The sequence below is a fragment of the Pseudarthrobacter sp. NPDC058196 genome, from assembly GCF_042882685.1.
Classification (GTDB): Bacteria; Actinomycetota; Actinomycetes; order Actinomycetales; family Micrococcaceae; genus Arthrobacter.
Map to the genome: position 1 here is coordinate 37896 of NZ_JBHVVN010000017.1, position 54484 is coordinate 92379.

Annotated in this window: 55 protein-coding genes and 1 pseudogene; 37 read left to right on the forward strand and 19 right to left on the reverse strand. The window is 66.8% G+C overall.

The annotated features are described in order from the left end of the window. Window positions 1–143: 143 nt before the first annotated feature. Window positions 144–1346 (reverse strand): chaplin family protein, encoded by a 1203-nt coding sequence (locus ACFVVC_RS20275; RefSeq protein WP_387457512.1) that lies wholly within the window; start codon window positions 1344–1346, stop codon window positions 144–146. Window positions 1347–1434: 88 nt separating this feature from the next. Further along, on the reverse strand, window positions 1435–2460 hold the full coding sequence (locus ACFVVC_RS20280) for a hypothetical protein (protein WP_387457515.1): 1026 nt from the start codon (window positions 2458–2460) through the stop codon (window positions 1435–1437). Window positions 2461–2628: 168 nt separating this feature from the next. Between ACFVVC_RS20280 and ACFVVC_RS20285 the strand changes: the two genes are divergently transcribed. Beyond that, a complete protein-coding gene (locus tag ACFVVC_RS20285) occupies window positions 2629–3417 on the forward strand; it encodes an alpha/beta hydrolase (RefSeq protein ID WP_387457518.1) in 789 nt (262 codons plus the stop codon). Window positions 3418–3458: 41 nt separating this feature from the next. Next, window positions 3459–4394: a carbohydrate kinase gene (locus tag ACFVVC_RS20290; protein ID WP_387457521.1), complete on the forward strand. Its 936-nt coding sequence runs from the start codon at window positions 3459–3461 to the stop codon at window positions 4392–4394. Window positions 4395–4397: 3 nt separating this feature from the next. Here ACFVVC_RS20290 and ACFVVC_RS20295 read toward each other — a convergent pair whose 3' ends face one another. After that, window positions 4398–5267 carry a ThuA domain-containing protein gene (locus ACFVVC_RS20295; protein ID WP_387457524.1) on the reverse strand — a complete coding sequence of 290 codons (870 nt, stop codon included), beginning with the start codon at window positions 5265–5267 and terminating at the stop codon, window positions 4398–4400. 117 nt (window positions 5268–5384) lie between these two features. Between ACFVVC_RS20295 and ACFVVC_RS20300 the strand changes: the two are divergent. The 18 genes and pseudogenes from ACFVVC_RS20300 to ACFVVC_RS20385 form a co-directional block, all read left to right on the forward strand. Beyond that, a pseudogene (locus ACFVVC_RS20300) lies at window positions 5385–5717 on the forward strand (DUF6379 domain-containing protein); the annotation flags it as partial. A gap of 120 nt (window positions 5718–5837) precedes the next feature. Further along, on the forward strand, window positions 5838–6677 hold the full coding sequence (locus ACFVVC_RS20305; protein ID WP_387457667.1) for a sugar phosphate isomerase/epimerase family protein: 840 nt from the start codon (window positions 5838–5840) through the stop codon (window positions 6675–6677). Between the two features lie 30 nt (window positions 6678–6707). Then, window positions 6708–8180 carry a DUF6379 domain-containing protein gene (locus tag ACFVVC_RS20310; protein ID WP_387457527.1) on the forward strand — a complete coding sequence of 491 codons (1473 nt, stop codon included), beginning with the start codon at window positions 6708–6710 and terminating at the stop codon, window positions 8178–8180. 166 nt (window positions 8181–8346) lie between these two features. Beyond that, window positions 8347–8574 (forward strand): DUF2188 domain-containing protein, encoded by a 228-nt coding sequence (locus tag ACFVVC_RS20315; protein WP_387457530.1) that lies wholly within the window; start codon window positions 8347–8349, stop codon window positions 8572–8574. Between the two features lie 219 nt (window positions 8575–8793). Then, window positions 8794–9993, forward strand: a complete 1200-nt coding sequence (locus ACFVVC_RS20320; protein WP_387457533.1) for an ATP-binding protein — start codon at window positions 8794–8796, stop codon at window positions 9991–9993. A 248-nt stretch (window positions 9994–10241) separates the two neighbouring features. Then, entirely contained in the window at window positions 10242–11540 is a 1299-nt protein-coding gene (locus ACFVVC_RS20325) for an ABC transporter substrate-binding protein (RefSeq protein WP_387457536.1), read from the forward strand. A gap of 54 nt (window positions 11541–11594) precedes the next feature. After that, complete coding sequence (locus ACFVVC_RS20330; protein ID WP_387457539.1) at window positions 11595–12554, forward strand: carbohydrate ABC transporter permease; 960 nt, start codon at window positions 11595–11597, stop codon at window positions 12552–12554. Window positions 12555–12557: 3 nt separating this feature from the next. After that, complete coding sequence (locus ACFVVC_RS20335; protein ID WP_387457542.1) at window positions 12558–13394, forward strand: carbohydrate ABC transporter permease; 837 nt, start codon at window positions 12558–12560, stop codon at window positions 13392–13394. A gap of 5 nt (window positions 13395–13399) precedes the next feature. Further along, window positions 13400–13771 (forward strand): nuclear transport factor 2 family protein, encoded by a 372-nt coding sequence (locus tag ACFVVC_RS20340; protein WP_387457545.1) that lies wholly within the window; start codon window positions 13400–13402, stop codon window positions 13769–13771. A 33-nt stretch (window positions 13772–13804) separates the two neighbouring features. Further along, the gene (locus ACFVVC_RS20345) at window positions 13805–14581 is read left to right on the forward strand and encodes a TIM barrel protein (RefSeq protein ID WP_387457548.1); all 777 of its coding nucleotides are present in this window, start codon (window positions 13805–13807) and stop codon (window positions 14579–14581) included. After that, a complete protein-coding gene (locus ACFVVC_RS20350; protein ID WP_387457551.1) occupies window positions 14578–16137 on the forward strand; it encodes a GMC oxidoreductase in 1560 nt (519 codons plus the stop codon). Before ACFVVC_RS20345 ends, ACFVVC_RS20350 begins: the two co-directional genes overlap by 4 nt. 64 nt (window positions 16138–16201) lie before the next feature. After that, window positions 16202–16597 (forward strand): DUF6379 domain-containing protein, encoded by a 396-nt coding sequence (locus ACFVVC_RS20355; RefSeq protein ID WP_109044134.1) that lies wholly within the window; start codon window positions 16202–16204, stop codon window positions 16595–16597. Beyond that, window positions 16594–17697: a sugar phosphate isomerase/epimerase family protein gene (locus ACFVVC_RS20360; protein ID WP_387457554.1), complete on the forward strand. Its 1104-nt coding sequence runs from the start codon at window positions 16594–16596 to the stop codon at window positions 17695–17697. The genes ACFVVC_RS20355 and ACFVVC_RS20360 overlap by 4 nt, the downstream gene beginning before the upstream one ends. Window positions 17698–17717: 20 nt before the next feature. Then, window positions 17718–18743, forward strand: a complete 1026-nt coding sequence (locus tag ACFVVC_RS20365) for a sugar phosphate isomerase/epimerase family protein (protein ID WP_387457557.1) — start codon at window positions 17718–17720, stop codon at window positions 18741–18743. 10 nt (window positions 18744–18753) lie between these two features. Next, entirely contained in the window at window positions 18754–19524 is a 771-nt protein-coding gene (locus tag ACFVVC_RS20370) for a nuclear transport factor 2 family protein (RefSeq protein ID WP_387457560.1), read from the forward strand. 9 nt (window positions 19525–19533) lie between these two features. Further along, a complete protein-coding gene (locus ACFVVC_RS20375) occupies window positions 19534–19932 on the forward strand; it encodes a DUF6379 domain-containing protein (RefSeq protein WP_387457563.1) in 399 nt (132 codons plus the stop codon). Beyond that, the gene (locus tag ACFVVC_RS20380; RefSeq protein ID WP_387457566.1) at window positions 19929–21116 is read left to right on the forward strand and encodes a Gfo/Idh/MocA family oxidoreductase; all 1188 of its coding nucleotides are present in this window, start codon (window positions 19929–19931) and stop codon (window positions 21114–21116) included. Before ACFVVC_RS20375 ends, ACFVVC_RS20380 begins: the two co-directional genes overlap by 4 nt. Before the next feature lie 13 nt (window positions 21117–21129). Further along, window positions 21130–22134, forward strand: coding sequence for a sugar phosphate isomerase/epimerase family protein (locus ACFVVC_RS20385; RefSeq protein ID WP_387457569.1), 1005 nt, complete (start codon window positions 21130–21132; stop codon window positions 22132–22134). 54 nt (window positions 22135–22188) lie between these two features. Here the strand turns inward: ACFVVC_RS20385 and ACFVVC_RS20390 are convergent, their stop codons facing one another. Next, window positions 22189–23187: a restriction endonuclease subunit R gene (locus tag ACFVVC_RS20390; RefSeq protein WP_387457572.1), complete on the reverse strand. Its 999-nt coding sequence runs from the start codon at window positions 23185–23187 to the stop codon at window positions 22189–22191. 70 nt (window positions 23188–23257) lie between these two features. Here ACFVVC_RS20390 and ACFVVC_RS20395 point away from each other — a divergent pair, with 70 nt between their 5' ends. Beyond that, complete coding sequence (locus ACFVVC_RS20395; protein WP_387457575.1) at window positions 23258–23671, forward strand: DUF6379 domain-containing protein; 414 nt, start codon at window positions 23258–23260, stop codon at window positions 23669–23671. A 27-nt stretch (window positions 23672–23698) separates the two neighbouring features. Here ACFVVC_RS20395 and ACFVVC_RS20400 read toward each other — a convergent pair whose 3' ends face one another. After that, window positions 23699–24961, reverse strand: coding sequence for an ROK family protein (locus ACFVVC_RS20400; protein WP_387457577.1), 1263 nt, complete (start codon window positions 24959–24961; stop codon window positions 23699–23701). A gap of 106 nt (window positions 24962–25067) precedes the next feature. On the opposite strand from ACFVVC_RS20400, the gene ACFVVC_RS20405 reads away from it, so the two are divergent. The 6 genes from ACFVVC_RS20405 (at window position 25068) to ACFVVC_RS20430 (ending at window position 32023) form a co-directional block, all read left to right on the forward strand. Next, window positions 25068–26108, forward strand: a complete 1041-nt coding sequence (locus tag ACFVVC_RS20405; RefSeq protein WP_387457580.1) for a Gfo/Idh/MocA family protein — start codon at window positions 25068–25070, stop codon at window positions 26106–26108. Beyond that, on the forward strand, window positions 26105–26914 hold the full coding sequence (locus ACFVVC_RS20410) for a hypothetical protein (protein ID WP_387457583.1): 810 nt from the start codon (window positions 26105–26107) through the stop codon (window positions 26912–26914). Before ACFVVC_RS20405 ends, ACFVVC_RS20410 begins: the two co-directional genes overlap by 4 nt. 158 nt (window positions 26915–27072) lie before the next feature. After that, a complete protein-coding gene (locus tag ACFVVC_RS20415) occupies window positions 27073–28566 on the forward strand; it encodes an MFS transporter (RefSeq protein ID WP_387457586.1) in 1494 nt (497 codons plus the stop codon). A 16-nt stretch (window positions 28567–28582) separates the two neighbouring features. After that, window positions 28583–30151, forward strand: coding sequence for a GMC oxidoreductase (locus ACFVVC_RS20420; protein ID WP_387457589.1), 1569 nt, complete (start codon window positions 28583–28585; stop codon window positions 30149–30151). Window positions 30152–30206: 55 nt separating this feature from the next. Further along, a complete protein-coding gene (locus tag ACFVVC_RS20425; RefSeq protein WP_387457591.1) occupies window positions 30207–31169 on the forward strand; it encodes a LysR family transcriptional regulator in 963 nt (320 codons plus the stop codon). A gap of 71 nt (window positions 31170–31240) precedes the next feature. After that, window positions 31241–32023 carry an SDR family NAD(P)-dependent oxidoreductase gene (locus tag ACFVVC_RS20430; protein ID WP_387457594.1) on the forward strand — a complete coding sequence of 261 codons (783 nt, stop codon included), beginning with the start codon at window positions 31241–31243 and terminating at the stop codon, window positions 32021–32023. Between the two features lie 17 nt (window positions 32024–32040). Here ACFVVC_RS20430 and ACFVVC_RS20435 read toward each other — a convergent pair whose 3' ends face one another. The 8 genes from ACFVVC_RS20435 to ACFVVC_RS20470 form a co-directional block, all read right to left on the reverse strand. Then, window positions 32041–32811: an SDR family NAD(P)-dependent oxidoreductase gene (locus ACFVVC_RS20435; protein WP_387457597.1), complete on the reverse strand. Its 771-nt coding sequence runs from the start codon at window positions 32809–32811 to the stop codon at window positions 32041–32043. A gap of 1 nt (window position 32812) precedes the next feature. After that, window positions 32813–33811 carry a fumarylacetoacetate hydrolase family protein gene (locus ACFVVC_RS20440; RefSeq protein ID WP_387457600.1) on the reverse strand — a complete coding sequence of 333 codons (999 nt, stop codon included), beginning with the start codon at window positions 33809–33811 and terminating at the stop codon, window positions 32813–32815. A gap of 11 nt (window positions 33812–33822) precedes the next feature. Continuing rightward, window positions 33823–34896: an amidohydrolase family protein gene (locus ACFVVC_RS20445; protein ID WP_387457603.1), complete on the reverse strand. Its 1074-nt coding sequence runs from the start codon at window positions 34894–34896 to the stop codon at window positions 33823–33825. Next, entirely contained in the window at window positions 34893–36017 is a 1125-nt protein-coding gene (locus ACFVVC_RS20450) for an FAD-dependent monooxygenase (RefSeq protein ID WP_387457606.1), read from the reverse strand. Before ACFVVC_RS20450 ends, ACFVVC_RS20445 begins: the two co-directional genes overlap by 4 nt. Before the next feature lie 54 nt (window positions 36018–36071). After that, window positions 36072–37109: a cyclase family protein gene (locus tag ACFVVC_RS20455; RefSeq protein WP_387457609.1), complete on the reverse strand. Its 1038-nt coding sequence runs from the start codon at window positions 37107–37109 to the stop codon at window positions 36072–36074. Next, window positions 37106–38068: a fumarylacetoacetate hydrolase family protein gene (locus ACFVVC_RS20460; protein ID WP_387457612.1), complete on the reverse strand. Its 963-nt coding sequence runs from the start codon at window positions 38066–38068 to the stop codon at window positions 37106–37108. The genes ACFVVC_RS20455 and ACFVVC_RS20460 overlap by 4 nt, the downstream gene beginning before the upstream one ends. A 7-nt stretch (window positions 38069–38075) precedes the next feature. Then, on the reverse strand, window positions 38076–39095 hold the full coding sequence (locus ACFVVC_RS20465) for a VOC family protein (protein ID WP_387457615.1): 1020 nt from the start codon (window positions 39093–39095) through the stop codon (window positions 38076–38078). A gap of 276 nt (window positions 39096–39371) precedes the next feature. Beyond that, on the reverse strand, window positions 39372–40550 hold the full coding sequence (locus ACFVVC_RS20470; RefSeq protein ID WP_387457619.1) for an ABC transporter substrate-binding protein: 1179 nt from the start codon (window positions 40548–40550) through the stop codon (window positions 39372–39374). Between the two features lie 258 nt (window positions 40551–40808). Between ACFVVC_RS20470 and ACFVVC_RS20475 the strand changes: the two genes are divergently transcribed. From ACFVVC_RS20475 to ACFVVC_RS20490, 4 genes are all read left to right on the forward strand, one after another. Next, entirely contained in the window at window positions 40809–41165 is a 357-nt protein-coding gene (locus ACFVVC_RS20475) for an ArsR/SmtB family transcription factor (RefSeq protein WP_387457622.1), read from the forward strand. Beyond that, window positions 41158–41601, forward strand: coding sequence for an SRPBCC domain-containing protein (locus tag ACFVVC_RS20480; protein WP_387457625.1), 444 nt, complete (start codon window positions 41158–41160; stop codon window positions 41599–41601). The genes ACFVVC_RS20475 and ACFVVC_RS20480 overlap by 8 nt, the downstream gene beginning before the upstream one ends. Next, complete coding sequence (locus ACFVVC_RS20485) at window positions 41598–42227, forward strand: maleylpyruvate isomerase family mycothiol-dependent enzyme (protein WP_387457628.1); 630 nt, start codon at window positions 41598–41600, stop codon at window positions 42225–42227. Before ACFVVC_RS20480 ends, ACFVVC_RS20485 begins: the two co-directional genes overlap by 4 nt. Window positions 42228–42548: 321 nt before the next feature. Next, window positions 42549–42695 carry a lmo0937 family membrane protein gene (locus ACFVVC_RS20490; protein ID WP_109044233.1) on the forward strand — a complete coding sequence of 49 codons (147 nt, stop codon included), beginning with the start codon at window positions 42549–42551 and terminating at the stop codon, window positions 42693–42695. 55 nt (window positions 42696–42750) lie between these two features. Here ACFVVC_RS20490 and ACFVVC_RS20495 read toward each other — a convergent pair whose 3' ends face one another. Both ACFVVC_RS20495 and ACFVVC_RS20500 read right to left on the reverse strand, forming a co-directional pair. Beyond that, on the reverse strand, window positions 42751–44031 hold the full coding sequence (locus ACFVVC_RS20495; RefSeq protein ID WP_387457670.1) for a Y-family DNA polymerase: 1281 nt from the start codon (window positions 44029–44031) through the stop codon (window positions 42751–42753). 26 nt (window positions 44032–44057) lie between these two features. Further along, window positions 44058–44489, reverse strand: coding sequence for a LexA family protein (locus tag ACFVVC_RS20500; protein ID WP_387457632.1), 432 nt, complete (start codon window positions 44487–44489; stop codon window positions 44058–44060). 89 nt (window positions 44490–44578) lie between these two features. Between ACFVVC_RS20500 and ACFVVC_RS20505 the strand changes: the two genes are divergently transcribed. From ACFVVC_RS20505 to ACFVVC_RS20515, 3 genes are all read left to right on the forward strand, one after another. Then, window positions 44579–45397, forward strand: a complete 819-nt coding sequence (locus ACFVVC_RS20505; protein ID WP_387457635.1) for an HAD family hydrolase — start codon at window positions 44579–44581, stop codon at window positions 45395–45397. Between the two features lie 106 nt (window positions 45398–45503). Next, window positions 45504–45767 (forward strand): hypothetical protein, encoded by a 264-nt coding sequence (locus ACFVVC_RS20510; protein WP_387457638.1) that lies wholly within the window; start codon window positions 45504–45506, stop codon window positions 45765–45767. Window positions 45768–45795: 28 nt separating this feature from the next. After that, window positions 45796–46605 (forward strand): glycerophosphodiester phosphodiesterase, encoded by an 810-nt coding sequence (locus tag ACFVVC_RS20515; RefSeq protein ID WP_387457640.1) that lies wholly within the window; start codon window positions 45796–45798, stop codon window positions 46603–46605. Window positions 46606–46618: 13 nt separating this feature from the next. Here ACFVVC_RS20515 and ACFVVC_RS20520 read toward each other — a convergent pair whose 3' ends face one another. From ACFVVC_RS20520 to ACFVVC_RS20530, 3 genes are all read right to left on the reverse strand, one after another. Next, the gene (locus tag ACFVVC_RS20520) at window positions 46619–47650 is read right to left on the reverse strand and encodes an EAL domain-containing protein (RefSeq protein WP_387457643.1); all 1032 of its coding nucleotides are present in this window, start codon (window positions 47648–47650) and stop codon (window positions 46619–46621) included. A 175-nt stretch (window positions 47651–47825) separates the two neighbouring features. Beyond that, on the reverse strand, window positions 47826–49376 hold the full coding sequence (locus ACFVVC_RS20525) for a putative bifunctional diguanylate cyclase/phosphodiesterase (protein WP_387457646.1): 1551 nt from the start codon (window positions 49374–49376) through the stop codon (window positions 47826–47828). Window positions 49377–49395: 19 nt separating this feature from the next. After that, the gene (locus ACFVVC_RS20530; protein ID WP_387457649.1) at window positions 49396–51039 is read right to left on the reverse strand and encodes an ATP-binding protein; all 1644 of its coding nucleotides are present in this window, start codon (window positions 51037–51039) and stop codon (window positions 49396–49398) included. A 208-nt stretch (window positions 51040–51247) separates the two neighbouring features. Between ACFVVC_RS20530 and ACFVVC_RS20535 the strand changes: the two genes are divergently transcribed. Together ACFVVC_RS20535 and ACFVVC_RS20540 are read left to right on the forward strand one after the other, a co-directional pair. After that, window positions 51248–52024, forward strand: a complete 777-nt coding sequence (locus tag ACFVVC_RS20535) for a class I SAM-dependent methyltransferase (protein WP_387457673.1) — start codon at window positions 51248–51250, stop codon at window positions 52022–52024. 199 nt (window positions 52025–52223) lie between these two features. After that, window positions 52224–53348: a glycerate kinase gene (locus ACFVVC_RS20540; protein ID WP_387457652.1), complete on the forward strand. Its 1125-nt coding sequence runs from the start codon at window positions 52224–52226 to the stop codon at window positions 53346–53348. Between the two features lie 31 nt (window positions 53349–53379). Here ACFVVC_RS20540 and ACFVVC_RS20545 read toward each other — a convergent pair whose 3' ends face one another. Next, window positions 53380–53904 carry a DUF6328 family protein gene (locus ACFVVC_RS20545; RefSeq protein ID WP_387457655.1) on the reverse strand — a complete coding sequence of 175 codons (525 nt, stop codon included), beginning with the start codon at window positions 53902–53904 and terminating at the stop codon, window positions 53380–53382. A gap of 136 nt (window positions 53905–54040) precedes the next feature. On the opposite strand from ACFVVC_RS20545, the gene ACFVVC_RS20550 reads away from it, so the two are divergent. Continuing rightward, window positions 54041–54394: a hypothetical protein gene (locus ACFVVC_RS20550; RefSeq protein ID WP_387457658.1), complete on the forward strand. Its 354-nt coding sequence runs from the start codon at window positions 54041–54043 to the stop codon at window positions 54392–54394. Window positions 54395–54484: the final 90 nt, after the last annotated feature.

Here is a 54484-nt window from a genome sequence, read left to right on the forward strand (position 1 = left end):
GCGTGGGGCGCGGGAGCGGGCGCCGGCGGGCCGGCTGGGGCCGGCTCGCCCGCGCGGGGGCGGTGGGGGGCCCGCTTTCGGGTCCCGGGCGGGGCAAAGGGGGGGGGGGCGGCCCAGGGCAGCCCGCCGCACGCGGGATTGGGTCAGCCCTGCTTCCGGCGCAAGACCAGCGTTAGGAGACCGCCGAAGGCCAGGAACAGCAGGCCCACCAGCAACATGCCGGTATTCACCCCAGTGTTGGCGAGGACCGTCGGGGCTGCAGCATAGTTGGCCTGCATTGGAGCCGCCGCGGCGCGGACGTCAGTGGCGCCGGCCGCCGGCTGGGCCGCCGGAACCTCTGTCACCGGGGTGGTGACCGTCGGGGTGGTGACCGTCGGAGGGGCAACTACCGGGGGGTTCACGACCGGAGGAGTAACCACCGGGGGGTTCACAACTGGCGGCGTGACAACCGGGGGATTCGCTACTGTGGCCGTCGAATCACCAATCACGCCCACAGACGTTGCCCCCAGGGTGATGGGAACGGTGATGGGTGCCACTACCTGGGTTCCGGATGCGATGCCGTCAGTACCGGTGGTGGTCGCAGCGGGCGCGGGGCCTGCTGGTGCCGTGCCCGAAGTTGCGGGGTTCTGGGCGCTGGCAGCTGAATCCCCGACGAGACCCACAGACGTGGCCCCGAGGTTGATTGGCGCGGTGATCGGGGCGGCCACCTGGGTTCCGGATGCGATGCCGTCAGTACCGGTGGTGGATGCGGCGGGTGCCGGAGCAGGTGCTGCCGGTGCCGTGCCCGAGGCTGCGGGGTTCTGGGTGCTCGCTGCCGAGTCGCCTAGGGCGCCCACGGAGGTTGCCCCCAGAGTGATGGGAACGGTGATCGGGGCGACCACTTGGGTTCCGGATGCGATGCCGTCAGTACCGGTGGTGGTCGCAGCGGGCGCGGACGATGCCGGTGTCGTGCCCGAAGGGGCGGGGTTCTGGGTGCTGGCGGCTGAATCCCCGGCGAGGCCAACGGAGGTTGCCCCAAGGTTGATCGGCGCAGTTACAGGCGCCACCACCTGGGTTCCGGATGCGATGCCGTCGCCGCCGCCTGTGGATGCGGCGGGTGCCGGAGCGGGTGCTGCCGGTGTTCCGGCATTCTGCGTGCTCGCTGCCGAGTCGCCAACAAGGCCCAGCGAAGTGGCTCCGAGGTTGACCGGGATGTTGATCGGGGCCACCACCTGAGTCCCTGAAAGAAGCCCGTCATTTCCCGAGGTTGTGGTGTCTGCTGCGTTGGCGGCGACACCGCCGAAGGCCAGCAGTCCGCCGGCGAATGCGGTACCGAGCAGGCACCTGCGAATGTTGCGATGCATCATTGTGAGTTCTCCTGAAAAGTTGAAGTGGGCATACTGTTCAGCCCGGAATGGCTCAGATCCCGCACGTGAATGCGCGGAGGGGCCTCAACTAGTCAGGAGATGATCCGGGGTCGAAGGACACCGGTGCGGGGGCCGCCAGCAGGCGGCCTTCGATGGCGGCGGTACCCGCCGCAGGGATGTAGAGATGGTGGGCGTTGAGCCACGCGGGAAAGGCCGGGCCGTTGCCGCCGGAGGGGCTGCTTCCGCCGGTAGTGGCACCCGGTATGCCCGGGAGGGCGTCCGAAGGTTCATGGATTGGAGCGTGGTCCGGGCCGGCTTCGGCAAGTGCCGGGGCATTTGCCGCCGACTTCATTCGGGTGTCACAGGCCGGGCCGGTTCCGGGCAGGGCGCCCCATTGACTCATGGTGGCCCGACCCAGCGCGGTGGCAGCGGCATCGCTGTTTGCGACCGTGACAGACGCATCCGCCGCTTGGCCAGCCTGCGGAACGCCGGTCACGGGAGGGCTGTTGGTCGACGCCGGTTCAGGGGTGACAATGTCGATGGCGTCGGTGACCACGGGGAGAACCGTGTCAGGGTCAGCCGGGTGTAGACCGGGAAGCGGAACTGCGTCCATGACCGGTTCCACGATGGGCTCAAGCGGCTCAAGGACGGCGCCGGCAACCGGGGCCACGGTTCCCACTGCACGGTCCACCACGCTATCGACGGTGCCGGCGACCGGGTCCACCACCGTACCCACCGTTCCGGCCGGCACTACCCTGTTGACCACAGGGACGGCCTGCACAACCTGGTCAGCAAGGCCAGATACGTCTTCCGCCGCCGGGCGCAGGGATGGCGTGGGGATCAGTGCCGAAAAACTCGGGACAGTCGCACTACCCGGACCCTTGACGGTGGCTTCCACCGGTTCAAGGGCACCTTTGGCTTGATGCGCAACGTTGGTGGTGACTGAGCGAAGGGGTGATCCAACGGATCCCAGCAGGGAATGCCGGGAGTCTGAATCATCGGCGCCGGTATCAGCGGAGGCGCCGCCGGCGGACAGCGCTATCCACGCGGCAGCAGCGGCGATGGCAAGCAGGAGGGGACGGAGAAAAGCCCATGATTCACGATGTGACTTCACTCAGAACGCCTCCCCCCAGAGATTGCTTTTACAAGCAACACCCACCATAAGCACAGGTCAGAAGCCAAGTCCAGCAATTAGACGAATTAAACAAGAGGGAACTTTCGCTTTCGCCGGAACGTTCCGGCGGGCCGCCAGCCCCACAGCAGCCCCTGTAGTCTCTGGCACATGGTGCAGCGGCTGAAGTACTCGTACGGTGCGGACCCCAGCCAATGGGGCGAGCTCTTCCTGCCCGATCCTCCCGCTGGCGGGCAGCGCCGGGGGGTGGTGGTGGTGATCCATGGCGGCTACTGGCGCTCAATGTACGGGGCTGAGCTGGGGGAGCCGCTTGCCAGGGATCTCGCCGAACATGGGATGGCCGCCTGGAACCTGGAGTACCGCCGCGTGGGTAATGGCGGGGGCTGGCCCACCACCTTCCAGGACGTCCTGGCCGGGATCGACAAACTCGCCGAACTGGCTGGCGAGTACTCCCTTGACCTCGGCAAAGTGGTGGCCCTGGGCCATTCTGCCGGCGGCCATCTTGCCGTCTGGGCCGCGGGCCGTGGGCGCCTGGCCGGGCTGGGGCCGGGCGCGGAGCCCGCGGACACCGGCGGCGTCCGCCTCGCCGGGGTGGTCAGCCAATCGGGCGTCCTGAACGTGGCTGAGGCCGAGCGTCTCAATCTCAGCAACGGTGCGGTGGCCAACCTGCTTGGCGGACCGTCGTCGAAATTTCCCGAACGGTACGGCACCGCGGACCCCATGGCCGCGCTGCCGCTGGATGTCCCGGTCTACGCGGTGCATGCGGAGGCGGACGACGACGTGCCGCTGGCCATGTCTGCGCTGTACGTCGACGCGAGCGGGGCCGGGGGCGTGCCTGCGCAACTGGTCATGGTCCCCGGTGACCACTTCGACCTGATCAACCCCGAGTCACCGGCGCATGCGGTGTGCCGCGAACTGACGGCCCAGCTGCTGCGCTGACATGAACTGCTGACCCGGCCGCTTTCTGGCAGAGTATGACCATGCTCACAGTTATTGGCGAAGGCCTTGTCGACGTCGTCCAGCGTGCCTCGGGAATCGAGGCGCACGTGGGCGGCAGCCCCCTCAACGTTGCGGTCGGCCTGGCCCGGCTGGACCATCCGGTGCAGTTCATCGGCCGCTATGGCCGGGACGCCTACGGCGACTCTGTTGCCGCGCACCTTCGCGCCAGTTCCGTGCTGCTGCCGCTGCCTCCGGATGAGTTGCCTACCAGCGTTGCCACCGCGTTGATTGACGACGACGGCGCCGCCACCTACACGTTCGACCTCGCCTGGGAGCTGCCCGGCATCGCAGGCCGGCTCGGCTTCATGCTGCAGGGCACCACGCTGCTGCACACCGGCTCCATCGCCACCATGCTGGCGCCCGGCGCCGCCGAGGTGCTGGCCGCCGTCGAGCATGCCCACCCGTCCGCCACCATCAGCTTCGACCCGAACTGCCGCCCCAGCATCATTGCCGATGTGGACTACGCCCGCCGGCAGACGGAGAAGTTCGTGGCACTCTCTGACGTGGTGAAAGCCTCCGACGAGGACCTTGCCTGGCTCTACCCCGGCCGGGATGTGCTGGACTCGGCGCGCGCATGGCTGGCGCTTGGCGGGGAGGAGGGCCCGGCCCTGGTGGTGGTGACCCGCGGCGCGGACGGGCCCTGGGGTATCTGCCGGGCCGGCGAAGCGTCAGTGCCCGCGCCCAAGGTGGAGGTGGCGGACACCGTGGGCGCCGGTGACTCGTTCATGGCCGCGCTCCTCTCCGGCTTGGTTGACCGGGAGCTGGACGGCGCGCAGAACCGCGAGGAACTGCGCGACCTGCCCGCCGAAGGGCTGGCCGAACTCCTGACGCACGCTGCCCGTGCGGCGGCCGTCACGGTGTCGCGCCCCGGCGCCAACCCGCCGACCCGGACCGAGCTGAACGCAGTGGGCGGGTAGCCGCTACCCCTCGTGGTTGTAGTACGGCCACGGCAGGAAGCGGCGCTCACCGCGCCGGTCCGGCCCTTCCAGGGTGACTTTCCCCGCCGCGGCCCACTCAACGCCGCGGGGGAACATCCGGATGAACTCAATCCGCCGGAAAGTGTCGATATCGTGCCCGATGGTGATGGTGAAGCTGCGGCCCTCGCCGTAGTTGTTGATCCAGGCCAGCGGCTGCTGCGTATTAATGCCCGAAAGGCCGCTTGGTCCTTCCGGCGGGATGGCCACGGGATAGTGGGACATCGGCCACATGGGTGCCTGCTCGTAGGATTCCAGGTCGTCGAAGACTGAGAGAAGCACTTCTGCTCCTTCATAGAGTTGGACGCCGGTCAGGATGTCGTCGCCGGTCACCGTCCAGGTCCCGCTGATGCCTTCGGTGATGGGGTGGCGGGGCTCGGTGGTCTGCAGCAGGGCTTCCCCCCACGGGCGCGGGCGGAGTCCGGTGGGCACGCTGAGCTTCGCACCACGCATGATGTTGTACTCCTCTGGGTAGCCCCAGTCGTCCTCCTGCACGGCAGAGCCGTGGAACCAAACGATGCCCTTGCCGTCCTGGTGCACGAATTTCAGCAACGCGGCGTCGGTCTCCGGGCCGAATCCCACCGCCTTGTCGTGGTAGCCGTCGCGGCCCTCGAATACCACCACGACAACGTCGTACTTGTCGATGACATTCGGCCCCAGCCCCCGCGGGTCCTCCACCACCCTGACCCGGAACCGGCCGGTGTCCTCGAGGACGGTGGTGAGCCACTGGTTGTGCTGGCGGAAGCTGCGGACCTCGTTGTCGTGCTCCCGGGTCATGTGCCCGGACAGGATGAGGGCATTCAACATCTCGGTCATGGCATCAACGCCTCAATTCTTGAAGTAAGAGAAGTTAGGATGGAAGTCTACATACTTTAGTAGAAAAACGACATAATGCTGGTATGCTCGATGGGAACCTAGAGAGAGTGAGCAACGATGCTTCTCGAGAGAGACCTCATCCAGTCGGCCGGCTTCCGTAATGTCACCGAAGGCGGCCGCGTCACGGGCTTCCAGTTCCGCCTCCGGATGCCCTCCTACCGGGGCATGGCCGCGTCCCTTATCGACGGCATCGCCGTGCGTGTCGGCGGCCTGGTGGACGTGGAACCGAACGTCCCGTTGTGGAGTTTCGGTGGCCGCACGTTCACCCTGCAGCAGCTATAGGACAGCGACGGCGTCCGATGGCCGCTGGAGGAAGCGGCGGTGGTCACCGTGCCGTTCGACGGCGGCCTTCCGCAGGGAGTGCACGATCTTACGGTTGAACTGCGCCTCCGGATGTCCTACATTCCGGTGGAGCACCAGCCCACCATCCACCGGGTCAGCCGAAAGGTCACGCTGGCCCCCGAAGGCGGCGAGGGTAAGTTCCGCTACGGCGTCTCCCTTTACAGCTATATGGGCGACTACGGAACGGTCCTGGACCTGGAAACCGCGCTGGCCCACGTGGCCGACGTCGGCGCCACCGGGGTGGAGATCCTCGGCGAGGCGCATATCCCGGGATATCCGGAACCCTCGCCGGCCTGGATCGACACCTGGTTCAACCTGCTGGAAAAGTACTCCCTCGAACCCACCAACTACGGGTCGTGGATCGACACCCGGCTGCACCCGGGCCGGTCCATGACCGCCGCGGAAGGGGCGGAAGCGCTCCAGCGGGACCTGAAACTCGCCGGCAGGCTGGGCTTCAGCTTCGTCCGGCCCAAGATCGGCGTTGTCTCCAGCGACCTTGTACCGGACCCCATCTGGACCGAATCCGTGGAGCGCTCGCTGGACCTCGCGCATGAGCTAAGCGTGGTCATCTGCCCCGAGATCCACTCCCCAACACCCATCAGGCACCCCGTGGTGGATGACTACATTGGCTTGATCGAGCGCACCGGCACGAAGAATTTCGGCCTGCTCATCGATACCGGGATCTTCCAGGACCGCCCCATCCCGCTGCGTGAAGGGGAGACCCGGGAGACCCGCCCCGCGTTCCTGGACGGCATCGGCGTGGACCCGGCAGACCTGAAGGACGTAGCACCGTACGTGGTTTTCATCCAGGCAAAATTCCATGAGATCAACGAACAGTTGGAAGACCAGCAGATTCCGTGGCGCCCGGTGCTCCAGGCCCTCAAGGACTCCGGCTACACCGGCTTCCTCTCCAGCGAGTACGAAGGCGACCGGACCCCGTGGCGGGCCATCGAACAGGTGAGGCGCCAGCACGCCCTGATCCGGCGCATCACCTCCGACCTCGACTGACCCATTCCTGCTCCCAGTAAAGAGATGCCCATGCCAAACGGACTCCTTGACGAATCCAGCCTCCGGGCCCACCCGGAGGGCCTTGCCCTTTCCCTGACCCTCCCGTGGTACCGGAGCCTCTGGCTCTCCTCGGTCACCAGCCTCAGGCTCACCATCGACGGCGAGGAAATCCCCTGCAGGGACCTGTCCCTGGAACTGGGTGGCATCCGCTACGCACTCCCGGACCTGCCCGCCCAAAGCGAAACCCTCTGGTACCTCCAGGACCACCCCCTCCTGATCGCCAAAAGGGCCAATGCGGCTACCCTTGGCAGCCGGCACACGGTCCAGCTCGTCGGTGAGCTGCGCCTGCCGTACATGCAGATTGCTCCGGGCCGGGATGGTGGTCCGGGCATGTATGTCCCCAACTTTGTGAACCAAACGCTGGAAATGACTGTTACGGACAGGCCTGCGCCTGCGCCTGCCCTGGCAACGGCGGACACGCCGCCGGCGCCTACGGCTGGCGGGGATCCGTTCTCGCTTGGCCTGACACTTTATTCGGCAAGCGCCGAGTTCAGGGCCGGCTGGTACGACTTCGACGGCCTGCTCAACCGCGTCGCAGAGCTGGGAATCGGCCCCGGCATCGAAATTGTGGCATCCCAGGTGTTGCCCTCGTATCCGCGCGTCACGGATGATTTCGCCCGGTCGTGGCACGCTGCCTTCGACAAGCACGGCTTCACCGCCAGCTCCCTTGGGGCCAACCTGGACATGGGACGGCGGCGCGACCGTGACATGACCCCGGATGAGGAGTACGAGTTCACGGAGACTCTCTTCAACGGAGCCAAAAAACTTGGCTTCCCGCTGGTCCGGATCCAAAGCGCCAAACCGGACCTGCTGCGCCGGCTCCTGCCCTTGGCCGAGAAATTGGAACTCCAGCTCGCTTACGAGATCCATGCCCCACTGGGGCCGAACTCGCCGGAAATCATGAAGGTCCGTGACGTGTATTCGGAGTTCGATTCACCGATGCTGGGATTTGTCGCCGACTTTTCCTCGACCATGCACAGTATGTCGCCCACGCTCCTCCGGGCCGTCCGCCGTGCCGGCCTTGACGACGAAGCAGTGGAGCGGCTGCAGGCCATCTGGGCCACCGATGCGCCGATGCGGGCCCGCCAGGAGGACTTCATCGGCTACCTCAAAGGCCGCGCCTTCGATCCCGCCCGGCTTGGCTCCTTCGCCCATCTCGCCTTCAATATGCACGGCCATGTCAGTCCGCGGGAATGGGCGGACATCATGCCCCAAATTCTCCACGTCCACGCCAAGTTCTACGACATCGACGACGACGGGAACGAGCCCGCAATCGACTATCCGGAGCTGGTGCGCGTCTTCGTCGAGGGCGGCTACCGCGGCTACTGGTCGAGTGAATGGGAAGGCCATGCCTTCGCTGAACTGGGAGAGGTGGACCCCTTGCTGCTGGTGCGCAGGCAGCATGACCTGATTCGGAAGAGCATGCACTCGGTCCCGGCTTGAAAACTAAGCATGCTTTCTATTAGTTTGGTGTCAGCTTCTCCGCCGCCCCCCAATAGGCGGAGTGGTTGCCAGGAAGGCCCCGCTTTACCACGTGTGCTGCGGGGCTTTTCGCTATCCGCGCTTGCGCAGCAGGTGTCTTGGAACCGAACGGCAGAGGGAGTGTGCAATGGCTCAGGGTGATATCGAGACGTACTACGAAGACGGCCAGTGGAAGAATAAGCGCGAGGGCGCTGATCGTGCTTTTGGTGCCGATTACGGAACCAAGGAAGAGGCAGTAGCCGCCGGCCGCGACGCCGCGAAAGCGGACAAGGTGGAACACGTCATCAAGAACCAGGATGGCCAGATCGGGGAGAAGTACAGCTACGGCAACGATCCCCGGAACGTCCCGGGCTGATTGGTATGCCCCCATGGCGCCGCGGCGCCGGGGAAGGCAAAGAGGGCCGGCTCATCGATGTGAGCCGGCCCTCCTGTGTTCTCCCCGCGCGGAGGCGCCTGTATGGGATGCTGGACCGGTGGACGATCCCGGCATGGAAGGCTTGGCCACCGCGTGTGCGGATGGCCGGTGCTTCCAGTGCCCTGATGACAAGGTGCGCAGGCCACGACGGTGAACGAGATGGTCCGCGACGCAGTCCTCGCCGGAACCGGACTGCCAATTCCTGGTCCGGACGGATATGTCGACGTTCCGGCCGCGTCGGAACGGTTGCAGAATCTTGTTGAACTGGCGCGGACGGTTTGTGGCCAGCCGGTGACGGCCATCAACATCATTACCGAAGACCTCCAATACCAGGCAGCCACGGCGGGTATGGAACCGTACATGTGCACCAGGGAAGACTCGATGTGCGCGGTCGGGTTCCTCAGCGGTGAACCAACCGTCCTCGAGGACGCTTCCCTGGATCCCCGGTACCGAGACAATCCCTACGTGGACGGCCGGCGCAGCAGTGTCAGGTTCTACGCTTCCATTCCGCTGGTGACCGACGACGGGTTCGTCCTCGGCACCCTATGTGCCGGCGCCCGGGAAACCGGCCGGCTCAGCGGCGAACAACTCCGTGGCCTTGAAATCCTCGCAGCCCAAATCGTCGATGTCCTGCAGCTGGAACACCGCGCGCGGCGCCTTGCTGATGCGCTGGCCGAGGCCGAGCGGAGCAACACCCTCCTGGCGGAGTTTGCCGGCAGGATCAGCCACGACCTCCGCAACCCGCTGACCTCGATCCTCGGATTCGTGGAACTGGGCGAAATGGATGCAGAAGCAGGGGACGATGCCCGGCTTCCGGAGTACCTGGGCATTGTGGGCAGGACCGGGCGGCGCATGTTGGCGATGGTGGAGGACGTCCTGGCTTTCGCCACCATTGGCGGCGACCTGCAGCCGGCCGCGGTTTCCCTCGCGGACCTGGTGGGGGAAGTCATCGCGGACCTGGCCACCGCCGTGGAGGAGTCGGGGGCGTCCGTGGTCTCGGGGGAGCTGGTATTTACCGCTGACCCGATCCAAACCCGGGTGCTCCTGCAGAACCTCATCCACAACGCCCTCGCCTACCGCCGGCCCGGCGTCCCGCCGGTCATCCACATCACCGGTCACCGCGGCGAAGACGGTGCGGTCCTGCGCGTGATCGATAACGGCAAGGGCATCGCCTCCGGCGACCGCGAACGCGTGCTCGATCCGCTGGTGCGCCTTGACCGCCAGGGGGACCCGCCCGGATCCGGCCTGGGCCTGGCAACCTGCGCCCGGATTGCCGCCGCGGCCGGCGGACGACTTGACCTCGGGCCCGCCATCGAGTCAGGGACTGTCGTCACCGTTCACCTCGGACCCGGCAGCTAACCAGCCGCCCCGATGCCTGCGGCCTCCATGAACGGGCCGTACATCCGCTCATGGCGGCCCCGGTTGTGGACCGGGGCCGCCATGCACTGCTATCACGGCTCTTGATGCAATCCTTCTGCGAACCTTCGTGAAACTTATGTCTGTCATCTGCAATACTTATGTGCTTTTTCTACACATCTCCCGCATACTTGTGAGTGACCGGGGTCACGACCCCGGATTCCTCGACAACGAAGTCTGAAAGGCTGGACATGACACAGCACCGTCGCTCCGCGGGATTGAAGGTGGTCGGCGCCCTCGCCGTTCCCACCATTGCGGCCCTCGCCCTCTCTGGCTGCTCCACCTCCGCCAGCAGCACCTCTTCTTCCGGTGGCTCCCAGGAATTTTCCCTCTCCTTTGCCACCTCCAACAACATCGAGAGCCCCTTCCAGACGCTGGCGGAGGACTACATGAAGTCCCACTCGAACGTGAAGATCACGTTCAACCCGCAGCCCAATGATTCCTACGACCAGACCCTGCGGACCCAACTCCAGGCTGGCAACGCCTCGGATGTCGTGGTCACGACTCCCGGTTCCGGCCAGGGCCGCAGCATCCTGCCCCTCGCGCAGGCAGGCTTCCTGGAGCCGCTCGACGATGCCGCCAAGAAACTGGTTCCGTCGGGCAGCGACGCCCTCTTCGGTGCGGACAGCAAGGTTTACGGGCAGGCCATGGAGATCACTGTCGTAGGCCTGGTGGCCAACGAAACGGCCGCCAAAGCCTCCGGCATCACCGACTTCCCCGCAGACTTCGCCGCCTTGGAGAAGCAGTGCAAGAACCTTCAGTCTTCCGGCAAGTCCCTCTTCGCCCTTGCCGGGGCGGCTGCCCCCAACACCGGGCTGATGGCCATGTCCCTTGCTGCCAGCCGGGTCTACGCAGGCGATCCTGGCTGGAATGCCAAGCGGACCGCAAACCAAGTAACGTTTGCCGGCTCGGCCGGGTGGAAGTCTGCCCTCGACGCCGTGAAGAAGCTCAACGATGCGGGATGCTTCCAGCAAGGTGCGGCCGGCGCAGGATTTGATGCCATCACCCAAGGCCTTGCCAGCGGAACATCCGTTGCCGGCTTCATCCCTGCCCCAAGCTGGAAGCAGCTGAAGACCGCTGCCGCCGGTTCTGAATTCGATGTGCGTGCCCTCCCGGCCGAGCAGGCCTCGGACAAGGCCTACACGTTCGCCAGCGCCAACTACGCGTTCTCCATCAACGCCGCCTCCAAGAACAAGGACGCTGCCAAAGCATTCCTTGACTGGGCGGCTGAGCCGGAACAGACCAAGGCCTTTGCCGAGATTGACGGCGCCCTTCCCGTCAGCGGACTGGACAGCTATGACTTCAACGGCAGTGCCTACAAGAACGTGGCCGACCTGATCAAGGGCGGAAAGTACGGGCCCCTGCCCAACAGCCAGTGGCCCAACTCGTCGGTCTACGACGCCCTGGCCACCGGCGTCCAGGGGTTGATCACCGGGCAGAAGACCACTGACCAGGTCCTGCAGGCCATGGATGCCGCTTGGGGACAGTAAGTCTTCCACTCCACTACCGTTCCAGCGACTCAACGGGACAAGCAAGGAATTATCATGACTGCGACGATGCAACCCAAGAGCGAAGCAGCAGAAGCACCCCGGCGAGGCAAGCGTGCCCCGGGGACGGGCAGGCCTGCCCGTCCCCGGTCCCGCTCCCTGGAATTTGGGCACTGGTGGTGGGCGCTCCCCGGGATCGCCCTCGTCATCGCCATCCACTACGTGGCAACCGGGATCGGCGGGTTCTTCGCCTTTACCAACTGGACGGGAATCGGGTCCTTCAAGATCACCGGGTTGAACAACTTCGAGGCAATCTTCAAGGACCCCACCAAAGTTGGTGCCCTCTCCAACACGCTGTTTCTCGCGTTCGGATCGGTACTGCTGGGCAACATCGCCGGATTGATCATTGCGCTGGGACTCAACCGCGTCGTGAAGACGCGCTACATCCTCCGCACGCTTTTCTTCATGCCGGTGGTCCTCAGCCCCCTCGCCACCGCCTACATCTGGAAGTACATCTTCGATTTCAACGGTCCCATCAACGTCCTGCTGAAGGCGGCGGGCCTCGGTGAACTGGCAAAACCCTGGCTCGCCGACCCGCAGTGGGCCATCTGGACAGTCCTGGTGGTCCTCGTGTGGTCCTCCACCGGGTTCGCCATGGTGATCTTCATGGCCGGACTCACCGGTGTTGCGGTGGAGGTCGAAGAAGCCGCGGCAATCGACGGCGCCAACCAGTGGCAGCGCTTCCGGAACGTCACCCTGCCGGCGATCCGTCCCGCCGTCGCGATCGCCACCACGCTGGGCATTGTCCAGGGCCTCCGGGTCTTCGACCCCATCATGGCGCTCACGGGCGGCGGCCCTGCAGGGGCCACGGAAACGCTTGCCACCCAGGTGTACAAGCAGGCATTCGCGCTGGGCAACTTCGGCGGCGGTGCTGCCCTGGCCCTGGTGCTCGCCTTCATCATCCTGATCTTCGCCGTGATCCAGCAGCGGCTGACGCGATCGAATCCTGAGGACTGACCCATGTTCCGCTACACGAAATTCACCCTGATCCGCGAAATCGGACTGTGGGCCCTGGCCCTGGTCTTCCTCGCCCCGTTCTACTTCCTGGTGACCACGGCGCTGAAGCCGGACAGCGAAATGTACACCACCTCCGCCCTGGCACTTCCCGCCAATCCGGACTTTGGCAACTTCGTGAAAGTCCTCACGGCAACGGGCAATTCCAACGTTATGGCCGGCCTGGTCAACAGCGTCATCATCACCACCGGGAGCATCCTCGGGTTGATCGCACTGGGGTCCATCACCGGCTACGTTATTTCCCGCAGCACCCGCAGGTGGAGCAAGGCGGCGTACTACCTCTTCCTGGTGGCCATCATCCTTCCGGGCCAGCTCGGCGCGGTGCCGCTGTACATGGGCGCCCGTGGCCTGGGGCTCACCGGATCAGCCTGGGGCCTGATCGTCCTGTACACCGGGATGCTGCTGCCGCTCTCGATCTTCCTGTACTCCAACTTCTTCCGGAGCCTCGGAACAGACTACGAGGAAGCCGCCACGATCGACGGCGCCAGCAAGACCCAGGTCTTCTCCAAGGTGGTGTTTCCCATGATGGCCCCGGCCACCGGAACGGTCACCATCTTCGCCGGACTGATCGTGTGGAACGATTTCTTCACCTCACTGATCTTCCTCGGCGGATCCGCCAACCAGACGCTCCCGGTAGCCATGTACTACTTCATCGGCTCGCTGGTCTCGAAGTGGAATTCCATCTTCGCGATCGTCATCGTGTCCATGATTCCCATCCTGGCGTTGTTCCTGTTCGCGCAAAAGCGCTTCATCCAGGGCTTCTCCGGCGGACTCAAAGGCTGACCCGCATGGCCGGCAACCGCGAGGCGTTTGAACGCTTCGTGGAGATCTTCTACACCCAAAAAAGGGTGCGGGAAGCGTTCGAGTTCCTTGTTGCCGATGAGTACAAGCAACACAATCCCACCATCCCGGACGGCCCGGAGGCCGCCATCGGAATGCTCACGCCGAAGTTCGACGGCTCACCGGACTCGCGCTTCGAGGTCCAGCGGATCCTCGTTGACGGAGACCTGGCCATGGTGCACGTCCGGGCGTCAGGACCCGGGCGTCCCGACGCCGCCGTCGCCGATATCTACCGCTTCGAAGCCGGGCGCATCGTGGAGCACTGGGACGTGCTCCAGCCCGTCCCGGACCACCCGGTCCACGACCACCCCATGTTTTAGCCAACACATTTCCGAGAATTCCAGGAGACCAGCATGTTCCAGCTCGCACCCAATATCGACCTTTTGTTCTCCGAAGCAGGCGACAGCGCCGCAGACCGCGTACGCGCGGCCGCCGCGGCAGGCTTCGATGCCGTGGAAATGTGGGGTCCCACCGGAAAGGACATTCCCGCCCTCAAGGAGGCGCTGCAGGAAACCGGCGTCCAGCTCACCGCCCAGCTCGCCGAGCCCCGGATGCAGTTCATGATCCCGCCCAAGGACCACGCCCCCTTCTACACGGGGCTGGATGCCGGCGTCGAGGTGGCACGCCAGCTTGGCTGCCCTAGGATCGTGGTGGGCAGTGGCACCGGCTTCGGCGGCCGCAAACGGCAGGACCAGCTCGATGAGCTCATTGAGATCTTCACCAAGGGCATTGCCCACATCGAAGGCTCCGGGATCACCCTGGTTCTGGAGCCGGTCAACATCCGGGTGGACCACCCCGGGGCGTTGCTGGACCGGACCTCCGAAGCCGTATACGTCGCCAGGGGAGTGGACTCACCGAACTTCGGCGTCCTTTACGACCTCTACCACTCAACAGTGGAGGGAGAGGACGTGGTGGCCGAGCTCGCCAACGCGGGCCGGCTGGTCAAGTACGTCCAGATTGCCGACGCACCGGGCCGCGGCGAACCGGGGTCGGGTTCCATCGACTGGGCCGCCAGGCTCACCGACCTGCAGGACAGCGGCTACGCCGGCCCCATCGGGCTTGAGTACTACCCCACGATTGAGTCCGCCAAGTCTGTCCGGCGCATCCAGGAACTGGCGGCAGGACGGTGAGCACCAGCCGCTACCCCGCCTCTGTCGATGTAGCCATCGTCGGCAGCGGGCCCACCGCATCCGCGTACGCCCGCATCCTCAGTGAGCGGGCCCCTGGCGCCAGCATCGCCATGTTCGAGGTGGGACCAACAGTCAGTTCTCCGCCGGGCGCCCACGTCAAGAACATCGAGGACGAGGCCCGGCGTGCCGCCGCCCAACGGGCTTCGGAAGGCCCCGGCCCCGGGGCTGAGACGGTCAACTCGCCCGGCGCCGTGAAGAGCGGCGAACGGCGCGCCCGTCCCGGAACCTACCTGTTGCAGGACGGCTACGCCTTCCCGGGCGAGGACGGCATGCCCGTCGCTGCAATGTCCAGCAACGTGGGCGGCATGGCCGCCCACTGGACCGCCGCCTGCCCGCGCCCCGGCGGAAAGGAACGCATCGGGTTCCTGCCGGACTTGGACCAGCTGCTGGACGAAGCCGACCGCCTCCTCGGCGTCACCACTTCTGCCTTTGAAGCGGCACCGTTCTCCGGCCTCGTCCACGATCGGCTCGCGGCCGCCGTCGACGACGGCCGCAGCCCGGCCTTCCGCGTCCAGCCCATGCCCCTCGCCGTGCACCGGCGAGGTGACGGCCGCCTCGTATGGTCCGGATCCGACGTCGTGATGGGTCCTGCCACCCGGGATAACCAGCGGTTCGACCTGTTCGACGAGTCCCTGGTCCGGCGGGTCCTGGTTGAGGGCGGCCGTGCCGCCGGGGTGGAGGTGGGAGACCGCCGCGGTGGCGGCACGCACCGGATTGCCGCGCGCTATGTGGTGGTGGGCGGTGACGCGCTGCGCACCCCCCAACTGTTGTGGGCTTCCGGGATCCGGCCGGAGGCCTTGGGCCGTTACCTCAATGACCAGGCCCAGGTGGTGTTCGCCACCCGGCTGCGCGGCGTCGGTGCCGAGGAGGGGCGGTCCAGCGCGGACGGAGCCCTCAGTGAGCAGAGCGGGGTGACGTGGGTGCCGTACACGGATGAGATGCCGTTCCATGGCCAGATCATGCAGTTGGATGCTTCACCCATCCCCCTTGCCGACGACGACCCGGTCGTTCCCGGATCGATCGTGGGGCTGGGGCTGTTCTGCGCCAAGGACCTCCAACGGGACGACAGGGTCGCCTTCGACGACGCCGCCGTGGACAGCTATGGGATGCCTGCCCTGCGCATCCACTACAGCCTGACCGACAAGGACCGGGAGGTGCTCGAGCGGGCCAAGGAGGAGATTGTGCGGCTCGGCAGGGCCGTGGGAGAACCGATCGACGAGCGGCCGTTCGTCCTCCCGCCGGGTGCCTCGCTGCACTACCAGGGCACCACGCGGATGGGGCAGGAGGACGACGGCGGAAGCGTGTGTTCCCCGGACAGTGAGGTCTGGCAGGTCCCTGGCCTCTTCGTGGCCGGCAACGGCGTGATTCCCACCGCCACGGCGTGCAACCCCACCCTGACATCGGTGGCGCTCGCGGTCCGCGGCGCAGCGAAAATCGCGGCGGAACTCGCCGACGCTTTACTTATGTCTGATTCAGACAATAGAATGACTAAATAATGAATAAGCGCACGTTGCCGCTATTCCGATGCCGGCAAGGCATGCCGCAGACAAGGAGGTCTCGATGATCGCCGACCGCATAATCGAGCAAGGAACACTTACCAGCCAGGACGGCCGCGCCGCCGTCGAGGTCCGCATTCCCTGGTACCGCGCCCTCCCGGGATCATGCATCGCCGGGGCCGCCCTCACCATTGACGGTGTTGCCGCACCGGAGGAATCGCTGCGCTGGACCATGAACAACCGCACGTTCAGCTTCGGGGAGCTCGTGGACCAGACCGGCGAATGGTGGTTCCCCTTGGACTCCGCCGTCCTTTCCGGGGACCTTCCCGTCGATCCTTCCAAGGCAGGGCACGAGGTGCGGGTGGACCTGAAGCTCTACATTCCGTACATCATCACCGACCACGGCGTGCTGCACATCGAAGAGCACGACACCAAGACCATGAAGGTGGCACAACGATGACCAGCCTTGGCACGCCCATCCAGGGCGTCACCCTCTACAGCTTCACCCGCGCCTTCCACGGCCGCCAATACGATCTCGACGGCCTGATCCGCAAAGTGGCGGCCGAGGGCTTTGGGCCCGGGCTCGAAATCATCGGCTTCTCCAGCCTGCGCGGCTTCCCCGACCAGGTTGATGACAACTTCGTGGGCCAGTTCCGGGACCTGGTGGCCGAGGTGGACCTGGTGCCCACCTCCCTCGCCGTCAACGTAGACACCGGCATCCGCCGCGACCGGCTCATGAACCACGATGAACTGGTCGAATACATGCGCAAGCAGATCGAAGTGGCCGCCCGGCTCGGCTTCCCGATCGCCCGCGTGCAAATCTCGCTGACGCCCGACGCCATGGAAAGCCTCTTGCCCGTCGCAGAAAAGTACGGCGTCACGCTGGCGCTGGAAGTCCACGCCGACCAGCACGGGGCACACGAACGCGTCCTTGCGCTGCGCGACCGCTACGAAAAGCTCGATTCCCCGCTCCTGGGGTTCACCGCAGACTGGGGCGCCACCGTCACCGGCTTCGCTCCTTCGCTGTTGGAAGCCTACCGCCGCCGCGGAGCGTCCGAGGACCTGCTCCGCCAGGTAGTGGACTTGTGGAACGGTTTCTACGCGGAAGGACCGCCCAACACCCAGAAGGTCCACGGCGAGCGGTTCGGCGCCTTCATCGGCCTGGCCGCCCGCAACGGCCGCCCGGACCTGGGCATCGACTTCGCCATCAACGGAACCGGCCTTTTCGGCCCCGCACCACTGGACACCTGGCTGGAAATCATGCCGTGGGTCCGGCACGTCCACGGAAAGTTCTTCGGCATCGACGAGAACGGCGAAGAGCCGTCCGTGCCGGTGCGCGGCCTGGTCCGCCAACTGGTGGAGAACGGCTATTCCGGTGCGATCTCCAGCGAATACGAAGGCTGGCACTGGAACAACTGGCAGGACCCGTTCGACATCATCCGCGGCGAGCAGGCCGTCCAGCGCTCCGCCGCTGCCGACGCCGGCTCGGCCATGATCACCGACGCCGCCGAAGCGCGCCGCATCCTCAACAGCCACCTCGCCCAGCCCGTCCGCGGCTGACACCGAAGGGATCACAGAAAATGTCAGAAGGAATCGCAGGCTCCGGCATCGAGCTTGGCATCACCCTCTATTCACTCACCTCCGAATTCGCGGCCGGGCTGTACACCCCCGAGACCCTGATCAAGGCCGTCGCCGACGAAGGCCTGGGTCCCGGCGTCGAATTCAACATCGCGCAAATGCTGCGCACCTATCCCGACGTGGATGACGACTTCGTGAAACTGTGGCGGGACAGCATGGACCGCTACGGCCTTACCCCGAGCGCCGTCGGCACGAACCTGGACATGGGCCGGCGCAAGGATCGCGACATGACGCCGGACGAGGAATTCGACTTCTTCGCCAGGCAGCTCAAGACCGCCAACACGCTCGGCTTCAACAAGATCGTGATCCGGTCCGCCGGCAAGGAACTGCTGCGGCGGCTTCTTCCCCTGGCCGAAAAGTACGACCAGAAGCTGGGCTACGAGATCCACGCCCCCCAGGGCCCCAACGATCCGAAGATCCTGCAGATCCGGGAGATGTACGCCGAGCTGGACAGCGACCGGCTGGGCTTCACCGCGGACTTCAGCTCCACCATGCACAGCCTCTCTCCCACCCTGTTCCGCACGTTGACCCAGATGGGCCTGCCGCAGGAACACTTCGCCGTCATGCAGGACATCTGGCGCAAGCCCCTGCCCATGCAGGAACGCAACCAGGAATTTGAGGACTACCTGCGGGAGAACAACTTCGATCCGGCGCAGCTTGGTCCCTTCACCCGGCTGGCCTTCAACATGCACGGCCTGGTTCCACCGGAGGAATGGCTGGACATCATGCCGCAGATGTTCCACGTCCACGCCAAGTTCTATGACATTGACGAGAACGGCAACGAGCCCGCCATGGATATTCCGCGGATTGTGCGCCAGTTCGTCAAGGGCGGCTACCAGGGCTTCCTGTCCAGCGAGTGGGAGGGCCACGCCTTTGCCGACCTCGGCGAATCCGACCCCATCGAGCTCGTCAAGAAGCAGCACGCCCTCATGCGCAATGCCATCGAAGAATCAGTAGTTCCCGCCTAAGGAGAAGTCAATGCCTGCGATCGACACCGACCTCACTGCCGAGGTGGAACGGCTCCGCTCCGAGCTTGGCGAAGCGCTCCGGTTGGCGCGCCGAGCCAACGACCGGGGCGACATCGAGAACCTGTTCAACCGCTACATGTACCTGCACAATGCGTTCGAGGATGAGCAGATCATCCCCCTGTGGGTGAAGCCGGGAACGCCGGGCATCCGGGCCCGCTACACCAACGCCGGCCAGTACACGGACTACGACAGCGTGATCCGCTACCACCAGGGCCGGCCCCGCCCCGAAGGCAAGCTGATCCTGCACTACACCACCACTCCGGTCATCGAAGTGGCGGCCGACGGCAAGACCGCCAAGGGCGTCTGGATCATGGCCGGCAACGAGTCAGGCCTGACGGACCCCGAGGTGGCCAAGGGCAGCCCGGACTACATGTACTCGCCGGGCGAAGTCCAGGGCAAGAAAGTCTGGGCCCACTGGGTCTGGTGCAAATACGCGGTGGACTTCCTGCGCCAGGACGGCGAATGGAAGATCTGGAAGTTCCGCTGCTACGAGTTGCTGCGGGCACCCTTCGAGGAAAACTGGATCAGCTTCGCCGAGAAGAACCAGCACGCCTTCGCCCTGGACCTCATGTACTTCGGTGACGACGGGAAGCCCGTCTTCATGCCGCCCGCGGACCAGCCGGTCCCGAGCGAGTACCACCCCTACAATCCGTCGGCCCGGCAGACGCTGGAACCGCAGCCGCCGGCACCCCACCAGACTTTCGTCGAGACCTTTGAGTAAGGACTAATCATGGCAACCCATAACTCCCTTTTCCAGGACGCCGACGTCCGCCGGCACCCCGAGGGCATCGCCGTGGCGGTTCAACTGCCGTGGTACCGGAGCCTCTGGCTGTCCGCCGTGGACGACGTCGCGGCAACCGTCAACGGCGTGGAAATCTCCAAGGAATCCCTCCGGTTCGAGCTGCAGGGCCAGTCGTACTCCATCGCGGAGCTCCCGGAGCAGTGGGACACCCTGTGGTTCGTGGCTGACAAGCCGGACATCATCATCCCGCTGGACCGTGTTCCCGACGCCGGCGAGGAAATCGACGTCGAGGTCATCCTGACCCTCCGCCTGCTCTACATGCAGATCGCTCCCATGCGGTACGTGGGGAACCGGGTGGCTGTGGACCGAAGGGTCGTGCTGGCATGACCACCCTGCGCGTGGCCATGATCGGATACGGGTTCATGGGCGCTGCGCATTCCCAAGGCTGGCGCACGGCGCCGCGGGTGTTCGATCTTCCCGCCGAACCGGTCATGGCGGTCATTGCCGGCCGGAATGCCCACGCGGTGGGTGAGGCTGCGCGGAAGTGGGGGTGGGCTGAGGCGGCCACTGACTGGCGCGACGTGATCGCGCGGGAAGACATCGACGTCGTCGACATTGTCACCCCAGGTGACTCCCACGCCGAGATCGCCATCGCTGCGCTGGAGGCCGGGAAGCACGTCCTGTGCGAGAAGCCGCTCGCCAACACCGTGGCCGAAGGCGAAGCAATGGCCGAAGCCGCGGAAAGGGCGGCCGCCCGCGGCCTCCGTGCGATGGTGGGTTTCACCTACCGCCGCGTCCCGGCCGTCACGTTCCTGCGGAAGCTTATTGCCGAAGGTGCGGTGGGCACGGTCCGCCAGGTCCGGGCGTCCTATCGGCAGGACTGGCTGGTTGACCCGGACATGCCGCTCGCGTGGCGCCTGCAGAAGGAACACGCCGGATCCGGGGCGCTGGGCGACATCGGGGCCCACGCAATCGACCTCGCCCAGTTCGTCACCGGACTGAACCTTGACAGCGTCTCAGGCGTGATCGAGACGATCGTGAAGGAACGGCCGCTGCTCGAATCGGGCGCGGGGCTGTCCGGAACCGCAGGTGCGGGATACGGCAAGGTGACCGTGGACGACCTCGCCATTTTCGCCGGCCGCTTCGAATCCGGCGCGTTAGCCTCCTTCGAGGCATCCCGGTTCGCGACCGGCCGGAAAAACGCGCTGCAGATTGAGGTTTCGGGGGACAAGGGCGCCTTGGCCTTCGACCTGGAAGACCTCAACAGCGTCCAGTTCTATGACCGGACCGCATCCCCGGACCGCCAGGGCTTCCGGAAGATCCTGGTCACCGAGCCGGAGCACCCGTACCTGTCAGGATGGTGGCCGGCCGGCCACATGCTCGGCTACGAGCACGGGTTCTCGCACCAGGTGAAGGACCTGGTGGAAGGCATCGCCAACGGCACCGACCCGCAACCGACCTTCGCCGACGGGCTTCAGGTGCAGCAGGTACTGGAGGCGGTTGAACGCAGTTCTGACAATGATTCCGCCTGGACACGGGTCGCCGCCGGCGTCCCCGCCCCGGCAGCATAGGGAGGAGACATCAGTGGCACGACCGATCACTTTGTTCACCGGCCAGTGGGCCGACCTGCCCTTCGAAGAAGTGGCCCGCCTCGCCGGCGAGTGGGGCTACGACGGCCTGGAGATCGCCTGCTGGGGCGACCACCTGGATCCGTGGCGCTGGGACGACGACGCCTACGTCCAGGGCAAGCTGGACATCCTTGAACGCAACGGCCTGAAGGTATGGACCATTGCCAACCACCTCAAGGGCCAGGCAGTGTGCGATGACCCGATCGACGAACGGCACCGGGGCATCCTGCCGGACGTGGTGTGGGGCGACGGCGACCCGGAGGCCGTCCGCCGGCGCGCCGCCGAGGAATTGAAGAACACCGCGCGGCTGGCCGCGAAGCTGGGCGTGAAGACGGTAACGGGCTTTACGGGATCGTCCATCTGGAAGTACGTTGCCATGTTCCCGCCCGCCACGGAGAAGATGGTCGACGCCGGCTACCAGGACTTTGCCGACCGGTGGAACCCGATCCTCGACGTCTTTGACGAGGTGGGCGTCCGGTTTGCCCACGAGGTGCACCCGTCCGAGATCGCCTACGACTACTGGACAACCCGGCGCACCTTGGAGGCGATCGGGCACCGGGAGGCCTTCGGGTTGAACTGGGACCCGAGCCACATGGTCTGGCAGGACATTGATCCCGTGGGATTCCTGTGGGACTTCCAGGACCGCATCTACCATGTGCACTGCAAGGACACGAAGAAGCGGCTGGCCAACGGCCGCAACGGCCGCCTCTCGTCCCACCTGCCGTGGGCCGACCCGCGCCGGGGTTGGGATTTCATCTCCACCGGCCACGGGGACGTCCCCTGGGAGGACGCGTTCCGGATGCTTAATTCAATCGGCTACCGCGGACCGCTCTCCGTGGAATGGGAGGACGCAGGCATGGACCGGCTGGACGGCGCCCCCGAAGCGCTTGAGTTCGTCCGCAGGCTTTCCGGCTACGAGCCATCCGCGGCGGCCTTCGACGCCGCCTTCAGCACCAAATAGCGACGCCAACACAACGGCCGGCCCGGAATCTTCCGGGCCGGCCGTTGTGTTTGGTTACGGGGCCCAACCACCCGTGGAGAGCGCCGCTTCCGCCAGGGCCAGGTGTTGCCGCGTCATCTCCGTGGGATCGTCCTGCAGCCACTCGTGGCCGCCCCACTCGCTGGTCAGCGTGCCGGTGAAGGCGCTCCGGCTGAGCAGGCCGGCAAGGTCCCGCAGCGGCTGCGAGACCCGCCCGCCGTCGTCGTGCAGGTCCCAGAACTTCAGGTGGAAGGCCCCCACCAGGGGCATGATGCCCTGCAGGTCCGCTGCCTCGCTGCGGCCGAAACGGATCAACAGGTTCATGTAGAGGGTGTGGATCCGCGGCGGCACCTGTCCAGACCGGAGCAGGGCCGTGACGGCGCCGAGGGTGGCGGGATCCATCCAGTCGTCTTCCAGGCGTGCCAGGAGGTCCGTGGGGATGCCGCCTTGGCGAAGTTCCTCGAGGTAGGTGGGGGGAAGGGCGGGCATAAGCATGCTGATGTCCACGAGCACCCGCACGTGGTCATCCGCCAGCGCGGCGATCGCCTCCAGTGCAGGTTCGACGCCGGGGCTCCCGGGAGCCTGCCGCCCCTGGATTTCCTCGTACAACACCAGGTCCAGCCGGTGCAGCAGCGGTTGCAGCAGGGTGAGCAGTTCTGGCCCTGCCTGGCCGATCGGCAGGCGCACTCCGTGGGCTCCCACCCGGTGCGCAGCGTGCAGTTGGGGCATCAGGAAGTCCAGCCGCTCCTTCTGGGAACGTCTGGTGCCGGGGGAGGTGAAGTCGTCCAGGCTCGCCCCGACAATGCTGATGCGGGCCCCTTTCGCCGCCAGGGATTCCCGCAGGGCGTCCACCTCATCGTCCTGCGGAGCGGGAAAGGACCGCCATACGAGCCCCGGTTCGAGCTCCATCGTCCGCACCGAGTCCGCGATGCCGGAAACGATGTCCCTGGCCGTCCGCCGGGCGGCCACGATGTCGGGCGCCCAGTTGAATGAGCTGGCGCAGAGGGTCCAGCCGCCGGGAATTTCGTTAGCCATGGCTCCCTTTCCTTTTATGCACTTAACTGACAAACTTATGTCAGTTTTAGGATAAAGGAAGGGTGTTGGATTGGAAACCGCTTTGCGTGACGATGCGCTGACCGCCGTTCCCGCTGGTTTCGAGCTCCGGCTCGGTTTGCCGTGGATCCGTTCGATGCCGCTCTCCAGTGTGGCCGGCCTGGCTGTGGAGATGGATGGAGTGCCGGTGGCGGCGGGCCTGGTCTCGGTGGTGCTCGGTGCCAGGCGCGTGCCTTCCGAGGCCTTGCGGGCCGAGCCCGGCTGGTGGTTCATCCAGGACAGGCTTGTCCTGGCGGTCCCACAGGAAATCTCCGCCGGCGTCCACACCGTCGCCGTCGATTTCACCCTGATGGTGCCTTACCTCCAGGCCCCATCAGGGTCGGCGCTGGTACTCCCGTTCCACGTTGAGGCCCGGCTGGCTGTACGTCCTGCCGTGGTGCCGGGCATTTCCCGCGACGTGGCGTGAGCGGCGCCGCCGCACGGGAATGCCAGTTCAGGCCGGCACTGCCGTGCGTTCGGGGGATGGCCGGCCTTCGGCAAACCAGCGCGGGAAGGTGACATCGAACAACTGCTCGCGTGCAAGCTCGGCTCCGCCGCGCAACGGTTCGCGCTCGTCGTTCACGGACAACGTGATGGTGAGGTCGCGGGTGGCGAGGGGCAGTGACAGCTCATACACGCGTTGGCGTACCTCGGCCAGGAACACCTCGCCCGCAGAGGCAATGGCACCGCCGATGACAATGACTCCCGGGTTGAACATGTTGACCAGGGCTGAAATGGTCTCGCCGGCTACATGGGCGGACTTCTGGACAAGCGAGATGGCGAGCGAATCACCGGCCTGTGCCGCGAGCGTGATGTCCTCCAGCGTCAGTGCCCGCTCTTTTGCCCGGCCGGCAAGGGAAGTGGTGGCGCCTTCCTTGATGGCGTGCTCTGCGTCCCGCACCAGGGCCCATCCGCCGGCCACCGCTTCGAGGCATCCGACCTTGCCGCAGCGGCACTGCTCGTTGGAATCGGAGACCCGGACGTGGCCAATGTCCCCGGCAGCGCCGTTGGCACCACGGTGGATCCGGCCCTTGGACAGCAGGCCGGAGCCGACGCCCGAACCGATCTTGCAGTAGATCAGGTCCGTGAGCATGTCGCGACGGCGGGCCCGCTCACCAAGCGCCAGCAGGTTGGAGTCGTTATCCACCCATACCGGCGCGTTGAAGCGTTCCTCGAAGGGCGTCCGGACGTCGAAGCCGTTCCACCCGGGCATGATCGGCGGAGCCACGGGCTGTCCCGTGGCGAAGTCCACCGGTCCCGGCAGGCCAACCACGACGCCCCATACCGGCACGGGAGGATGATTCTTGAGCACATCCTCAACAAGGGACATGACGGCATCGATCGTCTTCTCCGGTCCCTGGGCGATGTCCCAGCTGCGGTGTGCGTGGTCAATGATGTCGCCGTCGAGCGCCGCGAAGCCCACCCTGATGTGTGCCGCGCCGAGGGCGCAGATGACAATCCGCCCCTGTTCTGAGCGAAAACGGAGGGTCCGCGGCGCGCGGCCTCCGGACGAGGCTCCGAAGTCGCCGTCACCCAGGAATCCGATCGCGATGGCCTGGTCCACCCGCTGGCTCACGACGCCCCGGCCCAGCCCGGTGACCTTGCCGATTTCCGGCCGGGTGGTCGCCTCTCCTGTCCGCACCAGGTTGACGATCCGCAGCAGGCTGGTCACTTCGTCCGTTTGAGCTCCGAAACGGAGGGTGGAGTCTGTCGTCATGGCACCAATTCTCACACATTGCTCGCGACTAAGGCGCGAAATCAGATCAACTATGGCTAAGAATTCGCCGACTTATGAATAATAGAGACATAAGAAGGAGGCGACGATGCCTTGGAAGATAGGGATACTCGGAGCCGGACCCGGCGTTGCGGCCCTTCATTTGCCGGTGTTGCGCGGGCTCCCGGACCTGTTTGATGTGGTGCATATCGCCGATGCCGGAAGTGGCCGTTCCCGGGACCTGGCTGAACCGTGTGGTGCGCGCTGGTCCAGCGGGGATCGGGAGCTGCTGGCAGACCCGGAGGTGCAGGTGGTGGCTGTCTGCGGCCCGCCGTCAGAACACGCCCGCCATATCCTCGCGGCAGTGGCGGCCGGCAAGCGGGCCATCTTCTGCGAAAAGCCCCTGGCCACCACCAGGCAAGATGCCAGCCGCGCCATCGATGCCTGCCGCGCGGCCGGCGCCATCCTCCTGGTGGGCACAAACCACGTGTTTGATGCCGCCTGGGACCGCGCCCGGCGCCACCTTGCTTCGCTCGACGGCGGGGTGCGGGCTGTATCGGCCACGTTGGCGCTTCCGCCCAACGGCAGGTATCACCGGCTCGTGGCGGACGGCGGTCCGTTCCAGGCCGCAGCCCACGGCCGCCCGGACCTGGGCGATCCGGCGGTGGCGGCAGGAGTCCTGCGGCAGCTGCTGACCGGGCTGGCCATCCATGACCTGCCTGCGGTCAGGGACATCGCGCCAGGCGTGGACGAGGTGGTCTATGCACGGCTCGCCGCGCCCATCGGTTACCTGGTGGGGTACCGGGCAGGCAGTGTCCTGGTGCAGCTCGCCCTCACCATGCTTCCGGAAGGCCCCGACGCCTTTTGGCGCATGGCCATCGCCACCTCCCATGACCGGATCGAGGTCACCTTCCCGCCGGCCTTCGTCCATGCGGGAAGCGCCGTCATCAATGTACGCGCGGACGATGGGCAGTGGACCGGATACGGGAAGGATCCCGTGGACGGCTATGTGGCTGAGTGGCGCGCCCTGGCATCGCGCCTTGAGGCGGGGGTCCCGGTGGAGTACGGCGAACTGCTGGCTGACGCGCACTACGCAATCGACCTGGCTGATGCTGCCGCTGCAAAGATCCTCGAAGCGGGCCGGCAGTGACGCCGCAAGGGCCCCGTGCCGGCGTCTTTACCCGGTTGCCCGCCTACGTGGCGGCCGCGGCCGGGCTTCCCGCCAGTGCCAGGCTGGCGGATGGCGTGTGCGGTGCTGTTGCCGTCGTCCCCGGCTCCGGCAACTGGTGGGCCGGGCTGCTGGATGCCCGGGACCAGGGAGCGGCGGCGGTGGTGATCGCGGACCCCGCGGCCCTGCCCCGGGAGGTCTTCGCAGCGGGGACCTGGTCCGGAGGTATCCCGGTGGTCGTCGACCGCCCCGGCCTTCGCACCGACATGGTGGCCGACGCGGTCCGGGCGCGGCGCGGAATCCCGCCGAGGGTGGTCACCGTGGAGTGCGCAGCCCCCGCCGCGCTCCTGGGTGCCGTGATCCGTGACGGCCTCGGCTGGGCGCGCTCCCTGGCAGGTTCCCCGCTGACCCTCCGGGCGGGTACGGCGGCCGTGCAGGGCTCCATGGCGCTCCTGGATTCGCCGGTGGCCGGCGGAGGCCGCCTTCCGTCCACCGTGGTGGGCACTGTCCTCGAAGGGCCCGCCGCGGGCGGCTTGCTCCAGGTCCTGGCCTTGGGCGAGGTCAGGACGGAGGTTGCCATTGACCATGCTGCCGGCCGGGTCAAGGTGGAGACCTCGACGGTGGAGGGGGCGCTGAGGGCGCCGGAGCGCTACGAGGCTCCGGCCCGGCTGGCCTTGCGCCGCGCCATCGAAGCCGCCTCGAGCGGCAGGGAGCTGCCTGACCTGCAGGAATTGCTGGAAGACCAACGGCTGGCCCACGATGTGGCAAGCGCGCGGGCCGCCCAGTGACTCCGTCGATTCTGTGCAATCTTTTGTTGTTTTTAGACTTAAGTGCCTGTAGGGTGGGGAGTGGCGCCGGGGTCCCAGCCGGACCCGTTCCCCGTCGTGTTGGTGCGCCGGGGGCACACCACGTCGCGTCGACGGCCCGATCGTTCGGGCAGACCACTATGCAACTATCACCTGTCAAACTTCGCCTCCTCACCACCTCCCTGCTCACCGTCTCCTTCCTCGGGGCACTGGACCACACGGTGGTCTCCACGTCCCTGGCCACCATTTCCGGAGAACTGGGTGCCCTGCAGCTGATGAGCTGGGTGGTGGTGGGCTACACCCTGGCCAGCACGGTTCTGCTGCCCGTCCTCGGCAGGCTCGGCGATGTCCTCGGCGCCCGCCGGATCTTCCTGGTTTCCCTGGTGGTGTTCCTTGCTGCGTCCCTGGCCTGCGGTTTTGCCTCGGACATCGCGTGGCTTATTGCCGGCCGTGTCCTCCAGGGCATGAGCTCGGCGGGCCTGCAGCTCATGTCGCAGACCATCATCGCCCGCGTCACCACGCAGCGTGAACGGCCCCGCTACATGGCAATCATCGGGGCGGCTTTTCCCATCGCCATCCTGGTGGGCCCGGTGGTGGGCGGTGCCATCACCGATTACTGGGGCTGGCAGTGGGTCTTCTGGATCAACATCCCGGTGGGCGCCGCCGCCTTCGCCCTGGCACTGGTGGCCGTTCCCCACCTGGAACCGGGCCCAGCACCCCGGCACTTCGACATCGCCGGCTCCGCCGTCTTCACCACCGCGCTGGTGGCGCTCGTTCTTGCCGCCTCCTGGGCCGCGGAGAGGAACGGAGGTCCGGCCGCCGGAAGCGCGCTCGCCGTCAGCATCGTGGGCTTTGTCGTCTTCTTCCTGGTGGAGCGGCGGGCACCCGAGCCCATCATTCCGCTCCACTTCTTCGCCAACCGCACCATTGCTGCCGGTACGGCGCTCTCGGCGATCATCGGCGTCGGCTTCTTCTCCATCACCGCCTACCTGCCCACGTACTTCCAGATGGCCTACCGGACCACGGCCACGGTGTCCGGCCTGGTTCCCATCGCCACCGTCTTCGGCATGCTGATCAGCAACCTCCTCACGGGCTGGCTGGCCAGCCGCACCGGGCGTTACCGGATCTTCCCGGTCGCGGGAACGGTGCTGGGAGCGGCGGCCCTGCTGGTGATGGCGCTGCTGCCGACCGGGCTCCCACTGTGGGCGCCCATGATCGTGATGGGGGCTGTGGGCCTGGGCACCGGGGCGTTCATGAGCCTCATCGTGGCCGTGGTCCAGGGCGCCGTCCCCGCAGGCCAGACCGGCACCATCACCGCAACCATCAATCTGGTCCGGCAGGTGGGATCAACGGTGGCGACGGCGGTCATCGGCGGTGTCATCGGCTCCGGGGTCGCGGCCCTCCTGCCGGCAGGGCTGGACGCCTCCACGCTCACCCCGCAGCAGGTCCACGGAGCGTCACCGGCGGTGCAGGCCGACGTCGCCCAGATCTACTCATCCGTCTTCACGCCCATCTTCATCGCCCTTGCCTGCGCCTACGCCCTGGGCATCCTGGCGGCAGTCCTGCTCCCGCACGGCCGCCTGTCCGACGAACCCGTCCCCGCCCACGCACCTTCCGAAACCCTTCCGGCCTGATCTCAAAGGAGACATCATGTCCAACCCCACCATTGCCGTCGTCGGCAGCGGACCCATCGGTTCCACCTATGCCCGCCTGTTGCTGGAGCAGGTCCCCAACGCCCGGGTGGTGATGTTCGAAGCCGGGCCGCAGCTGACAGCCGTCCCTGGCGAGAGCGTCCGGAACATCCCGGACCCGGCCGAGAAAGCACGCGCCCGGGAAATGTCGCAGGGGCCGCAGGCCGGGGCGTTCCGGGAGTCGCTCGGCATCCCGGCGGCAACCGTCACCGAGGGCATGTTCACCGCGCGCCAGGGCACGCACCTCCTGGACTTCGGCGGAGACGGGTCAGCGCACGCCCCCTCGTTCCCGGCGGCAGCTGCCGCCACCAACGTTGGCGGCCAGGGCGCGCACTGGACCTGCGCGACGCCGTCGCCCGCGTTCAGCGAAAAGATCCCCTTCATCGCCGACGACGAGTGGGACGGGCTGATTGAAGAGGCCAAGGGCCTGCTGCACGTCCACAGTGCAGCCTTCGCGGACTCCAAGGTCGGCGAAGCCATCCGCTCCCTCCTGGACGAAGAGTTCGGCGCCGAGCTGCCCGACGGCTACGGGGTGGGCACCCTTCCGGTGGCCGGCGACCCGCAACCCGACGGGTCCGTGCGCTGGGCGGGGGCCGACGTCGTCCTCGGGCCGTTGATCGACCCCCACAACGCGCTCTCACAGCGGTTCGAACTCCGCGACCTCACCCTGGTCCGCCGGGTTGAACTCGACGGAAACCGGGCCACCGGGGTCACCGTGCAGGATCTCCGCACGGGTACCGAGTCCTTTGTTCCGGCGGACGTCGTGGTGGTAGCGGCAGATGCCTTCCGCTCGCCGCAGCTCCTGTGGGCCTCGGGCATCCGCCCCCAAGCGCTGGGCCACTACCTGACCGAACACCCGGTGGTGATCTCCACCGTGGCTCTCGACGCCGACAAGATGCTCCGCTTTGCCGCCGAGGGTGACCTTGACGCGGAACTTGCCCGGCGCGCCCAAAATCCCGCCGACCCCGTGGCCGCAGTCAACCGCATCCCCTTCTCCGAGCCGGAACACCCCTTCTCCGTCCAGGTCATGTACTCGGAGTCCACCCCGTTCCCCATGGAGCCGGGCACCCCGTACTCCAATAACCGGTGGGGCTACGTCAACATGGGCTACGGCATGCGCAAGCATCCCCGCTACGAGGACGCCGTCAGCTTCGACGACCATGAGTCCGACTACCGCGGTTTCCCCAACATGACCATCGAGTACGCACTCACCGAACGCGAAGAGGCAGAAATTGCCCAGGCCACCGACCGGCTGCGGCGTGCAGGCAAGGCCCTGGGCGTCTTTGTGGCCGAACCCCGGCTGATGCCCAACGGCTCCAGCCTGCACTACCAGGGCACCATGCGCATGGGAGCGGCCGACGACGGCAGCTCCGTGGCCGATCCCTGGTCCAGGGTGTGGGGCTACGAGAACCTGGTGGTGGGCGGGAACGCGCTCATTCCGACAGCCACGGCCATGAATCCCACACTGATGAGCGTGGCCATCGCCGTCCGCGGTGCCCGGCGGGTCGCCCAAGAACTGGGATCCTGAGGCGCCGGCGGACCGGCGGCGGTTGCGGGCGCCCCGGCGCGGCTAACCTGTGGGTATGAAGAACCTGGACCTGAACCTGCTGCCCCACCTTCAGGTCCTGCTGGAACTGAAGAACATCACCCGGGCCGCTGAGCGCCTCCAGCTCAGCCAACCGGCCACCAGCGCGGCAATGGCCAGGCTTCGGCGCCATTTCGACGACGAACTCCTGGTCCGCAATGGCCGCACGTACGACCTGACGCCCTTCGCGCAGTCCCTGGTTCCGCTGGTTGATGAAGCCATGCTCCACATCCAGCGGGCCACCCGCGTCCGCTCCGGGTTCGATCCGGCATCCAGCGAGCGGGAGTTCGTGATTGCCGCCTCCGACTACGCGGCGGCGCTGATCGTGGGCCCGCTCCGGCGCATCCTGCGGGAGGAGGCGCCCGGGGTCTCCGTGGATTTCGTTCCCACGTCAAAGTCCGGGATCCAGGGCCAGATGGCTGACTACTCCAAGATCGACCTGCTCGTCGGGCCCACCGGGTACCAGATGCAGGGGGCCAGTCGGCAGCTCTTCCGGGACAGCTTCATGGCCGTTGCGGATGCCGGCAACCCCCTGCTCCAGCAGCCCCGCCTTACCCTTGCCGACCTGGCCACGGTGCCCCACGCCGTCGGCTACTTCGGGGAGGGCATCAGCACGCCCGCGGACAAGCTGTTCGAATCGCGCGGTATCCAGCGCCGGGTGGCCGCCGTGGTGGGCGGGTTCTTGTCGTTGCCCCTGCTGGTGGAGGGAACGGACCTGGTGGCGCTGGTGCCGGGGATGCTGGCGGCCCGGGCCCAGCGCGGCGCCGACATTGCGGTGCTCCGGTTCGACGACGATGCGGAAGCGTCCCTGGTGGAGGCCATGTACTGGCACCCCTCCCAGGCGGAGGACCCTGCCGGCGTCTGGCTGCGTTCGGTGGTGCAGCGTTCCTGCGCCCGGCTGCACGAACTCTTTCCTGCCGCCGCCCACCCCCTGACCATCCACGAGGCGGATACCATCTAGACCCAGGACGGCGTTCGCCGCCGGGCCGGTTCCTGCGAAAGTCGAAGAAACATGCTTTCGGAAGGAACCCCATGCCCGTTTCCAGCCAGCGCCTGGCCGGCAAGACCGCCGTCATCACCGGAACGGCCAGCGGCCAGGGCAGGGCCGCAGCGCTTGCGTTCGCTGCGGCCGGTGCCGTGGTGGTGGGCTGCGACATGGATGACGTAGGCGCCGCAGCCACAGTCGCGGCGGTCACGGCGGCCGGGGGCCGGATGGGCAGCAGCAGGGTGGACCTGGCGGACGAGGCCGCCGTGGCCGCCTGGGCACGCGACGTTGCGGACGCCTACGGGCAGGTGCACATCCTCTACGCCAATGCGGCCATCACGCGGTTCGCCCCCGTGGAGCAGCTCACGTACGCCGACTGGAAGTGGAACGTGGAGCACGAGATGGACGTGGTGTTCCTGCCCGTGAAATACTTCTGGCCGCAGCTGACCGCCGCGCGGAACGCAGCCATCGTCCTGGTGGGTTCCACCGCCGGGGTGACGGGCTCAATGACCAATGGCCGGTTGGCGCACACCGCCACCAAGGGCGCCGTGGTGGCCATGACCAAACAGCTGGCGGCCGAAGGTGCGCCGCACGGGCTGCGCGTCAATGCCGTCAGTCCCGGCATGATCCGCACCGCCGCCACTGAGGGCAACCTCCTGGCCCCCGACCACCCCATGCGGTCCATCGCCGGCAGCATTCCCTTAGGCAGGATTGGCGTGCCGGAGGAAGTGGCCGCCTGCGCGCTGTTCCTGGCGTCCGACGAAGCGTCCTACGTGACGGGAGCCAACCTGATGGTCGACGGCGGCTGGTCGGCGGTGCTGCCGGGCTGACCCGTCCTGCGGGACGGTCAGCGCAGGGCGTCGGAGACCGACTTGGCCCCGCCATGGCCTGCCTGGCCGCCGTCGACGGGGATTTCCGCGCCGGTCACGAAGGAGGACAGCGGGCTCAGGAGGAAGAGCACGACGCCGGCCACCTCCTCCACGCTGCCCGTCCGCCCCAGCGGCGTCTCGGCCAGGGTGGCCTGCCGGAATTCCGGTTTGGCACCCTGGGTCATGGGGGTTTCGATGAAGCCCGGGTGGACCGTGTTCACCCTGATGCCGCGCGGGCCAAGCTCCATGGCTGCCACCTGGGACAGGCCGCGCAGTGCCCATTTGCTGGCGGTGTACGCCACGGGGTAGTGCGCCGTCAGTCCTGCCACGGACCCAACGTTCACGATCGAGGCCCCGCTGCGCATCAGGGGAGCGAGGGCCTGGATGCCCAGGAGGCTGCCGGCGACGTTCACCTCGTAGACTCGCTGCAGGTCAGCAACTGACGCGTCCAGCAACCGGCTGCGCTGGGTGATGCCCGCGTTGTTGACCAATCCGTCCACCTGCCAGCCCTGGGACCGGATCCACTCGGCGAGTTTAGCCCAGCCCGGGCCGTCGGTGACATCCAGCTGCCGGTAGGTCAGCGGCCCGCCTGAGAACACCGCGCCGAGCCCAGGCGGCGGCTCCGGACCGAGGTCGGTGGCGATGACGCGCGCCCCGGCGTCCACCAGGAGCCGCGCCTCGGCAGCACCTTGGCCCTGGCCGGCGCCGGTGACCACCACCGTCCGGCCCGCCAGGTCGAGGCCAACCACCCTAGGTCCCTGGGGAAACCGCGGTGGCAACGCGGTTTCGTGGCCGCTTCCGCGCGGGAACCCGGGTCACGGCTTCGCGCCGGGCGCCCACCGTGTTCTCGATGCTGCCGATGCCTTCCACGGTCATCCGGACCACGTCACCGGTTTTCAGCGGCGGGGGAGTCTGGGCCCCGTTGCGGCCCCAGAGTTCCGCCAGGCAGCCGCTGCCGCACGTGCCGGAGCCCAGCACGTCGCCGGGCCGCACCACGGAATCCTGCGACGCATAGGCCACCAGCTCGGCGAACGGCCAGCCCATGTTGGAGAGGAGGTCCTGCCCAATCGGCTGCCCGTTGACTTCGACGGACATGGAGATCGGCAGGAAGCCCTCGGCGTCGTGGCGGTCCTCGAACTCGTCCGCGGTGACAATCCACGGCCCCAGGGTGTTGGCGAAGTCCTTGCCCTTGCACGGGCCCAGGCTGACTTTCATCTCCCTGCGCTGGAGGTCCCGCGCGGACCAGTCGTTGAGCACGGTGTACCCGAAGATGTGCCGGTGGGCTTGCGCGGCGTCCAGGTTCCGTCCGTCGCTCCCGGGAACGCGTCCGACGACGGCGGCGACCTCCGTTTCGAAGTCCAGGTCCGTGCAGCCTGCGGGAATTCCGATCACCTCGTGCGTGCCGGTGACGGTGTGCGGGTTGGTGAAGTAGAACGTGGGTGCCTCGTACCATTCGGGCACTACGCCGGCCACACCGTCGATGCTCTTCCGCACTCCCTCCACGTGTTCCTCAAACGCCACGAAGTCCCGGATGGTGGCCGGTGCCAGCGGGGCCAGCAGCTGCACATCCGCCAGCGGTACGGGTGCGGCGGATGCGGTGACTTTCCGGGCAAGGTCCAGTGTCTCCTGCAGCCCGGAATCCAGAAGCGTCTGCACGGACTGGCCTGCCGGCAGCGCGTAGCAGTGTTCGCCGTCCACGAAGCCGGACCGCGTTGCGCCGTCGTGGTTCCAACGGGCGATCTTGACCATGTGCGTGTTCCTTAAGCGTTGGGGCGGGTGGCCAGGGCGGCCGCCGCGGTGATGCCCAGGGCGCGTGCGTTGCTGCCCAAGACCCGGGCCTCGTCGTCGGCCGGGAGTGCGGCAGCCTGGACCTCGTCCACCGGGAGGTCGGACCCCATGTCGAACGGGTAGTCCGAGCCGAGCAGCACCTGCTCCGGCCCGGCGGCGGTAACGAGGGCCCGCAGTTCAGCCGGGCTGTGGACCAGCGAGTCGAAGTACAGCTTCTGCAGGTAGGACGACGGCGGCCGGGCGCAGCCATGTGCCTCCGGCCGCACCTTCCAGGCATGGTCCGACCGGCCCAGCGTAGTGGGCAGGTAGCCGCCGCCGTGTGCGGCCAGGACCTTCAGCGCGGGGTGGCGGTCCAGGACTCCGCTGAAAATCAGGTGCGACAGGGCCACCGCGTTTTCGGCTGGCTGGGACACCGTGTTGGCGAGGTAGAAGCGGTCCAGCCGCTCATCCAGCGAGCAGCCGAACGGGTGCAGGAACACCACGGCGCCCAGCTCTTCGGCACGGCTCCAGAACGGTTCCAGCCGGGGGTCCGAGAGTTCAATGGTGCTCCGTTCCGGGTCCCCGGGAGTAGCGGCGAAGGACCCGATCTCGACTCCCAGCAGGCCGCACTCCAGGACGGCGTGTTCCAAGGCATCCACCATCAGGCCCGGGTGCTGGAGCGGGACCAGGCCCAGCCCGTTCAGCCTCCCCGGCGCGCGGTCCACGAAGTCACGGACTGCCTGGTTGGCCTGCTTTGCCACGTCCAGGGCCAGCTGTTCGCCCGCAAAGTAGTAGAAGTGCGACGGCGACGGCGAGACCAGCTGCACGTCCACGCCCTGGGCGTCCATGTCCGCCAGCCGGCGGTCCAGGTCGGTCAGCTGCGGCCAGCGTTCCTTGATCATCCGGCCCGAGGCGGCCATGGATTGGGGTCCGTTGCGGCGCACCTCCAGGGCCTGCTGGGCGCCGAAGCCGTCCGGGTCGGCCTCGGCCACGAGCTGCTGGAGGGCCGGCAGCAGGATGTGTGCGTGAACATCCACCGTGGGGTTCGTGCCGGGATGGGTGCTCATGCCGGCTCCTTCAGCATGACGGACAGGCCGTGCATCAGGCCGGGCACATCGGCGTCGCGGACACCGTCGAGCATCCACTGGCCGAGCTGGACCGAGGCGTTCACCACTGCCGTGGCACGGTCCAGCCGGCGGTCACTGAACTCCTTGAACAGGGTTTCGGTGACGTCGTCGGCCTTGATCACCAACTCGGCCAGGACGGCTGCGTCCTCCAGGGCCATGGCCGCACCCTGTGCCACCGTCGGGGGGCAGCTGTGCGCGGCGTCGCCGATGATCACCGTGCGGCCGCGGTTCCAGGGTCCGTCCACCAGGTGGGTGGTGAACCACGTGTAGTTGATGCGGGCACTGTGGTCCAGGTTGGCGCGGATCTCGTTCCACGGGCCGCCGTAGGCTGCGGCGAGTTCGGCCATGATGCGGGGGCCGTCCTCGTGCTTGCGTTCCTGGGCCTTCTCCACCAGATAGGCGTAGATGGTGTCCGGGCCGGTGGGGCAGTAGCCGGCGATGAAGCAGGGGCCGCCGTAGGTGAGGTCGGTCCGGACCACTTCCGCCGGCCGCTCCACGAACGCCCGCCAGATGCCCATGCCGGTCGGCTGGGGTTCCACGTCGATGCCAATAGCCTTGCGGACGGCCGAGTGCAGGCCGTCGGCGCCGATCAGGAGGTCGTAGGTGGCCTTGCCACCGTCGGCGGTGCCCACGGTGACCGAACCGCCGTCGTCAGTGATGCTGGTGACCGTCCGGCCGTAGCTGATCCGGGCCCCCGCCTGTTCCGCCCGTTCACGGAGGATGGCCGTGAGGTCCGGCCGGTACATGCCCATGGTGGCCGGGAGGTCGTCGCCGCCGGTGCGGATGTCCTCCAGGACGGCGAGCACCGTGCCGGCCGGGTCCGGGGCCCGCAGGCCGAGCGTGCTGAAGGCGTAGCCCTTGCCCTCCACCTGGTCCCAGACGCCGAGCTGGCGGAGGACGCGCAAGGCGTTCCCCTGCAGCGTGATGCCGGACCCAAGGGTCTGCGGGGCGTCTGCCTTCTCGAGGACTTCCACCTGGATTCCGGCGTCGGCCAGGAGGATGGCGGCGGCCAGCCCGGCGGCTCCCGCCCCCACGATTCCGACGTTCTGTACTGCTGCCATCGCTGACTCCTTTGTATTGACGGCGTTACTGCTGGTGGTTTGTTGTACTGAAAGCTACCGGACGGCGATCGGGTTGACCGGTGATCCGACGGCCCCGGTGATGGGGAGGGGAGCGGCCGTCAACAGGAAGTCGTACCTGCCGTCCGCCGCGCACGCCTCGGCCAGAGCGTCCGGGTCCCACATCTCGCCGAGGAACAGGCCCAGGTTGGGGATGGCGATCTGGTGGAGGGGCTGGAAGGCGCCGTCGAACTCGTTGGGCCGGACCTCGAAACCCCAGGTGTCGGTGGCGATGCCGGCGATCTCACTGCGGTGCAGCCACGGCGCGGTGGTAAAGGACAGTCCGGGTGCGGGGCCGCCGGCGTAGTCGCCCCAGCCATCGCGGCTCACCCGGGTGTATTGCCCGGTGCGGATCACCACGATGTCGCCGCGCCGAACCTCGGAGCTGGGCCCCTGGAGTTCGATGGTCCGCTCGAGGTGTTCGGGGGTGATGGCGAACCCGTCCGGCAGCTCGCCGTCGTTCCGTCCCAGTTCGGGACCAAGCGCGCGGGCGACGTCGAGGAGCACGCCGCGGGTGACGATCTTCGCCGCAGCGGTTTCGATGCCGGTGACCAGATCGCCTTCGGAGGTGACGACGTCGCCGGCTGCCCGGCCGTTCCAGGCCTTGCCCTGGTCGAAGATGTGGCCCAGGCCGTCCCACTGCGTGGAGCATTGCAGGGGCATGGCAATCACGTCGTCCGCGCCGCCGAAGCCGTGGGGGAAGCCCTGGTTGCCGCGTTCGGCGTCGACGCCGGTGTCTGTCATGGTGTGGACCGGGTTGGTGCGGCGGCGCCAGCCTTTTTGCGGGCCGTTGGTATCGAACGGTTGGGAGAGCGAGAACGCCTCACCGGTCCTGACCAGCGTCGCGGCTTCGATCCGCTTGGCGGCATCGATGAAGTTCAGGGTGCCCAGGACGTCGTCCTGGCCCCAACGGCCCCAGTTGTTGTGTTCCCGGGCCATGGTGCGGATGCTGCCGAGCGGATCTTCACGCCGGATAGCCGGGGAATCAATGGATTCCCCGGCTCCGGTGGCTGGTGCTGTGTCCTGGGTGGTCACTGCCTGTTGCTTTCGGTGGTGGGTTCGTCCTTGCAGAGGATGCGCTGGGTGCCGAGTCCCGTGATGGTGCCTTCCATGACGTCGCCGTCCTGGAGGAGCCGTCCCCAGTGCTGGCCGTTGCCGGCCGGGCTTCCGGTGAGGACCAGGTCGCCGGGGCGCAGCGGCATGATCTGGGAGGCTTCGCTGACCAGTTTGGCAACGCCGAAGATCATGTCCGAGGTGGACTCGTCCTGCATGGCCTTGCCGTTGAGCTTCAGGGTCACCTGGACGCCCTGCGGGTCGCCGAAGTACTTGGCTGGCACCAGCAGGGGGCCCGTGGGCAGGAAGCCGGGGGCGTTCTTGGCGCGGTACCAGTCCGAGCCGATGGCGGGCATGTCTTTGCGGAAAACGTACTCGCGGGTGGTGATGTCATTGACCATGGTGTACCCGAAGACGTGCTCCAGGGCTTCCTCCGGGGTGACCCGGAACGCCGTCTTCCCGATCACCGCGGCCAGTTCAAGCTCCCAGTCGTGCGACTTGCTGTAGGCGGGCAGGGTGAGATCGTCCGTAGCGGACGCCACCGCCGTCGGAAGCCCGATAAAGAAGTACGGCGTGCCCTGGCCCGCGCGCTTGTCCATCATCGCTGCCGTCTTGGCGCGCACCTCCTCCGCGTCTTCGCCCGGCTCGCGGTGCGCCACGGCCAGGTCGATCACGTGCTTGCGGTAGTTGGCGCCCGTCTGCAGGATCTGGGCCGGCTCCACGGGAGCCAGGACCTCGACGTCGGCCGGCGCCAGGCCGGTGTCCTTGCCCGCAGAGGCAGCCAGGGCATCCAGTTGGCCTTCCGTGGTGTCCCAGTGCTCGATCAGCGAATTGATGTCCCCGTCCAGGGGCAGGACCCTGTGGTCAACCAGCAGGCCCGCGCGGGCCTTGCCGCCGCCAGGCTCCTGGAACCGGATGAGTGCGTAAGGTGCGTCGGCCATGGCGCCGTTAGCCCCGTCCCTGCTTGGCGTACGGGTTCAGGAGCGCTTCCTTCATCTCCGGCGACGCCCCTTCCTCGGTGGCGGTGAAGCCTTCGGCCGGCGGGAACGACTCGGTCATGGAGTGCGGCATGGCGCCGTTCTTGTAGAAGTTGTTGGAGCCCTCCGACGGCTTCCAGGTGTTGGCCTCCCAGTCCGGGACGTAGTTGCGGTAGCCGCCGGAGTTCAGCTCCACGCGCAGGCCGGACGGTTCGCGTAAGTACAGGAAGTTCTGCTCGCCTACGCCGTGGATGGAGGGACCGTATTCCATGGGGGTGCCGTTCTCCATCATGACGTCCGCGGTGCGGAGCAGGTCCTCTGTGGTGTCCACCCAGAAGGCGATGTGGTTGACGCGGCCGGCACGCTGGGACGTGTCCTTGACGACGCCCAGGTCGTGGGATTTTTCGTTGGTAGTGAGGACCGAAAAGACGGTGATGGGGGCTTCGTCGAGGTCCACGAAGGCCATCACGCGGAAGCCCAGGGCGTCGCCGTACCACTTGGCGAAGCCGCGGACGTCGGAGGCTGCGACGGTGACGTGGTCCAGGAAGCGCGGTGCTGCGGCGTGGCTGCTGCGGCGCTCCGGGCGGTCCGGGTAGGTGGATTCGAAGCCGGGCTCGGCGACGAACTTTTCCACGTCGTAGAAGAGGCGCATGTGGTGGCCGTAGGGGCCGGTGAATTCGTAGGCCTTGCCGTATCCGGGGCCGCCTGCGGTCCAGGTGCCCTGCACTCCGGTCGCTTCGATGCGCTGGGCTGCTGCTTCGAGGGCGGCCTGCGAGTTGGTGCGCCAGGCCATCCGGCCCAGCGATGCTTCCGGTCCTTCGGTGACCACCAGGCTGTAGCGGTAGTAGTCGCCCCAGCAGCGGAGGTAGACGTTGCCGTCCACGCGGTCGACGATGCGCATGCCGAACTTTTCCTCGTAGAACCGTGCGGACGCTTCGACGTCCGGGCTGGTGATTTCGAGGTGGGCAAGATGGGAGAGGGGAGTTTCCACGTTGAAGTCCTTCTGGGTTTACCGGCTGCGGTTTGGTGCAGGTCCTGTTACCACTGTGAGGCACTTCATATATTCGGGGAATGGCAGGTTTTCGATATCAGATATCCGCCACGCTGATACTCCAACCCCCGGCAACGCCCGCTCACTTGTTGCTCCCAAAACGCCAACGCCCGCTCACTTGTTGCTCCCAAAACGCCAACGCCCGCTCACTTTTCTAAAGAAAGTGAGCGGGCGTTGGCCGGTAGAGGGTAATAAGTGAGCGGGCGTGGGGAGGTGCTATTCCTTGCCGAGCCCCGCCGCCGAGGTCTTATCGCCGGACACGCTGTTGAGCGCCCGCAGGTCGAAGATACCGTTGATATCGGCCTGCTTTGTGGTGCCGGCGGTCACGCCGTCGGCAAGGAGCTTCTGGTAGGTTCCGGCTAGCGGGTCCACGGTGAAGACGATGTTCTTCAGGGACCGGTCAATGACGTCTGCTTTCAGCTCCGCGCCGGCGGCTTCCTTCAGGGCGGAATTGATCACTGTGGCCTTGTCTGTGGCAGAGGCATTGTTCAGCCACTCAACCGATTTCACGTGGCCCTTAAGCAGCGCCTTGACGGTGTCCGGGTGGTCCGCCGCGAACTTCTGGTTGACGATCAGGATGGTGGTGGGGAACTCGCCCGGCTTGCCCGAGAGGGAGCCGTCCCAGAGGTCTTTTTCATCCACCAGCACCTTGGCGCCGGCGTTCAGCACCAGGCGGGAGGCCCACGGCTCGGGCAGCCACGCGCCGTCGAGCTTTCCGTCCTGGAACAGTTTGAGGGTCTGGGCGTTCTCGGTGGGGTTGATGGCGACGTCGCCACTGCCGTCCACATTCGTTTTGTAGCCCTGCGATGAGAGCCAGGCCCGAAGGGCGACGTCCTGGGTGCCGCCCAGTTGGGGCGATGCGAGGGTCTTGCCCTTGAGGTCTGCGGCGGAATTGATCTCCGGCTTGACCACAAGCTGCGCCCCGCCGGCGGCAGCTCCGGCGATGATGCTCACCGATTGGCCCTGGCTCTTCACGAACGAGTTGATGGCCGGGTTGGGGCCGATGTACGTGGCGTCGATGGCGCCCGCGTTCAGGGCTTCAATGGCGGCCGGACCGGCATTGAAAACCTGGGTGCTGAGCTTGGTGCTGCCCAGTTCCCCGGCGATAAAGCCTTTGCTGACGCCCACCAGCGCCGGGGCGTGCGTGACGTTCCCGAAGTAGCCCAGCTTCAGCTCGGCTGCCGGATTGCCGGCCGGGGCGCCCTCCTGGGTTGCCGCCGGGGCGCCACCGTTGACGGCGGCGGCGACGGCGGCGCCACCGCCAACCAGGGCCAGGATTGCGGCGGCGATGCCGATTTTCAGGCCCAGGGGGCGCTTGGGTTTGGCTGACTGGCCGGCCACGATGCGCGTGGAATTCTGCTGGTTCTGAGGACCATTGTCCTGCGGGTTGGTCATGGGGATTCCTTTGCTGGGGCGGATGCTGAGACGAGGTTACGGAGCGCCCACCGGGGCCACAATCGTTTGTGTCGCACTGGTTCACCCGGCGACGCGAACGCGCAACGCGGCGTCGCGGAGCGTCAAGAAACGTCGTGAAGCGTCTTTTTCGGGAGTGCGCGCCAGCCCCGAAATGGTGGCAATTAACGGTGTATTTTGCTTGACGGTTAATTAGCCAATCAGTAAAATAACGGGTATGAAGAAGTTCCGGAGGCCCTCATGACAGTGGTGGAAGACCAGCGGCTCGACGCGATGTTCAGCGCGCTTTCCGACCCGACGCGCCGGGCGATCGTGGTTCGGCTCGCCGCCGGCGACGCAACCGTTAATGAACTGGCGGAACCGTTCAAGCTGAGCCTCCCGGGCATCTCCAAGCACCTGAAGGTTCTCGAAAGATCGGGATTGATCAGTCGAGGCCGGAAAGCCCAGTTCCGCCCGTGCCACCTGGAGCTGCAGGCCCTCGATGTCGCTGCCGGTTGGATCGAGGAGAACCGGCGCCTCTGGTCCGAGCGCTTCGACAAGCTCGACCAACACCTCCGCATCCTGCAGGAACCCCCGAATGGAGACCGCCATGAATGAGAACACCCTCCGCTTCACCCGCATTTTCGAGGCGCCACGGCAGCTGGTCTTCAGTTGCATGGTCGAGCCCGAGCACCTGACCAACTTCTGGGGTCCTAAGGGCGTCAGCACTCCCTTGGACACAATCACCGTGGATGCCCGGGCCGGGGGTGCCTTCACCACCGTCATGGTCAACGATGGCGATGGCAGCACCTATCCGACCAGCGCAAGGTACCTTGAGGTGAACCCGCCGGAACGGCTGTCGTGGATTGAGGATCATTCGGGGATGACCGTGACCATCACCTTCACCGAGCTCGGAACGCGCCGGACCCAAGTCGACATTGAACAAACCAACGTTCCGGCGCCAATGCTGGACCCCGCCGCCCAAGCCGGATTCCTCACCTCCCTGGACCGCTTCGAGACCTACCTGGCCCAGCGCGCCGGAGCCCACCGATGAGTGCGGGCAGCCACCCCATGGCGAACATCGCGGCCGAGCGGCGGGCCTTCACCAAGATCCTGGAAGCGCTGCCCCGGCAGGCGTGGGACACCCCCTCGCTCTGCGCCGGCTGGCGCGTGCGGGAGGTCGTCGCGCACATGGCCATGCCCCTGCGCTTCTCCACCCCGCGGTTCATCGGCGAATTGCTGCGCTCCCGCGGCAACTTCGCCCGCATGGCGGATCGGGTCGCGCGCCACTACGCCCAGGAACCGGTCAGCACGTTGCTTCACCGCTGGCGCGCGAACGAGGACACGCTGTGGAAACCACCCGGCGGCGGCCTCCAGGGAGCCCTTACCCACGACATCGTCCATGGACTGGACATCACCATCCCGCTCGGCCTCAAACACCCGGTCAGCGACGCAAGCCTCCTCACGGTCCTCGACCATGCGACCAGCCCGCTCAGCCGGAAGCATTTCCGGCTTGACCTGGCCGGCGTCCGGCTCGAAGCCACCGATCTGGACTGGGCCTTCGGAGACGGCGAACCCCTCCGCGGCGCCGCCCACCACCTCCTGATGGTGCTCATGGACCGCCGGCTGCCCAACGGCGCCCTCGCCGGCGGGGCAACTGCCCGGTTCACCAGCGCCTGATCCTGCCCCGGCCCGGCGGGTTCCGGGAGAACTGCTGGGATACTGCATTCCAGCGCGAAATCCCGCGCAAAGGGGACACGTTTATTTTTTGATGCTCTGCCATTTCCAGCAGCGGCATCCTGAAATAGTCTGGGGTTCACCACGCAATTTCGGTGTGGGGATTCAGCGGGTCACCACGATGATTTAACGGCCGGGCTGATGAACGGAAGCGGCATGGGGGCCTGGAGTGGGAGGTAGGGGTGTATTCCTTGCAGTAGGCCCGGCCAAGGCGCCGTACTGCACGTGCAGCAGTTCCAACGAATAACAATGCAGGAGAAATTCATGTTGCTTTGGATCGCTATTATCATCGCCGTTCTCTGGCTCCTCGGACTCCTCGCCAATATTGGCGGCGGCCTCATCCACATCCTTTTGGTTGTTGCCGTGGTAGTCCTGATCTTCCACTTTGTCCGGGGCAGGTCCCGCGCCTGATGGGCGCACGGGTCCCCGCCGCCGGCCCTGGTGCCGCCGGCGGGGACCCGAAGGGTCAGGCGGCCTTCACCAGCGGCAGTTCGTCCCAGTGAGTTGTGTACCGGGGTGAACGCATATTGCGCTTCATGGTCCAGTCAAGGCCGGACTTGACGCCTGCGTACCCCAATCCGATGGAGCCCCGCCCAAAGCGGCGGCTGACGTCATCCAGCAGCGGCCCGATGCCGCGTTCCTCGTGCCGGTTTTCGAAAGGCTCAAGCGGCGGCTGGTTGCCGGTGGGCCGAAGATCGGTCAGCATCAGGCCTGCCTTCGCGTACTTGAGCCCTTCCCGGATTTTCGGCAGCAGCGCGTGTGCGGCCCTGGTGAGCAGGAGCGGATCCGCGGTGGGCATGGGAAGCCGGACGCACACCGAAGGGTACGCCTGCTCCTGGTTCCGGAACGGCGAGGTGGCTGCGAACGCCGTCAGCACCTTCGCCTGGAGACCGTGCTTGGACAGCCGTGCGCTCGCCTGCTGGCTGTAAATACCCAGCACCTCCCGCAAGCCGGCAGATGTGGTCACCGGGGTGGCGAACGAGCGGGAAAAGATCAATTGGTCGCGGCCAACGCGCTCCTCCTCCATGGGAATGCAGGGAGTGCCACGCAGTTCGAGGACCGTGCGCATCAGCACCACCGAAAACTTGTCCCTGATCACCACAGGGTCGGCGTGCATCAGGTCCAGCACGGTGATAATCCCCATGGCATTCAGGCGCTTGGCCAGGCGCCCGGCGACGCCCCAGATCTCGTCCACGGGCAACCGGTCCATCAAGCCCTCCCGCACCGGCGGCGGCACTGAATCCCAGAGGCATACCCCGCCAAATGCGGGATTGTTCTTGGCCCACTTGTTGCACAGCTTGGCCAGTGTTTTGGTGGGAGCTATCCCTACGCACACCGGAACCCCGACATGGCGCAGCACGGCCTCCTTGATCCCGCGGCCAAGGACCCGCAACTGGTCCGGTTCGCCCTTGACGCCGAGGAACGCCTCGTCAATGCTGTAGACCTCCAGCCACGCCGAGTAGCGGCCGAGAAGTTCCATGACACGGGCGCTGATGTCCCCGTACAGCTCATAATTGCTGGACTTGGCCACCAGGCCCCATTCTTTGGCCCGCGGCGCGAGCTTGAACCACGGTTCTCCGGTGGAGATGCCCAAGGCTTTCGCCTCGGGGGACCGGGTAACGGCGCAGCCGTCATTGTTGGACAGGACGACCAGCGGCCGGCCTTCCAGGGAGGGATCGAAGGCGCGCTCCGCCGAAGCGTAGAAACAGTTGACGTCCACATGGGCGATCTGCGGCATCCTGCGCATGGGGGCCGGCCTAGCCACGATGCTCCTCACACATGATGCAGGCACCGGGTGGCAACGCCCCAGATGGTCAGCTCGGACAAGGCCGGTACCCGGATGTCCGGATACCGCGGGTTTTCCGCTTGCAGCACCACGCCGTTCCCGGTGATGCGCAGGCGCTTGACCGTCAGTTCTCCGTCCAGGACGGCGATCACCACGGACCCGTCCCGCGGCTCCAGGGCCCGGTTCACAATGAGCTCGTCGCCGTCGCTGATGCCCGCGCCTTCCATGGAGTCCCCCGTCACCCGGACCACGAACGTGCTGGTGATGTCCTTGATCAAGTGGGCGTTCAGGTCGATCCGGCCATCGAAGTAGTCCTGTGCGGGCGACGGAAACCCCGCCGCCACTGCCACGGGCGAGATCAGCACCGAGAACAAGGAGGCGCCCGCGTCTATCACGCGGGGACCAATAATAACGCCCACAACACACCTTTATTCGAAAATATGTTCGATAGTTCAGTGTAGCGCCGAAGGCCGACAACGGGACCCGGCGGCCAACGTAGACTTGCAGGATGCGGTTGGTTGCAAGCGATATTGACGGAACGATCCTTGGGCACGACGGAAAAATCAGCCCGCGCACCATACGCGCCTTCCACGCCTGCCGGGATGCCGGCGTCGAACTGGTCTTCGTCACCGGGCGCCCTCCGCGCTGGCTTCACCCGCTTGAGGAGCAGCTGGGCCACGCCGGACGGGTGATCTGCTCCAACGGTGCCGTCGTCTGGGACCTGGAAGCGGACCGCCTGGTATCCGCCCGTGCGCTGGAGACCGCTACTGTCCTGGAAATCCGCCACATCATCAAGGACATCCGGCCCGCCGCGCTGTTCGCCGCCGAAACGCTCACCGGGTTCCACCTTGAGCCGGGCTTCATCGAAAACGAATCCAGCGAACTCCTCGCCGAGTTCACTCCGGCGCCGCTCCATGAAACGCTCACCGGGGACGATTCCGTGGTCAAATTCCTGGCCATTGTCCGGGAGGGCACGCCGGACGACTTCCTCGCGGAAGTGGGGCCCGCCGTCGGACACCTGGCCGCCGCCACCCACTCCTCGCCCGGAGTGGCCATGCTGGAACTGTCCCTCCCGGGCGTGAACAAGGCCGTTACCCTCGCTGAATATGCTGCCGCGCTGGGAATCGATGCCGCCGACGTGGTGGCCTTCGGCGACATGCCCAACGACATCGAAATGCTCCGCTGGGCCGGGCACGGCTATGCGATGGCCAGCGGCCACCCCGAGGCCATCAGGGCGGCGGGCCGGCAGGCACCGCATTTTGACGACGACGGCGTGGCCCAGGTCCTGGAGGCAAGGCTGGCAGCCCTGGGCGTCCAGTTTTCCTGACTCCCGCCCCGTACTTCCAGCTGGCGCTCACCTGGCGTTTACCTTTCATCGGTAGCGTCAAGGGTGGAGGGTACGCCCCTCCCCGGCCGGCTCACAGGGGGTTCCGATGGCACGAAGCGTCAAACAGCGCGCAGCAGACGCGCCGCTGCGCAAGGCAACGCCTGATCCGCACTGGAAGCAGTTGCGCCAGGGCGACAGGGTCCGTGTCCTGCTCTCGCCCGGCTTCCAAGCGAGCGGGGTAGTGGACACCATTACCGCGGACCACAGCGCCGTCTGGGTCCACCTGGATGGCGGCCGCGGGCGCATGCTGCTGCACTGCGGCGACGGCGTGGACATCCTGCCCTGCGGCGAGACCGACTGCCGGGACTGACGGTGCGGGCCTCGGGTACGCTCGCAGGGTGACCCTGCCCTTCTTCCAACACCCCGACGACGCCGGACGGCAGCTTCCCATCGCCATGGCCCACCGCGGCTTCTCGGTGGACGGGCTGGAAAACTCCATGGCCGCGTTCCGCGCCGGCGTCGAACTAGGCTTCCGTTACCTCGAAACGGATGTGCACACCACGGCAGACGGCGTGCTGTTGCTGTTCCACGATGAATTCCTGGACCGGGTGACCGACGGCAAAGGCAGGGTCGGGGACCTTGCCGCAGCGGAGGTGGCGAAGGCGCTGATCAGCGGCCGTGAACCCATTCCCACGTTCGACGAGCTGGTCACCGGGCTGCCCGGTGCCAGGCTGAACCTCGACGTCAAGGACTGGAGTTCGGTGCGGAGCACCGCCGCCGCGATCGAGCGGCACCAGGTGCACCACCGGGTGCTGGTCACCAGTTTTTCGGACCGACGGCGACGGGCGGTCCTTAAGCTGCTCAGCCGGCCGGTTGCCTCCTCCGCCGGTGTGGCCTCCAACGCCCTCTTCACGCTCCTGGGACCTGTCCTCCCGCGGCGGGCCTTCCGCCGGATCATGCGCCGGACGCTCCGCGATATCCAGGCACTGCAGGTTCCCGTGCGGTACGGACGGGTCCCGGTGGTCACCCCGGGCTTCATCCGGCGCGCCCACGACCTTGGCTTGGTGGTGCATGTCTGGACCATCAACGACGCCGCTGAGATGCACCGCCTCCTCCAGCTGGGAGTGGACGGCATCGTCACGGACCGGGCGGACCTGCTGCGCGAGGTGCTCACCGCACGCGGCCAGTGGCCGGCGCAGGAACCCTAGGCTCCGTGCGGGACTACTCGCCGGGGCTGGCCAGGTGGCGCTCCAGGCCGTCCACGTCCAGGCGGGTGTTCCAGTTGGCCCAGTCCTCAGGCCGCACCGAGGGACGGCCCAGCAGGTAGCCCTGGCCGGCGCTGATGCCGAGCTCCGTCAGGACCTTAAGCTCGCCCACCGTTTCAATGCCCTCGGCCACCAGGGTGATGCCGATCTGGTCCGTGAAGTCCACCAGGCAGGCGGCGAGGGCGCGCTGGACGCCGTCCTTGTCGACGTCGCCGATCACATTGCGGCCGACCTTGAGGAAGTCCGGCCGCAGGTGGATCATGCGGCTCAGGGCGCCGGCTCCGGTGTGGGTGTCGTCCACAGCGATCCGGAGGCCTTTTTCCCGCAGCGGATTGAGTGCGGAGATGAACTGTAGGTATTCCTCTTCCGGAATGTCTTCGGTCAATTCGAGCACCACGCGGTCGATGGGGAGCTCGATGTGCTCGAACAGTTCGGGCAGCCGCGGGTCCATGCAGGACGTGGGGGAGATGTTGAGGGACACGTACAGCGACCCGGGCAGGTCACGGGCTGCAGCTGCGGCCGAGCCAAGGGCGGAGAACTCAAGGTTCGCGCCCAGGCCCACGGCCTCTGCCTCGGCAAACCAGAGTTCCGCGGTGGCGCCGTCGTCGCTGACGAAGCGCGAGAGCGCCTCCGCGCCCACGACGGTCTTTCCCTCCAGCCCGTAGATGGGCTGGAAGGCGGTCATCAGCATGTGGTTTTCCAGCAGGGCGCTGATTCGGGACGCGCTGCGGATGGCGTCCAGCTGCTCAGCCAGCTTCGGCGGCAGTGCGGGCGGCGCCAGGCGCAGCTGCCGGACGGATTCAATGGTTTCCGACGTGTTGGCGTCGCTGCTCCGGGCCTCCAGGAGATATTCCAGCAAGGCCCGCTCGGGCACGCCGGGATTCTCATCGAGGCTGTTGCTCAGCCGCTGCCGGACAGCGGCTCCCGCGGGATCCGCATCCGCCAGTACTGCGGCGATAATTCCCCATGCCTGTACACGAACCGACATTAGCTACGCCCCCAGTTGACGAAGTAATGACCCATTGGCCCATTAATGTTCAATTTCAAAAACGCCTTTTAGAGTCCGGTGCTGCTGTGAGACCTGAAATTCCGCGGCGACGAAAAAACCGGACACCGCACGCTGATCGTATAACGGCGGCCACGAAAGCGCAGTAGTTTGCGCACTACTGGTTAGCGCTTTCCGCCCGCTCTTTCAATAAAGCGGGGATCTGGTCGGGTGGGACCGGCCGGCCGAAGTAGTAGCCCTGGGCGCTTCGGCAGCCCAGGCCGCGAAGGATCTCCGCCTGCTCCGCCGTTTCCACGCCCTCCCAGACAGCTTCCAGCCCGCAGGCACGCACCAACTGGAGGACTGCCGCCACCAGGGCTGGCTGGCTGGGATCGCTCTCCAGGCCGGTGATCAGCGACCGGTCAACCTTGACCCGGTCCACCGGCAAACGGCGGAGGTAGCTGATGGATGAGTAGCCGGTGCCAAAGTCGTCGATTTCAATGCCCACGCCCAGGCCCCGCAGGCCGCCGAGCGAGTACCGGTCCAGCTCATTGCCCTTGACGATGGCCACTTCCGTCAGTTCCAGGACCACCTGCTCGGGCCGGACGCGGGTTTCCTTCAGGACATTGCGCACGTCTTCGATGAACTGCAGGCTTTGGAGGTCGGTGGCGGAGATGTTGATTCGCACGGAGAAATCGCTGTCCACCAGCGAGGCATCGATCCATTCCCGCAGCTGCCACACAGCGGTCCTGAGGACCCACAGGCCCAGTTCGGAGATCAGCCCCGCTTCCTCCGCCAGTGGAATGAACTCGTCCGGCATGATGAAGCCCCGGGTGGGATGGTTCCAGCGGACCAGCGCCTCCACGCCCTCGACGCGTCCTGTGTTGAGCTCCACCACCGGCTGGTAGTAGAGGGTCAGCGCGTCCTCCTTGATGGCGGCGCGCAGGTCATCCACCAGCTGGCTGCGGAGCCGCCGCATCAGCAGCAGCGCGGGTTCGAACCGGTGCAGCTTGTTCTGGCCCTCCGCCTTGGAGGCGTACATGGCGACGTCCGCCTCCATCAGCATGTCCTCCGGGCTCTGGCCCTCGCTGCCCAGGCTGAGCCCGATGCTGGCACCGCAGCGCACGCTGCGGCCGGGGAGCTCGATGGGTTCGCTGAGCGCCGCCAGGATGCGGTGTGCCACGATGGCGGCCTGGTCCGGCGACGCCGAGGGCATCACGATGGCGAATTCGTCGCCGCCCAGGCGGGCCACGACGTCGGAAACGCGCACCGCGCCCCGCAGCCGTTCGCCCACGGTCACCAGCACCTGGTCGCCGGCGGTATGTCCAAGGCTGTCGTTGATCGACTTGAACGAGTCCAGGTCCATCAGCAGGATCGCCGGGCACTCCCCGGCCGGTTCCAGGCTCCTTCCGTCCACGGCCAGCAGGGCGGTCCGAAGGGCTTCGATGAGGGCGGACCGGTTTGCCAGGCCGGTCAGGGGGTCCTGCATCGCCATTTTCTGCATTTCCAGGTGGGCCTCGTGCAGCAGTTGGGTCCGGACCTGGACCCGTTGTTCGAGTTCCTCGTAGATGATCTGCAGGTCCTCGGCCAGCAGGTTGGTGCCCATGATGATGGCGTCGAGTTCGTCCCGGGCGGGGGAGACCTCAATCCGGGAGGTGAGGTCGCCGGAAGCGAGCCGGACAATGCCTTCCAGCAGCTGGGAAAGCCGGGGGTCGTCGTCGGCAAACATCGCCAGTCCTCCTTCCCGCTTAATTGACCTGGGCGTGGTCGGTGCCAAGGGGAAGGCTGACCGTCACTGTGGTCCCGGCGCCCAGGGTGGAGGCCACATCGATTCTGCCGCCGTGGCGGTCCACGATGTCCTTGGAGATGGCCAGGCCCAGGCCCGTTCCCGGGATGGCCCCGCTCATGGCGTTGGAGGCCCGGTAGAAGCGGGTGAACACATGGTTGATCTCGTCGCTGGATATGCCGATGCCGGTATCGGCGATCCGGACGGTGGCCCATTTGGAGCCGTCGGCGCCAGCGTGGGACTCGCTGCCCACCTCGATCCGTCCGCCGCTGGGGGTGAACTTGATGGCGTTGGACACCAGGTTGGTAAAGACCTGCTGGAGTTGCACCTCGTCAGCAAGGATCTCCGGATCCTCGGGAACGGGATCGACGTCGATGGTGACGTTCTGCAGCGTTGCCAGCGGCCGCAGCGCGGCGGCGACCAGGTCAAGGGTCTGCCCCAGGCGCACCGGTGCCCGGTGCATCATGGTGTCGTCCAGGCCGCCGCGCGAGACGCTGAGCATATCCTCGATGAGCGTCCGCAGCCGTTCGGTGTTGCGGACCACGATGTCCAGCATCTGGTGGACTTCCTTGGATACCGGGTGCTCAGTGCTCTCCTGGATCATGTCCAGGTAAGCCATGATCGAGGTCAGCGGTGTCCTTAGCTCGTGGTTCACGGTGGCCAGGAAGTCCGTCTTTGCCTTGTCGAGTTCCCGCAGCTGCTTGACCACCTGTTGCTGGCTGTTGATCAGGTGGCTCTGGATCAGTCCGTACGCGGCGTTGCCCGCCACGTGCTGGATCAGCCCCAGTTCGGCGCTGGACCAGGTCCTGGGCCGCTCCATCATGGCGATCCAGATGATGCCGAGGGACGAATTTCCTTCGCCGATGGGAACTGCCAGGGTGGAGGCGGCCCCGGCGACGGCGGGTGCTGGCCTGGCGGGGGCGTCGGCGTCGGCCTCGCTTCCTTCGGTAGACAATGTTTCCGTGCCTGCCCAGAGTGCATCTGCCGTAGCGCGGGCTTCGTCCTCGCCGGGCAGCGCTTCGGAGGGCAGCGCCACCAGCCCGCGCCGGTGCCAGGTGGCCGTGATCACGGGGACTCTGTGGTCCTCGAAGGTGGCCAGGACAACGTAGTCGGCCTTGAAGGTCCGGCCGAAGCCCGCTACGACGTGGTTGGCAATCTCTTGGGGATCGTTGGTGGCGCGCACTGCCGCGGAGACTTCACGCAACTGCTCGCGAAGCCCCTCCGCCTCCTGCCGGGAGGCGCGGCGGTGGGATACCTGCTCGATAAGGACCGACGCGCGGTGGACCAGTTCCTGGGGTGCGGGCGGCTTGGTGATGCAGTCGTGGATGCCGGCAGGGTTGGCTGCCGCAATGTCCGCGGGATCGTCCAGGTCCACCAGCACGAGGACCGGGGCCGTCGTCCGGACCGCTGAGAGCGGCGCATCGGCGATGATGACGGAGGGTTCGCCGGCGTCAAGCAGCCGGGCCAGGGCATTGGTGTCTGCGGCTTCCAGGACGGTGTAGCCGGCCTCCCGGAGGGCGTGTGCGTTGAGGGCCCGGCGGCCGGCGTCGGGATCGGCGACGACGGCGGTGCGGGGCAGGCGCACGTCACTCGGGACAGCCGTCACAGTGCTCCCTTCCCTCCCAGTTGAGTACATTGTAGGGGGATGCGGGGTGCCGGGGGCCACCACCGCCTTGCCGCGCCCCAGCGGGGCGTTCATGGCAGGGGCGCGCCGTAATGTGGCGGAAGGTGCGCCGGCCGCGGGGGCGGGAACATATATTTGAGCCGTGCCATCCCCACCAAGACCGACATCGTCCGCCTGGCGGAAGTACCTGATGATCCCCAAGCTCGTCAGGTTGTCGCGGAGCGCTCCGAAGGACCGGCACGAGGCGTGGGACCAGTACTGGGCCGGCATCACCGCCACCGGCCCGGGCGGCGAAGTCCTGTGGGACTCGGGCAGCGACCACGAATTCCTCGGCTATAGGGACAACCTCCTGCGCTACCTGGACCCGGCCCTTCCGGTGGTGGACACCGGCTGCGGGCACGGCAGCTTCACCCGGGCGCTCGCCGGGGCCTTCCCAAGGGTGGTTGGCGTGGATGTTTCGCCGCACGCGGTGGACATGGCGCGGCGGCAGTCCGCAGGAGGCGCCGGCCCCGCCTTTGAAGCCCGCGATATGACTGCGCCAGGCGCCGGCGCTGCCCTGGCCGAGTCCATCCGTGCGGGTGGTGATGGTGCCAATGTCTTCATCCGCGGAGTCCTGCACGTCCTCGATCCCGCCCACCAAAAGGCGCTTGTGGAAAACCTGCGGACCCTTGCCGGCAACCGCGGCACCGTCTTCATGGCGGAAACCAATTTCCACGGGAACCCGGTGGAGTACGTCTCCCACCTGGGCGCCTCCCCGCGCGGCATCCCCGCGCCGCTGGAACTGGCCATCCGCGGGCTGCCGATGCCCGGGCATTTCGGCCCCGAAGAACGCCAACGTGCGTTCCCGCCGTCGGACTGGGATCTCTTGGAAGACGGCCCCGTTGCCATCGAAACCAATCCGGTGACGGGCGTCCCCGGACAGGACCGGGTGCCCGGATACTATGCGGTGGTCCGTCCCCGTCGGTAGCTCCCGGCACCAGGAGCCTGACCGTCAGGTCCGCGGATGACGACGGCCGGCCCGGCATTGCCGCCGGACCACGTGGGCGCGCCGGCGCCACCGACCGGCCCTGCGGGCCCGAACTCCGCCGACCCGCCTGACTCCGCCACCGCGCCGTATTACGGAAGTGGCAAGCGCTTTCCCGGGGATAACTGGCAAGATGGAGCGCATGCGCATTCTTATTGCTCCGGACAAGTTCAAGGGGTCCCTCACGGCGGCTGAAGCGGCCGCCGCCATCGCCGAAGGGGCACTGCGGGTCTATCCGGATGCCGTGGCCACCCAATTCCCCATCGCTGACGGCGGGGAGGGCACCCTGGAGGCCGCCGTGGCGGCCGGGTACGAGGAGCGGCTCAACGCCGTGGTGGGACCGATCCTGGCCCCCGTCGGCGCCGCGTGGGCCATCCATAAAGCGGCCGGCGGCAAGGTCACGGCAGTGATCGAAACGGCACAGGCGTCCGGGCTGGCTGACATGGAACCGACCCCCGCGAATGCCCTGCGCGCGCACAGTTACGGCTGCGGCCAGCTCATCGCCGCCGCCCTGGACGCCGGCGCCACCGAGATCGTGCTGGGCCTGGGCGGTTCGGCAATGACCGACGCCGGGAGCGGAGCCCTGCGCGCCCTCGGATTGAAGCCCCTGGATGCTGCCGGGAATGTGGTGCCGCTGGGCGGCGGGTCACTGGCCGACGTCGTATCCCTGGACACATCCGGGCTGGACCCCAGGCTCGCCGCCACCACGTTCCGGATCGCCGTGGACGTCCGCAACCCGCTGTATGGCCCGTCCGGCGCGGCCCACGTCTTCGGCCCCCAGAAGGGTGCGGACCCGGAGGCCGCGGAATTGCTCGACGCCGGCCTGCGCAACTGGGCGTCCATACTGCGGGAAGTGACAGGCCGGGACGTGAACGTCCCCGGAGCGGGCGCAGCCGGCGGCTTCCCGGCGTCGTTCCTTGCCTTCACTGACGCCACGCTGGAGGGCGGTTTCGCGCTGGTGGCCGGCCTGACCGGCTTGGCCGGCCAGCTGGACAGCGCGGACCTGGTGATCACGGGCGAGGGGTCCATGGACTCGCAGTCGCTCACCGGCAAAGCGCCGATTGCGCTCGCGGATGCAGCCCGGGAGCGCGGCATCCCGGTAATCGTGGTGGCCGGCCGGATCCTGGTGACCCTCGAAGACCTCGCCGGGCATGGCGTGGTGGCCGCGGCGCAGTTGCTGGACGTCGCAGCGAGCCCGGACGACGCCGTCGCCAATGCGGGAAAGTACCTCGCCTGGGCAACAAGCCAGGTGCTCGAAGGCGCCTAGCCGGGCGGGGCGCCTTTAGTCCGCCCGCGCATTACCGCTCCTTGCCGGGAGGGCGCGGGGAGGCCTTCCCCGAGGCCCGCTTGTTGAGTCGGAGCGGGACGAACACCAGCAGCACCACCATGACGCCCAGCAAGGCTCCACCGGCGGTAATTCCGGCCGAACGGCCGGCCGTGACGTCGAAGACGAGGGCGGCCGTTCCCGCGCTGAGCAGGGCGATGCCGCCAAGGGCGATTTTGGTGATGGTGTCAGCGCTGGACACCAGGGTTTCTTTCAGCCGTTTCCGGAAAAGCCTCCGGTGCACGCTGACCGGCAGGAGGATGAAGGCGGTGGTCAGGGCCGCCACCACGACGTTCGCGAGGTAGAGGCCCACCTCGACGTCATCAAGGGTTTCAAACCGCTGCTGGAACGGCAGCGTCAGCAAGAAGCCGGCCAGGATCTGCACCCCGGTCTGGAGCACGCGAAGTTCCTGCAGGAGTTCCGCCCAGTTGCGGTCCAGTTGCTCCTCGCGGGTCTCATTCCGTCCCGTCCGGCCCGTGTAGTCCTCCACGTCGGACACCGGTCCTCCTTCCTCGCAGGGCCCAGGTCTTCTTTCTACTCCTCCCACGCCTGGAAACAAGGCGGCCCGTTGCGCTTGCACCCAGATTTGATAAGTTTGCTGATTATTACCCGCAGTTGGGACAACAGGAGGAAGCATGACGCAGGAAAACCAGCAGGCTGAACCCGAGACGGCCCCGGGCGGCTACGGCACCCCCACTGCCGAGCAGGAAGCGGCCGGCACGCAGGGCCAGGAGTCCGCCGCCGGGTCTTCCGCCGGCGCAGACACCAACGAACCCCAGCAGGGAGCGGGCAAGGAACCCGTCCCGCACGATATGGATCTCCCGTCCAGTGCCGCCGAAATCGATGAGTCGAATGACGATTCCCAAGGATCGGCGCCTGTCTCCTCCGAATCCGGCCAGGAAGCCACGGGCCTTCCGGACGGCAGCGGAAACGACCTCCCCCAGGAGGAATCCCCGAATGACGACGACGAGAGCTTCGACGCCGGATAAGGCACCTGACCCCGGCTGCACAGCCGTGCGGGGCCTGGGGTGAGCACCGACACCGCTGGAACGCTGCGGGGACGCCGGAACGTTCCGGCG

What these genes read in the sequence shown, in the direction of transcription:
- ACFVVC_RS20510 (WP_387457638.1), top strand. Translation starts at nt 45,504, where the DNA reads ATGGCACGAAGCGTCAAACAGCGCGCAGCAGACGCGCCGCTGCGCAAG.
- ACFVVC_RS20485 (WP_387457628.1), top strand. Translation starts at nt 41,598, where the DNA reads ATGAGTGCGGGCAGCCACCCCATGGCGAACATCGCGGCCGAGCGGCGG.
- ACFVVC_RS20480 (WP_387457625.1), top strand. Translation starts at nt 41,158, where the DNA reads ATGAATGAGAACACCCTCCGCTTCACCCGCATTTTCGAGGCGCCACGG.
- ACFVVC_RS20370 (WP_387457560.1), top strand. Translation starts at nt 18,754, where the DNA reads ATGCCTGCGATCGACACCGACCTCACTGCCGAGGTGGAACGGCTCCGC.
- ACFVVC_RS20495 (WP_387457670.1), bottom strand. Translation starts at nt 44,031, where the DNA reads ATGCGCAGGATGCCGCAGATCGCCCATGTGGACGTCAACTGTTTCTAC.
- ACFVVC_RS20415 (WP_387457586.1), top strand. Translation starts at nt 27,073, where the DNA reads ATGCAACTATCACCTGTCAAACTTCGCCTCCTCACCACCTCCCTGCTC.
- ACFVVC_RS20340 (WP_387457545.1), top strand. Translation starts at nt 13,400, where the DNA reads ATGGCCGGCAACCGCGAGGCGTTTGAACGCTTCGTGGAGATCTTCTAC.
- ACFVVC_RS20275 (WP_387457512.1), bottom strand. Translation starts at nt 1,346, where the DNA reads ATGATGCATCGCAACATTCGCAGGTGCCTGCTCGGTACCGCATTCGCC.
- ACFVVC_RS20315 (WP_387457530.1), top strand. Translation starts at nt 8,347, where the DNA reads ATGGCTCAGGGTGATATCGAGACGTACTACGAAGACGGCCAGTGGAAG.
- ACFVVC_RS20425 (WP_387457591.1), top strand. Translation starts at nt 30,207, where the DNA reads ATGAAGAACCTGGACCTGAACCTGCTGCCCCACCTTCAGGTCCTGCTG.
- ACFVVC_RS20285 (WP_387457518.1), top strand. Translation starts at nt 2,629, where the DNA reads ATGGTGCAGCGGCTGAAGTACTCGTACGGTGCGGACCCCAGCCAATGG.
- ACFVVC_RS20330 (WP_387457539.1), top strand. Translation starts at nt 11,595, where the DNA reads ATGACTGCGACGATGCAACCCAAGAGCGAAGCAGCAGAAGCACCCCGG.
- ACFVVC_RS20505 (WP_387457635.1), top strand. Translation starts at nt 44,579, where the DNA reads ATGCGGTTGGTTGCAAGCGATATTGACGGAACGATCCTTGGGCACGAC.
- ACFVVC_RS20310 (WP_387457527.1), top strand. Translation starts at nt 6,708, where the DNA reads ATGCCAAACGGACTCCTTGACGAATCCAGCCTCCGGGCCCACCCGGAG.
- ACFVVC_RS20445 (WP_387457603.1), bottom strand. Translation starts at nt 34,896, where the DNA reads ATGAGCACCCATCCCGGCACGAACCCCACGGTGGATGTTCACGCACAC.
- ACFVVC_RS20325 (WP_387457536.1), top strand. Translation starts at nt 10,242, where the DNA reads ATGACACAGCACCGTCGCTCCGCGGGATTGAAGGTGGTCGGCGCCCTC.
- ACFVVC_RS20535 (WP_387457673.1), top strand. Translation starts at nt 51,248, where the DNA reads ATGATCCCCAAGCTCGTCAGGTTGTCGCGGAGCGCTCCGAAGGACCGG.
- ACFVVC_RS20365 (WP_387457557.1), top strand. Translation starts at nt 17,718, where the DNA reads ATGTCAGAAGGAATCGCAGGCTCCGGCATCGAGCTTGGCATCACCCTC.
- ACFVVC_RS20335 (WP_387457542.1), top strand. Translation starts at nt 12,558, where the DNA reads ATGTTCCGCTACACGAAATTCACCCTGATCCGCGAAATCGGACTGTGG.
- ACFVVC_RS20400 (WP_387457577.1), bottom strand. Translation starts at nt 24,961, where the DNA reads ATGACGACAGACTCCACCCTCCGTTTCGGAGCTCAAACGGACGAAGTG.
- ACFVVC_RS20550 (WP_387457658.1), top strand. Translation starts at nt 54,041, where the DNA reads ATGACGCAGGAAAACCAGCAGGCTGAACCCGAGACGGCCCCGGGCGGC.
- ACFVVC_RS20525 (WP_387457646.1), bottom strand. Translation starts at nt 49,376, where the DNA reads ATGTTTGCCGACGACGACCCCCGGCTTTCCCAGCTGCTGGAAGGCATT.
- ACFVVC_RS20360 (WP_387457554.1), top strand. Translation starts at nt 16,594, where the DNA reads ATGACCAGCCTTGGCACGCCCATCCAGGGCGTCACCCTCTACAGCTTC.
- ACFVVC_RS20475 (WP_387457622.1), top strand. Translation starts at nt 40,809, where the DNA reads ATGACAGTGGTGGAAGACCAGCGGCTCGACGCGATGTTCAGCGCGCTT.
- ACFVVC_RS20295 (WP_387457524.1), bottom strand. Translation starts at nt 5,267, where the DNA reads ATGACCGAGATGTTGAATGCCCTCATCCTGTCCGGGCACATGACCCGG.
- ACFVVC_RS20405 (WP_387457580.1), top strand. Translation starts at nt 25,068, where the DNA reads ATGCCTTGGAAGATAGGGATACTCGGAGCCGGACCCGGCGTTGCGGCC.
- ACFVVC_RS20305 (WP_387457667.1), top strand. Translation starts at nt 5,838, where the DNA reads ATGGGCGACTACGGAACGGTCCTGGACCTGGAAACCGCGCTGGCCCAC.
- ACFVVC_RS20470 (WP_387457619.1), bottom strand. Translation starts at nt 40,550, where the DNA reads ATGACCAACCCGCAGGACAATGGTCCTCAGAACCAGCAGAATTCCACG.
- ACFVVC_RS20375 (WP_387457563.1), top strand. Translation starts at nt 19,534, where the DNA reads ATGGCAACCCATAACTCCCTTTTCCAGGACGCCGACGTCCGCCGGCAC.
- ACFVVC_RS20380 (WP_387457566.1), top strand. Translation starts at nt 19,929, where the DNA reads ATGACCACCCTGCGCGTGGCCATGATCGGATACGGGTTCATGGGCGCT.
- ACFVVC_RS20355 (WP_109044134.1), top strand. Translation starts at nt 16,202, where the DNA reads ATGATCGCCGACCGCATAATCGAGCAAGGAACACTTACCAGCCAGGAC.
- ACFVVC_RS20390 (WP_387457572.1), bottom strand. Translation starts at nt 23,187, where the DNA reads ATGGCTAACGAAATTCCCGGCGGCTGGACCCTCTGCGCCAGCTCATTC.
- ACFVVC_RS20420 (WP_387457589.1), top strand. Translation starts at nt 28,583, where the DNA reads ATGTCCAACCCCACCATTGCCGTCGTCGGCAGCGGACCCATCGGTTCC.
- ACFVVC_RS20460 (WP_387457612.1), bottom strand. Translation starts at nt 38,068, where the DNA reads ATGGCCGACGCACCTTACGCACTCATCCGGTTCCAGGAGCCTGGCGGC.
- ACFVVC_RS20520 (WP_387457643.1), bottom strand. Translation starts at nt 47,650, where the DNA reads ATGTCGGTTCGTGTACAGGCATGGGGAATTATCGCCGCAGTACTGGCG.
- ACFVVC_RS20345 (WP_387457548.1), top strand. Translation starts at nt 13,805, where the DNA reads ATGTTCCAGCTCGCACCCAATATCGACCTTTTGTTCTCCGAAGCAGGC.
- ACFVVC_RS20540 (WP_387457652.1), top strand. Translation starts at nt 52,224, where the DNA reads ATGCGCATTCTTATTGCTCCGGACAAGTTCAAGGGGTCCCTCACGGCG.
- ACFVVC_RS20430 (WP_387457594.1), top strand. Translation starts at nt 31,241, where the DNA reads ATGCCCGTTTCCAGCCAGCGCCTGGCCGGCAAGACCGCCGTCATCACC.
- ACFVVC_RS20320 (WP_387457533.1), top strand. Translation starts at nt 8,794, where the DNA reads ATGGTCCGCGACGCAGTCCTCGCCGGAACCGGACTGCCAATTCCTGGT.
- ACFVVC_RS20440 (WP_387457600.1), bottom strand. Translation starts at nt 33,811, where the DNA reads ATGGTCAAGATCGCCCGTTGGAACCACGACGGCGCAACGCGGTCCGGC.
- ACFVVC_RS20290 (WP_387457521.1), top strand. Translation starts at nt 3,459, where the DNA reads ATGCTCACAGTTATTGGCGAAGGCCTTGTCGACGTCGTCCAGCGTGCC.
- ACFVVC_RS20490 (WP_109044233.1), top strand. Translation starts at nt 42,549, where the DNA reads ATGTTGCTTTGGATCGCTATTATCATCGCCGTTCTCTGGCTCCTCGGA.
- ACFVVC_RS20450 (WP_387457606.1), bottom strand. Translation starts at nt 36,017, where the DNA reads ATGGCAGCAGTACAGAACGTCGGAATCGTGGGGGCGGGAGCCGCCGGG.